This window comes from Helicobacter sp. MIT 03-1614, from assembly GCF_000762925.2.
GTDB classification, from domain to species: Bacteria; Campylobacterota; Campylobacteria; order Campylobacterales; family Helicobacteraceae; genus Helicobacter_C; species Helicobacter_C hepaticus.
Genome location: NZ_JRMS02000003.1, coordinates 1 through 57,671, shown reverse-complemented (window position 1 = coordinate 57,671; position 57,671 = coordinate 1). Strand labels below are relative to the sequence as shown.

Here is a 57,671-nt window from a genome sequence, read left to right as displayed (position 1 = left end):
TTTAGAATCTCAAGCCTTTGAACATTTAGGGCTTCATACTCTCCACCTTGAAGTTCTAAGCACCAATATCAAAGCTCGCAAATTCTATGAACGAACAGGTTATATATATGAAGGCGTGTTGCATAATTTTATCGCTCAAAAAGAAAAAGATACAAGACGATATTATGATGTCATATTGATGTATAAGGAACATTTATGAGCATATCAAAACATATCGCTAAATCCCATACTCCCCTTATTATCGCCGAACTTAGTGCAAATCACAACCAAAGCCTAGAAATTGCTAAAGATTCTATTCGTGCGATTGCCGCTTGTGGCGCTGATGGCGTGAAACTACAAACTTATACGCCAGAATGCCTTACACTTCAATCAAATGAGCCACATTTTTGCATTAGTGGTGGCACACTTTGGGATAAACGCAATCTCTATGAACTTTATAAAGAAGCCCAAACTCCTTGGGAATGGCATAAAGAACTTTTTTCTCTTGCAAAAGAGTTAGGTTTGCTTATTTTTAGCTCGCCTTTTTCGCCTAAAGGTGTTGCATTTTTAGAATCTTTGCAATGCCCGATTTATAAAGTAGCAAGTTTTGAAGTAATGCACTATGAGCTTATAGAAGCCATTGCCAAAACAAAAAAGCCAATCATTATTTCCACAGGCGTAGCTACGCACAAAGAACTTAAAACTGCACTTGAGATTTGTCATAAATATGGCTGTAAGGATATTACCTTACTTCATTGCATAAGTGAATATCCTGCCCCATTAGAATCTGCAAATCTCCTTGCTATGCCTCAACTTGCTAAAACCTATAAAAAATACAATATCAAATATGGATTATCTGACCATACACTTGGTGCACTTTGTCCAAGTATCGCTACAAGCTTAGGAGCAAGTATGATTGAGAAGCATTTTATTCTTGACTCCTCGCTTGGTGGTGTAGATAGCGCCTTTAGTATGAATAAAGATGAATTTAAAGCTATGGTAGAGCAAGTGCGTGATACCGCTTTGGCATTAGGGTGCAAAAAACCTAAAATTTCCGCAGATATACGCAAAAAAAGGCGGCAATTTGCACGAAGCATTTGGGTAAGTGCAGATATTAAAAAAGGTGAAAAATTCACGCACAAAAATCTCTCTGTCGTGCGTCCTAGCGGCGGAGAACACCCACGATATTTGCATAAGATTCTAGGCAAGAGTGCCAAAGTCGCACTCAAAGCTGCACAGCCTCTCCGATTAAGTGATGTCAAATAGTTAAAGTAAAGAGATTTTAAAGTATAATGTGCTTTTATTTCTTTTTATTCATTTAAGGAGTGAGTATGCTACTTTTTACGCCCGGACCTACACCTGTGCCAGAATCCATACGCAATGCAATGAGTGAGCCTACTTTGCATCATCGCACACCAGAGTTTGAAGCAATTTTTGCTCAAGCGAGAAAGGGGCTTTTAGAGATTTTGAAAATGCCTGAAGTGCTTATGCTTGCAAGTAGTGGCACTGGTGCAATGGAAGCGTGTGTATGCACTTTTACTCAAAATAAAGTGCTAAGTATCAATAGCGGTAAATTTGGTGAGCGATTTGGCAAAATAGCAAAGGCACACAAAATCCCCTATACAGAAATCATTAATGATTGGGATACGCCTGTAAGCGCGAAAAGTGTGCTTGAAGTGCTACAAAAAGAGAGTGAAATTGATTGCTTTTGTATCCAAATGTGCGAATCTGCAGGAGGATTGCGCCACCCTGTAGAAGAAATTGCTCAAGCAATTAAAGCGCATAATCCGCGTATTGTAGTTGTTGTTGATGCCATTACTGCTATGGGTGTTGAAGAAATTGATACGACATATATTGATGCACTCATTGGCGGCTCACAAAAAGCTTTTATGCTCCCGCCAGGCTTAAGCATTATAGGACTTTCTCATTATGCGATAGAACTTGCAAACGAGCGGGATATAGGTTTTTATTTTAATCTCAAAACAGAGCTTAAAAATCAAGCACAAAATACGACTGCTTGGACTGCGCCTACGACAATTATCACAGGCTTGACACGATATTTTGAGCTCATCAATGGCAATATGCAACAAGTTTATGCGCAAACTAAAGCACGTTCTCTTGCTACACAAAAAGCCCTAGAATCACTCGGGCTTAAAATCTACCCAAAATCTCCTGCAATAGCGATGAATACAATTTATGATGAGGTAAATGCCGCACCTCTTAGGAAGATTCTTAAAAATGAATTTACACTTAATGTAGCAGGTGGGCAAGATAAGCTTAAAACAAGTATTATACGCATTAATCAAATGGGACTTATCGCACTTAATGAGAGTGTGTGGGTTGTAAACGCAATAGAGCTTGCCCTAGAACGATTAAATCTTAGGAAATTTGATGGCACAGGAAATAAAGTATTTCTCACTGCCTATTATGAGATATTAGATAAATAGGTCTCTAACTTCATATATGAAAATCATTGCAGTGCTTGGCTCAAGTGGAAGCGGCAAGAGTGCTCTTGCTCATCGCATAGCAATGGAGCAAAATTGTAAGATTTTTAGCCTTGATTCTCTAAGTATTTATAAATATCTTGATATTGCTTCTGCTAAACCCACACTCTTGGAGCAATCACAGGTATGTTATTATGCGCTTAATATCCTAGAGCCACATCAAAAAAGCAATGTAATGATTTTTAAAGATCTTCTGCTCCAAAGCATTGAAGATATCAAAAATAACTCTCCACACACGCCTTTGCTTATCGTAGGTGGAAGTAGCTTTTTTCTTAAAAGCATTATGGAGGGCTTAAGCCCTATGCCTCTCCTTGAAGAACACGAAGAGTGGGTAAAAAGTCTAGGAAATATAAGTATGCAATATGCACAATTAACACAAATTGATAAAACTTATGCTCAAAGTCTCTCACCCACAGATACTTACAGAATCTGCAAAGCCCTTGCGCTCTTTAAAGCCACAAATACACCTCCAAGTATATATTTTGCTACACATAAAAAAGAGTCTTTAGGCTATGACATTGAGATTTTTTGCCTTGAATGCGAACGCGATGAGTTAAGAGAGCGCATTGCTAAACGCACAAAAGCAATGATTCAAAAAGGGATTGTGGAGGAAGTGCAAAATGTATTAGAAGCTTATGGCGCACAAGCTCCTGCGTTAAACGCTATTGGCGCAAAAGAATGTGTAAATTTTTTGCAAGGCAAAGTTGCGACTTTACAACAGCTTGAAGAACAAATCTTTTTTCATACTTGCCAACTTGCCAAACGTCAGCGCACCTTTAATCGCACTCAATTTGCACAAATTACACATTTAAAGGAAAAAGCATTAGAGGCACAATTAATACAGCAAATTCATAATAATACTCTTTGATTATTCCTTTTTGCCATATCGTTCAAAGTAGGTTTTCTCAAGCTCATACAACTCATATCTTACCTTTTTAAAATCAGCACTATTGCCAAAAGTAGGAACAAGTTTAGTATATTCTTCAAGAACTCGTGCACTTTCTTGAGCACGTTTAAAATTTGCCATTACCAAATGGGCGAGATTCTCACGTTGCAATTCATCAGGCACACTTCCTTTTAACACATCGCCATTTACATTACGACAAGAAAGTAAAGATATATTTGAAGAGATTTTAATTTGATGTCGGAGATTCTTTAATGACGAAGAAAGCAAAACATCATTATGAAAGTAGCGGAGAGTATCCTCAATCACTCGGACACCCTCTTTTAAACGATTGAGGTTAGCATCAATGACTCTACCAACCTCCATTGTGTGAGCCTTAGTCGCGATTTGCTAAGCCAATGAGCGAAAGTAAGCTTACAAAAATATTATAAAAATCCAAATAAAGGTTAATAGCTGCATCTACTGGGCTAGTATATAAACCACGCACAATATTTTGCGTATCATACGCTACATATAAACTAAAAAGTATAGCTGCTGCACTTGAAATCAATACTTGAAACATAGAGCTTCCAAGAAAGAGATTTATAATTGAGCATACAACTACAACAATAAGAGCAATAAAAAGCATTTTGCCCATATTAGCTAAATCTTTTGTAGTTTTAATACCAAAAATGCTCATAACACCAAAAATAATTGTTGTCATAGCAAATGCCATTGCAACCGCACCAGCACCAGCTTTAAATGCTACCATAGCCACAAGAGGTGTGATTGTTACACCTGTGAGTGTCGTAAAAATAAAAAGCATTGCAATATTTAAGCCCGGTTTAGAACGAGAAAACATAACCCCAAAAAGTGCTGCAATTTCAGCAATAAAAATAAAAAAGCGATATTCTACTACAAATTCTAAATACATAAAACCAATCATCGCACCGATGAAAGCAAAGAATAAACTTGCACCAAAAAATTTGTAAGTCGTCTTCACAAAATTCACTAATGCACTATCACGCTCTGCTACTGCTTCATTTGCAAACTGCGCGTTGTTAGTGTAATTCCTATCATAAAGTCCCATTATTTTCTCCTTGTAATTGAAAATTGAGGTAGTATTTTACCACAATTTACTAACGAAGCAAAATTTTCTCCATTAAGGATTAACTTCGCCCTTGTCCCTTAAGCCACATCATAAAATCTAATCTTTTAGCATTTGTTCATCTGGATAAACAAAATTCGTTTTGCGCTCAACAAAAATATGCTCCTTATCATCTATGGCAAAAGCGCGTATGATAATATCATAACTGCCTTTTTGCAAAACCTCTTCTGTGCGGAGTGTTACTACCTTTTTTTCCTTTTTGCCCGCTTTAACTTTAAATGGCGCTTTTGGCGTAATAATCTTTAATGAGTGGGCAATATCATTACCTTTGACATCAAGCACTTCAAAATACATCTCGTGGTCATTTGCATCTGTATTGTGAAAGAGCATTGTATAGTGATTATCTACGATATGGTGATTTCTCACTTCATAAAGCTCCGATGTGCGGCTGATATTAAGCAACATACCCTCTTTTGTCGTTCCCATAAAAAGGAGTAGGACAAATACAAGAGCCAAAATAATTGTATAGCCAATAGTTTTAAAACGCATCACACGCACTTTACCATTATTATCAAGTGAAGCAAAAGACTTCCACATAACAAGTGAAGGTCTGCCAAGCTTATCCATTACTTTTGCACAAGCATCGGCACATTCAAGACAATTAATACATTCAAGCTGCATACCTTTTCTAATATCAATATGCGTAGGACAAACCCTCACACAAGCCAAACAATTTGTGCATTCATTATTTGGATCTTGCTTCTTAGGTGCAATATCAAACTTCATACCTTTTGTATCATACACTGCTCCACCGCGTTTGTAGTCATATACCGCAGTAATCGTATCATCATCAAAAAGCACACTTTGCACGCGACAATACGGACACATATAAATACAAAAATTTTCTTGTATATAAGCAATATCTAAAATAAAAAATAGTCCAAATCCAAGCCAAAATCCAAGCAATATGCGATGATTAAGCGGATCACTCATATAAGCGAAAAAATCACTCGGAGGCGTGAAGAAAAACATTAAATTTGCTGCTGCTACAAGACAAAGTGTAGCCATAATTAAAAATGCCAACACCGCCTTAATTTTATCGCCAAAAGTGCTTAAATCCATTTTTTCTTGTTTATTAGAAATCTTTTTACGCAAGCCAAAAATCTTTGTCTGCAATAAATCCCTATAAAGCACACGAAAAATTGTTTGCGGACAAGCCCAACCGCACCATATACGACCAGCAAGGGTAGTCATAAAAAAGATTCCCACAAACATAAGAATGAGCAAAAATGGCATTAAATAAAGCTCTTGCATATCAAATACCACCCCCATAAGATGTAATTGTTTATGGTCAAATGAAAGCAAAAAAAGCTGATTACCATTGATTTGAATAAAAGGAAATATCAACAAGAACAAAGTTGCTACACCATAAACAATATAGCGCTTGATTCTGTAATTTTGAGTGTTATTTTGCATCTAAAATCCTCCTTAAGTGTTTCCAGCAATTAAAAACTAAATTATAAAGTGTTTTAACTTAAAATCACTCTAACTTTTATCTTATAAAATCTAGTGTAAAATCATTTTTCAAAATTAATCCAAAGTTTTAAAGGGAATTTTATGCTTCAAACTATCAATCTTTCAATGCGCTATGCAACAAAAAAGCTTTTTGAAAATGTCAATATCAAACTTGACGCACATAAAAGATATGGGCTTATTGGCGCAAATGGTGCAGGTAAATCCACATTACTTAAGATTCTTTCGGGCATATACGAAGCGAGCAGTGGAGAGGTTGTGATTGAAAAGGGTTTAAAAATGGGCGTATTAGGGCAAGACCAATATGCTTTTGAAGAGCTAAGCTTAAAAGATGCTGTGCTTATCGGCAATCAACGCCTTTATGAAGCAATCAAGCGCAAAGAATATCTTTATGAAAATGGTGATTTAAGCGATGAGAAAGTCAATGAAGAGCTCGGCGAGTTAGAGATGATATGTGCCGAAGAAGACCCTATGTATGAATGCGATGTAATAATAGAAAAAATTTTAGAGGATTTGGGCTTTGAAAGTGCTATGCATAATGAGCTGATGAAAACACTTACAGGGGGCGATAAATTTAAGATCCTCCTCGCACAAGTGCTTTTCCCAAAACCAGATATTTTACTCCTTGATGAGCCGACAAACAACCTTGATTTACATTCCATTGCGTGGCTTGAGGAGAATCTAAAACGACACGAGGGCACACTTGTTGTTATTAGCCACGATAGACATTTTTTAAACAGCGTTTGCACGCATATTTTAGATATGGATTTTGGCTCTGTGCGTGAATTTAGCGGTAATTATGATGATTGGTATATTGCAAGCACCCTTATTGCCAAACAACAAGAAGCCGAACGCAATAAAAAACTCAAAGAAAAAGAGGAATTAGAATCTTTCATTGCACGATTCTCTGCGAATGCAAGTAAGGCAAAACAAGCTACAAGCCGACAAAAACAGCTTGAAAAGCTTGATATTCAAACTCTAGCAGTAAGCTCAAGGCGAGACCCGAGCATTGTTTTTAAACCAAATCGCCCTATTGGCAACGAAGCCCTAGAATGTGAAAATATCTCTAAAAACTATGGGGAGCTTTGCGTATTAAAAAATGTCAGCCTTAAGATTTTGCCCGGTGATAAAATTGCTATTATTGGCGCAAATGGCGTGGGTAAAAGCACATTATGTAAGATTCTCATAGAGGAACTCAAAGCAGATAGTGGCATAATCAAATGGGGTGCAACCACGCAAAGAGGCTATTTCCCACAAAATGTAAGTGAGGAGATAAAAGGAGAGGAAAGCCTTTATGAATGGCTTAGAGGTTTTGATAAGAAAAAAGAAAGCGGCGAGATACGCAATGCACTTGGAAGAATGCTCTTTAGTGGAGAAGAGCAAGAAAAGCCCATAAATGCACTAAGTGGTGGAGAGAAGCATAGAATGGTGCTAAGCAAATTAATGCTTGAAGGAGGAAATTTCTTAGTGCTTGATGAGCCGACAAATCACTTAGATTTAGAATCCATTATTGCGCTTGGCGAGGCACTCTATAAATTTAGCGGGAATGTCATTTGCGTAAGCCACGATAGAGAACTCATTGACGCATATGCAAATAGAATCATAGAACTTGTAACAGATTCTGAAAATAAAGGAGCTAAGATTATTGATTTTCGTGGCAGTTATGAGGAATACATAGAGGGAGAAAAAAAATAATGTTTCCATTGTCTTTTGCTGTTATGAAAACTACATAAAATACTTAAGTGTGCTCTAATAAGGGTGGTGAGCCTATACATAATCAGATTTGTTAGTGTTTATGGTAACCTAATCGGTATTCACATTTTTAGCTCACTCCTAGTATTCGTAGTCAAAATTCTACAATTTTACATAGATTGTTGTCTAGTAAGAGTTTAAGAAACTCATCTCGCTCTTTTACTCTAGCTTTAGCAGCTTCAATCCTTTGTGCTATAATTTTTTTACCTAGATCAGTAGGTTTTTCAGGATTATTAAGATAGTAAGTGCCTGTTGTATCTTTCTCAAGGATTTGTTCGCCGCCCATATAAACACTATAGTATCGCCCTTCTGAACCTGTTCTCAACTCAATACCTTCGTTTCCTGTATCTATTGTTACTGAAACTATATCATTAAAGTATTTAAATTCTCGTTTTATACTCTCATTCTTGCAATGAAGATGAATGGTGTCATACTTAGCCTCAGACTCAAAATAAACACAGGTATTCCCCTCATAACTCAAACACTTATACTCTTCTCCATAGCTCACACTTAGAAACAATAAGAATACCCCTAATGCTACTAAACTTTTCATTGATGCTCCTTGCGTGATTTTATAACAATACCTTTTTGGTATCTTAAGTAAAGATTCGGTCATATCTGTGCTCTCAATAATTATTCCTTACACCACTACCACGCCACAAAGCAACACAAAAGGCATATATTCATCTTTAGTATAGATGTGATAGGTATCCTCTTCATTTGTGCCAATGCTTGGACTCAAATCAAGCACAGCGCAAAGCACCCCAAATTGCTTTTTGGCACCTAAAAATTCTGTAACTGTTTCTTTAAGTGAATCTAGCACATATTGAGGGGCATCTTTTAACTCTTCACCGCTAGGAAGCGAACTTTTTTTGCAATACACATTTACACTAAAAAGTGCAAGTTTAAAATCGTTCCACTCAGAAAGTCTTTTTTTCTTTTTTAGTTTCTCTATATCTTGAATCTGCTCTAACGCCTCTTTAATACACTCTTTATTACGAGCATCAAATTCCCACCTTGCTCTCTTAGCCACATTGAAATACAAATGCTTAAACTCTATCCATATATCATATTTTTGATTTTTTTCAGAACACCAAAAGTCAATTCTTCGTCTGTTTTTTAGCCTCTCTCCCAAATCCACATCTTTACAATCGGCACCATATTCACTTATTACATAGGGTGTAAGACGAGATAGCGCAATAGCAATAGTAGCCTTATTGCTTTCTTCATTATGCACAAGAGGAAAATGCTTAACATCATCTATATATGTAAGATTTATGTCAAAAACATATTGACAAAATTCATCATAAAATTTTTTCAAGCTCCTTCCACCTCCGCCACCTTTAGTAGATATGCTATCAGACTTATAATGCGTATCTATCAAGTAATATTTGTAAGGTGCCGCATCATTAAAAAGTTTGCTTATTTCCATATTTTTATCCTTTTAAGTTTTAGAATTTGCCTTTATTTCATTAATACTTAATTAAGGCATCTTCAGGATTCATTGTCATCTCCAAAATTAAACTAATTATAGTTTATAAATACTTAAATTATACTTTTTCTATAATTTATTAATTAAAATATAAAATTTATCACAATAATAGAGAAATACAATGAAAGTTATAGAAAGAATTAACGAAATACTGAAAGAAAAAAATTTAAGCAAAAAGGAAATTGCGAACCGCTTGATTGATTTGGGTTTGCGTGCAAGCAAAACAGGTGAAACACCCACTATTTCAAGCATTTATGCTTATCTCAATGGTAATATAGAATTAAAAGCCGATATGATACCTTTTATCGCTGAAGCATTAGGCATATCCGAGCAGGAGCTATTTAGCGGCACAGATTCTCATAGAATCTTACGCAAAATCTATGCACGCAATCCACTTTATAGCAAATATAATCATATTATAGAACTTCTTGAATATATCTCCCCAAAATCCCTTGAAACACTTGAAAAAACACTTCTTAGCTATAAACAAAAAACATTAGAACTCAATCATATTATTGAAAAAATATAAGTAAAACAATATTTAGAAGGGGTGTTAAGTTTGAAGAATCTTCATTAGATACACAAAAGATACCAAACAATGTATGAGCCAATTCTTAAAGATTTTATATTGAACTTAAAAAAATTAGGTGGCGGAGCGGACGGGGCTCGAACCCGCGACCCCCTGCGTGACAGGCAGGTATTCTAACCAGCTGAACTACCGCTCCATACTTGAATCCATAATTCTCAAACAATAATGGTGGTCGCTATAAGACTCGAACTTATGACATCCACCTTGTAAGGGTGGCGCTCTACCAACTGAGCTAAGCGACCAAAACCTGAAGCTTAAAAAGAAAGAACAAAAATAAAAGTGGTGACCCCGAGGGGACTCGAACCCCTGTAGCCACCGTGAAAGGGTGGTATCCTAACCGCTAGATGACGGGGCCACTTTTATCTTTGGTGGTGACCCGTGTTGGATTCGAACCAACGGCCCATTCCTTAAAAGGGAATTGCTCTACCAACTGAGCTAACGGGTCATCTGCTTTTCTTTTTCTTAATGCCCTCATATGCTTTGACACGAAGGAGCGACATTATAATGAGTTTGGCATAATTTGTCAAGAGTTCAGCTTACTTATTAACATCTCAAGCGCCTTAGCACAGCTTTGAGATTGCACCAAATGTCTATCGCCTCCAAAATGGCAATACTTTATCTCCGCTTGCTCACCCTTGCATTGCACGCCAATAAATACGCTTCCTACGGGCTTTTCTACGCTACCACCGCTTGGACCAGCAATACCACTTGTCGCAAGTGCTACATCTGCTTTACTTTGAGAGAGAATCCCCTCGCACATCTGCCTTACTACAGGCTCACTCACTGCACCATATAGCCTAAGATTCTCTTCACTCACGCCAATCCAAGAAGATTTAATAGCATTTGCATAAGTTATCATCGCACCATCAAGCACTGCTGAAGCTCCATCAAGTGCGGTAAAGTGATAAACCAAAAGCCCGCCAGTGCAACTCTCTGCTATACCTACTTTCAATCCTTTGTTTTGGAGTAAAACAAGCGCACTTTGAGCTAAATCTGCGCATATAACTATGCTACTTTTTGTGCAATTTGACTTCATTTAGTAACTCCTCAAATACAAAATGCCTTAATATTGCCCTATATTCTTAAAAAATATGCTAATATAATAAGAATTTAACACTAACAGGAGGGCACAATGGGAAAGCAAGAAAGACAAATTGTCATTAGACCAGAGAGTGAGGGCAATATTCGGGATATTTATAAATCTAAAAATGGGCGTATGAAAGAGGACTTTTATCTTGAAGAGCTCACAAAGCTTCAAATAGAACTTCTTAAACTACAAAATTGGGTAAAAGACACAAACCAAAAAATTGTTATTATTATGGAGGGACGCGATGCAGCAGGTAAAGGCGGTACGATTAAGGCTCTTACAAGTCATATGAACCCACGAGGTTGCCGCGTAGTTGCTCTGAATAAACCAACAGAGACAGAAAAAACAGAATGGTATTTCAAACGCTATATTAGCACATTGCCAAGTGGTGGGGAAATTGTATTCTACGACAGAAGTTGGTACAATCGTGCAGGAGTAGAGAGAGTAATGGACTTTTGCACACAAGAGCAATATAAGGAATTTATCACACAAGTGTCTAATTTAGAGCAAATGCTTATAGCAAGCGGCACAATGATTTTTAAATATTTCCTTGATGTTGGACGAGATGAGCAAAAACGCCGCATTTTACGCCGCAAAACTGACCCTCTTAGAATGTGGAAACTAAGTCCCATTGATGGTAAATCTCTTGATTTATGGGAACAATACACTGAAGCATTCGAAAAAATGTTTGCTCGCACGCATACACATATCTGCCCTTGGACGATTGTTAATACTAATGATAAAAAACGCGCACGATTGAACATTGCACGTGATATTCTAAGCAAAATTGATTATGAAGGCAAAGACCAGACGGCTGTATGTCTTTTGCCAGATCCAAGCATTGTTTGGGCTTATTCACAACGTCAATCAAACGATATGGACCCCACAAAAGAAGTTCAAAAGCAACTCAAAGAAGCTAAACAAGCGGAAAAAAAGGCTAAAAAAGCTGCAAAGGAGTTAAAAGAAAAAAAGGCTAAACTTGAAAAGGTTGCACAAGAAGAAAATAAGTCTGAAAAAGTTAAGAGCGAATCCAAACCAAGCAAAGCCGCTCCTGCCAAGGCGGTAACTAAGCCTGTTAAAGCTGAAAGCAAAGCTACTTCAACGAACACTACTAAAGGTGCTTGATCTTAAATTGAGCAAATCCCTAGCGTAAAAACCTATTCTAGGCTTTTATCGCTTAAGGATAGGCAAATCTTTTCAAGCTTATATAAGGAATTTCTATGAAAAAAAGATTTTTATTGTTCTTTATAACAAGTTTTTTACAAGCAGCTCACTGGGGCTATGGCATAGATGATGGAGCAGAGAAATGGGCTTCTCTTAGTCCGGACTATGCTCTTTGCAAAACGGGTAAACGCCAATCTCCTATTAATATCACTCACTCTCATCTTAAGCCTACTGAAAATCAACTCCGCTTTTCATATGGACATCAAGAAAAGGTAAAAAATATTATAAATAACGGACACTCTGTGCAAATTAATTTTCAAAATGGTAGTGCAGTAAGATTGAAAAACACTTATTATTCCCTTGTGCAACTCCATTTTCATAGTCCTTCTGAGACACAGATTGAGGGCAAAAATTTCCCGATGGAAATGCACATCGTGCATCAAGATAAACAGGGCAACACTCTTGTGATTGCAGCACTTTTTGAAGAGGGAAAAGAAAATCCCTCACTTCATAAAATTATTGAATCTATGCCTCAAAAAGTAAATCAAAGCAAGCCCTTTGGCACACTCAACATTAATAATATTTTGCCCAAGCAAAGCGGATATTATGCCTTTGATGGGAGCTTAACCACGCCACCTTGTAACGAAAATGTCCAGTGGGTAGTATTTGTTAATCCTATTCAAATCTCCAAAAAACAAATTGAAACTTTTCAAGCAGTCCTTCACCATAATGCAAGAAATGTGCAGCCCCTTGGTGATAGGATAATTGAAGTTGCTCCACCTCTTCCGATTACGTATTAAGATTCTCTAATGTATTTTAAAATACAATGCATTCTTAAAAAGGAGATATATGCAACTCAAAGGTAAAAATAATTTAAGTCTTGCCACACCTATATATGCAACTGATTTAGATGAAAGTTTTTGTATTATTGATATGCGTTATCCTGAAGATTATGAGATTTGTCATATCCATAATTCACATCAACTCAATAATCCTTATGACATCTATGCACTTGCCAAAAAACACCCCGATAAAAAATGTGTGCTTGTGTGCTACTCTGGGCATATGGCAAGTATTCTAGGCACAGAGCTTGTGCAAGAGGGACTAGAGAATATATACTTTTATGACGATGAGTTTGCTACACTTGAGAATGCAAATATTCAACTCATCACTAAATAATGCTATAATCATACAATCATACCAAGAGGAAGGAATATTATGAGTTTTCTATCAAGTGTGCTTTATACGTTATCAAATATCAATATGATTTTTTATATCGTAGCATTTTTATTTGGAGGAATCCCTTTTGGATGGCTTTTGGTCAAAGTGCTCTATAAGGTGGACATTCGCGATATTGGCTCAAAAAGCATTGGTGCAACAAATGTCTATCGTGCAGTTAAGGAGATTGATGAATCTAAAGCAAAATATCTCTCTATTTTGACAATTATCCTTGATGCAACAAAGGGTCTAATTGTCGTGCTTGGGGCAAAACTTTTAGGAATGAGTTATGAGACACAATGGAGCATTGCACTTTTGGCAATTTTGGGGCATTGTTACAGCCCTTATTTAGGATTCAAAGGAGGTAAGGGTGTAGCCACAGCAATTGGCTCTGTATTGTTACTTATCCCTGTAGAGGGCATATGTGGCTTAATTATATGGGGCATTGTGGGCAAAGTCTTTAAAATTTCTTCCATTTCTTCACTTATAGGTGTGCTAGGCACGATTGGATTAACTTTTGTATTGCCCTATATCTTGCCATTGCCAGATTGCATATCTATTATTAAACAAATTAATACTCACACGCCCTTAGTGCTTATAGGATTATTTATTTTTTATACGCATATACCCAATATCAAACGTCTTTTTAGCGGAGAGGAAAATAAAGTGTTATAATGGAGCAAATTACACTACACATTGAGAATCTCACCTTTGAAGCAATTATTGGAATCTTAGAGTGTGAGCGGCTTAGCCCACAAAAAATCCTTGTTGAAGCACATATCACCTATACTTATCAATCGGAGCACTATCTTGATTATGTGCTTATAAGTGAGATTATCCGTCATCATCTCCAAACAAAGACTTATAAGCTTTTAGAATCTGCACTTATTGACATTATTGATGAGCTCAAAGCACAATTTAATACAATAACTTGTATCACTTTATGCATCAAAAAGCCCGATATTCTTGCTCCACTTGTTGTTGGCGCAAGTGTTACTAAGACATTTTAATGCCCTATTCTTGCTTTTTTTGTAAAAGTTTATTCAAGCGATGTTGATTTGCCTCGCTCACTTTTGCTCCTAGCTCAATAAGTTTTTGAGCGGCTTGGATTTGAGGCTTACGCTGAAAGTTTTTACCACTTAATGCAGCATCAAGCGGTGTTTCCCCAGCTTTTAAAGCATCAATGGGCATATCTTTTTGTGTAATGAGGTATTCTAAAAGCTCCAAATTTCCATCACGTGTAACAAAATGCAAGATATTACCACCACCAAAGTCATTAAGAAACTCCTCATCAAAATACAACATAAGCTCTAAAATATTGGCATCTCCAAAAGTAACTATACCATTAGTTTGTGGATATTTAGGATTATTATAAGTTGCACCTTGAGCAAGTAGCTCCCAAAACATATCATAGCGATGATACATTGCGCTTAAATCAAGTGCGCTTACACCATTAACATCATAGATTCTATTTCCCAGCTTAAAGGCTCCTGAAAAAGCATAATCATCAGACATCATTCTATCAATATTAAAGCGCGGAGATATTTTTTGTGAGAGAATATCTATATGTCCAGAATCTGCAAGAATAGCTCTAAACACTTTAGGAGAATTAAATACAATGGATACCATAAGAGGCGTAATTTCAAGTCGAGGAGAATAAGTTGTATAAAATAAAAAATACCTGCTCCACTCATTGGCATCAAGCATTTTTTTATAAGTGCTCACATCATCATTAATAATTGCTTTAAGAAATTTTTGTTCTTTTATACATTGTGAAATTGCATCTTTATTTTTATAATGGGAATTTGGCGTAATACCTTTAAGAATATCTACTTTTTGACAATTTACTTGAAGTAAAGATTTGAGGCTTTCTTCAAGGCTTGGTGGATTATCTATGTTCCACTGCTTAGAAAACCACCCTCCAAAAACAAAATTACAAATACAGACGCTCATAAGAATATATCTTTTAAGCATAATATTTAACTCCATAACTTATCTTTTTATCATATAATCTATAAGGCTTTAAAACTACAAAAGAGTATTATCTAACTTTTATATGAATGTGTCAAATATTATTTTGATACCTTATAAATGTGTAAATTCTCCGCATACTTTCTTCTACACCAAGCACAGCAAGAGCTTCGCATACACCAATACCACCGCTTTTACCTAGCAAAGCGCAACGCAATGTCGGCATAAGTTTGCCTATTTTTATCTGATGCTCCAAGGCAAACTGATGCAAATAAGATTCAATAATATTTGGATTATCCTCCCACGAAGCCATATTGAGATTTTTGCATAACTTATTAAGCCATTGTGTCGCATTTGCATCAAGTTTTATGCGCATTTTTTCATCATAGCTACAAGGTGCATTCATTACTTCATTAAAGCCTTGTGCAAAACTCACTAATGTATTACTTCTATCCTTAAGTGCAGGATAGAGAATCTCACGCTTAGATTCTGATAACTTTGTTACCCCAAAATGTCCTAAAAGCTGCTCAAGGAGAGTATTGTCCATATATTTAATATAATGTTGATTAAGCCAAAGTAATTTATCTTCATTATACGCGCTAGGCGAGCTATTAAGTTCATTTGGATTGAAAAGCTCAAGCATCTCTTCAAGTGAAAAAATTTCTTTATCACCATAACTCCAACCAAGCCGAACAAGAAAGTTTAAAATTGCCTTTGGCAAATAACCCATTTTAGCGTAATCCATTACACCCATTGCTCCATCTCGTTTGCTTAGCTTTTTTCCTTGAGAATTAAGAATCATTGGCACGTGAAAAAATCTAGGTAGAGCAAACCCAAACGCATTATAAATAATAATTTGCTTTGGTGTATTGCTCAAATGATCATCACCACGTATCACATCTGTAATGCCCATAAGAGCGTCATCTACTGCCACAACAAAATTATAAGTAGGTGTGCCATCACTGCGCGCAATGATAAAATCATCAATTTCTTTGGCATTGATACTTATTTGTCCCTTGATACCATCTACAAATTCTATATTACCTTCAAGTGGAGCTTTTATGCGCACCACAGGTTGGACTCCTTGCGGAGGTATGCCTGTAAAATCACGATAGCGATTATCATAACGCGGTGTTTGTTTATTTTTTTCTTGTTCCTTTCTTAATGCGTCTAACTCTTCTTTACTCATATAACAATAATACGCTTTTTTACTCTCTAAAAGCTGTTGAATATATGTTTTATACAAATCAAAACGTTGACTTTGATACACTACTTCACCATCATAATCTAACCCCGCCCACTCAAATGATTCTATAATCGCTTTTGTTGCTTCCATAGAGTTGCGTGCTAAATCTGTATCTTCAATGCGAAGCAAAAACTTTCCTCCATTTGCTCGTGCATAGAGGTAATTAAACAATGCTGTGCGTAAGCCACCAATATGCAAATATCCTGTGGGTGAAGGTGCAAAACGTGTAACAATCTTATCCATCACAAACCTTTGAAAATAAAAAATGTTTGGGATTGTATACCAACTTAACTTAATGCCATATTTGATATTTTTTATTACAATGCAAAAGATAATGACAATGGCATATTTGCCTTAAAATCAGAATCTCGCACAAAGGAAAAATAATGTTTGCAATTACAGGAGGAGGAACAGGTGGACACTTAGCTATTGCTAAAGCACTTGCACAAGAAGCCCAAAAAAACAATCAACAATCAATTTATATTGGCTCACAGATAGGACAAGATAAAACGTGGTTTGAAGGAAGCTCACTTTTTACGCATTGTTATTTCTTAGATTCAACAGGAGTGGTGAATAAAAAGGGTTTGGGTAAAATCAAAGCTATTTTTAAACAACTTAAAGCAGCGTGGGAAGCGCGAAATATCCTTAAAAAACACAAGATTGAATATGTTATTAGTGTCGGGGGCTTTAGTGCAGGAGGAGCGAGCATAGGTGCAATTTTAAGTAATACACCCCTTTTTATCCACGAACAAAATGCCATTAAAGGCAAACTCAATGAGATTCTCACTCCCTTCGCAAAAGCTATATTTGGTAGCTTTGAGGGCAAAAGCAAAAACTTTATTCACACTTCATATCCTGTGCGTGATGAATTTTTTACCCATTCACGAGTGCGTGAAAAGCTGCACCACCTCCTCTTTTTGGGTGGATCTCAAGGTGCAAAAGGAATCAATGACTTTGCTTTACAAATTGTGCCAGAATTATTAAAAAGAGGGATTACTATCGCTCATCAATGTGGAGAAAGAGACTTTGAACGTATCAAAAAAGCTTATGAGCATATTGGCATATTGGATAAAGTTGATGTTTTTGCCTTTGATAAAGAAATTGTATTGCGTTTGCAAAAGGCAGATTTGTGCATTGCGCGTTCAGGTGCTTCAAGTCTATGGGAAATGAGTGCAAATGGACTTATTGGGATATTTGTCCCCTACCCATATGCAGCAAAAGATCATCAATACTATAATGCTTTGCATTTTACCAAACAAGGATTAGGATTACTTCTTAGAGAATCGCAACTTGATATGCTACGAGTTTTTACATTTATAGAATCTTTGCAAAAACAAGAAGACTCATTAAGTGAAAAATCTCATTTGCTAATGAGCAAAATACAACCTAATGGAGCAAAAGAGATTTTAGAGCATATTGCATCTTTGATGTCTCATTAAAAGCAAGCTTATATTTTCCCTTTAAATAACTTGCTTTAATAAAGTTTGCTATACTTTTACCGACCCTTTCATCTAGCTGGCCAAGGATATCACCCTTTCTCGGTGAAAACGGAAGTTCAAATCTTTCAAGGGTCGCCATTAGTTTTGTTTAAGGATAGATTTTGAAACTTATCTCGTGGAATGTTAATGGGTTGCGCGCCTGTATGAATAAAGGCTTTATGGATTTTTTTAATGAAGTCAATGCTGATATTTTTTGTATTCAAGAATCTAAAATGTGCAAAGAACAAGCTCAATTTCACTTTGAAAATTATAAAGAATATTGGAATAGTGCAGAAAAAAAGGGGTATTCTGGCGTGGTAATCTTAAGTAAAACTCAACCTATCAATGTCGCCTACGATATGGGAATAACATATCACGATAAAGAAGGACGCATTATTACAGCAGAATATCCACATTTTTATCTTGTCAATGTCTATACACCCAATTCTAAACGTGAGCTAGAACGACTAGATTATCGTATGAAATGGGAAGATGACTTCAGGGCATTTGTTAAAAACCTTGAAAATCATAAATCCGTTATTATTTGTGGTGACCTCAATGTAGCTCACCAAGAAATTGACTTAAAAAACCCAAAAACAAACCGCCGCAACGCAGGATTCACAGATGAAGAGCGAAATAAAATGAGTGCGCTTTTAGACACTGGATTTATTGATACTTTCCGTTACTTTTATCCCACACTCACAGGGGCTTATAGTTGGTGGAGTTATATGGGCAAAGCACGCGAAAACAATACAGGGTGGCGAATTGATTATTTTCTTTGCTCACAATCTCTCGCTCCTTCTCTTAAAGACGCAAATATTTATCCGCATATTTTTGGTAGCGACCATTGCCCTGTAGGCTTAGAACTTAAACAATTATAAAAATGAGGGGAGGGATACATAATGAAAACGCACATTCTCAAGCTTCTTCAGCTTAAGCAGCTCTACAAACGCGTATCTTGTGGTGAGCAATACACAAATACATTTCATCATCCTTCACAACCACAAGCTGCTTTAGAAAATAATTTAGAATCTATTATTAAAAACTGCTCATTATGCAATCGCATTAAGCACTGCAAAGAACCCTCTTTTGGCATTTTAAATCCCCAAAGTCAGCTTTGTTTTGTAACCGAAATCCCTTTAGTTGATGAAAAAGGAGTATTTATCCAAAATAAAAGTGCGCTTATGATTCAGAATATCATTCATAATGTATTCAGGCTCCAAATGGATCATATATCGCTTTTATCGCTTGTAAAATGTGATGCGCATAATCCTTACCTTGATAAAAGCAATATACTCTCCTGTATGGGATTTTGCCTCACACAACTACAAAAAATTACACCAAAAGTATGTATTTTACTGGGCAATCAAGTTGCTGAGCATATTTTGGGGCAACGTTTAGAACATAGTAGAATTTTATGGCACAATAACAAAAAGTTTTTAATTACTCATTCGCTCAATGAGCTTGTGCGTAATCCATCTCTAAAAAAAGAAGCACATAATGACTTTTTAATTGCAAAAGGACAGCTATGATACAAACTTTTCGTTTTAAATTAATCTCACTTATGTGTTTTTTTACATTATTTACCTTAAATGCTTTCGCCAAAAGCTACATCATCTCCCCTCTTCCATTACCACAGCAAGAAATCATTAATGTTGATACAGGCAAATGCAGCAATTCGTGTTTGTTTGATTTTTTTGCTAAAGGGCAATTTTTTTCATTTATCGCTTTTTTTGACCCACAAACAAATAATACCGAATTGCGTTCAAAACTCTCTGAAGCATTAAGTGATTTGGGCATATTTAATCAAATGCTCCCTCCTACATTACAAGGCAATGCCAAAATAAAACTTGCTCTTTTAATGCCTAAAAAAATCATTGGACGCTATTCGGCAAGTAGCATTGATACAATTTTAGCCTATCTTATGGCACGAGGCAATGATTTTGTATTTGAGATTTTTGATACAGGCGATGAGAGCGCAACAAACCTACGCAACACTTACGCTAAAATTGCTCAAGAAGATTATGATTTTGTCATCGCTATCCTTACAGCAAATGGCACACAAGAATTTGTCAAGCTCAATATAACACTACCAACCTACCTCCCCACTATCAATAAAAAACAAGTTAAAGCTAACTCTATTGATAAGAATCTTATTTTTGGAGGAATTGATTATGAAGCGCAAATTGAACTTCTCCTCTCTCTTGCAGGAGGAAAATCTATTGTTGCTTACAATGATAGTAGCTTCATTGGGCGCAATTTAGGAGCAATGTTGAAAGATAAAAGCGGACGTGTTATCTTTGAGGAGGTCATAGATGCTAAATCAGCCACTACTATTACTCAAAAACTTGGCACCTATAGGCAATTTATTGGAGGAAATGCTGTATTTTTTAACACTCCCGTAGTCAAAACAGGACTTATAGCTTCACAGCTTGCACTCTCTAAACAAAAACCAGATAAGCTTCTCTCTACACAAATTAACTTCAATCCTTCACTACTCTTGCTTATACAAAAAAGTGAGCGTAAGAATCTATTTATTGCAAATGTTATTAACAATCAAAATCAACGACTTGTAGAGTATGCTTCACTATTGGGTGGAGATTTGCGCTATGATTGGGTAAATTATTCCACTGCCATAGGAGTAGAGCAACTCATAGCTCCACAAATTATCCAAAGCAATCGTTTCTTTAAAGAAAATGTGAAAGATGCGCAAGTGGAATATGTGAATAAAATCTTTAAGAGTGATACAAAAAATTTCTATGAATATTAATAAAGACTATCCCTTTACATTTGAATCACACGCTTGCAAGAGTTGCGGAGGGAAGTGCTGCACGGGCAAGAGTGGTTATGTATTTGTAAGTATTGATGAAATGCTAGATATTGCCTCATCATTAAATCTTGATTTTGAATCTTTTACGCGTTCATATGTGCGCAAAGTAGGATATCGATTCTCATTTATTGAAAAAGCCGATAATGGCGCATTATCGTGTATATTTTTTAACACATATACCAAAGAATGCAATATTTATAAACATCGTCCTAAACAATGCCGTGATTTTCCTTTTTGGGAAGCACATAAATCTCTTGATGAAAATGCTCTTGCTATGCTTATGCACGAATGTCAAGGCATACGCACAAAAAAGGAATAAAATGAAATATCTTTTTGCTGTTTTATTTACATTATGCTTTGGTCTTGCAACACTAAGCTATGGAGCATTTGATGAAGATAGTTATCTTTTTGAAGCTATTGAACTTGAAACCCAAAACGAATTTGCCAAAGCGCGTGATATGTATCTTGTGCTTTATGAAGAAACACGCAAACTTGAATACTTTAAAGAAGCCATTTTGCTTTCCTCAATGCTTGATAATCCCTCTGCTACGCTTGATTTTGCCAATGAATACGTTGCACAAGGTGGTGCAAAAGATTTAGTAATTCATAAAGTATTTTTAGATTGCTATCTCAAATTAGGATTAAGCGAGCACGCCCTTGAAGAAGTCAAAATCATCGCCAAAAGCGAAGATTCTCCTATTTTAGATGATATTTTAGGCTCACTCTACGCTTCAAAAGGTGATTTTAAAAAATCTCTTATAGCTCTTAATCGCGCGTATGAGCGCACTAAATCACAAGATGTTTTGCAAAAAATAGTTGCTGTGCATCTTACACAAGGACACAATAATGAAGCACTTAAAGCATTAGATTCTCATATTGAACAATATGGCTGTGCAGGTAATTTTTGTAAATTTAGTATTGAAATTTATGGGCGTTTTTCTCAAAGCGCAAAAATTGAGCAAATTTTCAAAACCGCTTTTGAAAAAAATCCTACTATTGAAAACGCACAAAACCTTATCCTTATTTATGCGCACTCAAAAAAATTTAAGCAAGCCTCACAAATTGCTAAGCAATTCCCCTTTAAACCACAGATTCTCTTAGAGCTCTATATCGCACAAAAAGATTATCTTAATGCCTCTAAACAAGCAAAAATTCTCTATCAAGAGAATCATAATCCCTATTTTCTTGCATTAGAACAAATTTATATGTTTGAATCTTTAACAAACAAGCAAGATGTAAAACAAATAAAAAATATAGCAGAGAATCTCCAAAAAGCTCTCACATTAATGCAAACTCCCAATAAAGATACGCCCAAAAATAATCGTGTTGATGCTTCATTGCAAAATTCACAAAATAGCGATATAGGCTTTTTTTTAAATTTTTTGGGATATTTAATGATTGATTATGAAATTGATGTAAAAAAAGGTGTGGGGCATATCAAAAAAGCACTTGAGATTTCCCCTCGTAACCCTGCATATTTGGATTCTCTAGCGTGGGGATATTATAAACTTAAAGATTGCAACAATGCAATTGAAACTTTTAAACTTATCCCCCAAGATGAAATAAAAAAAGAACAAGAGCTTCAAGAGCATAAAAAACTTATTGAAAGCTGCAACATACGCTAAATCACACTATTTTTATGGAGCAATTCGCCCTCATAAAGAAATATAGAGGGAGTATAATCTATATTTTTTATCGCATCTTTTTTCGCAAAAGAAAGCACGAGATTCTCTTTTGCGCGTGTGATTGCCACATAAAAAAGCCGTCGTTCCTCTTCCAAACTGCCACCTTTGCTCATAAGTTTTCGGTTAGGAAATCGTCCATCCATTAAATCCACTACATATACATTTTGAAATTCTAACCCTTTTGCAGCGTGCACACTCAATAAATGCACCCCGCTTCCTTCAGTTGCCTCGCTTGAACCTAGAATCATTGCATTTAAAAATTTACTTAAATCGTCATAGTTTTTTGATAAATCATACAAAAGAGAGAGTTTGCGCTTAATAGATTCTAAAGCATTTTCTAAACGCGTATCATCAATACTGCCATCTTTGTTTTTTGCGCGTGTGTGCGCAAGAATGTGCATAATTCCTTGAAAAAACTTTGCATTCATAATGCGTAAAATAAGCACCTTTGGACTATGTAATGTATATATAGAATGAAGCATATCATAAAAATCACTTAAAAATATCGCGCTTTCTTTATTAAGCTTGGGGTGTTGCAAAATCAGATGAGAAGCAAATTGTGGCGAGATAAGCTCATTGAATCTCGCTTGGGATTCTAAGACAAAAAAATCATCAAAAAGCCCTAATTGTGTATTTTTATTACGTTGTTTATACGCTTTTATTGCGCTATTTGGCTCAAACATACCTTTATGGCAATTACCTTCACCTAGCGTGAAAAGTGCCTCATAAATATCTTTTGCTATAACTTCGCCTATCCCTTTGCCATAGCTCAATGTATGAATATACGCCATCATATCGCGCGGATTATGCACTAAAGAACAAATATCAAGCAAAAGGCGAACTTCTTTGGTATCAAAAAAACTGATGCTTCCTTTGCGTTTAGAAGGTATATTTAGCTCTCTTAAACTCGCCTCAATCCCATCAGCACTTGAATTGTTGCGAAAAATAATTGCCGTATCTTCATAAGAACAATTGCTTGAAGCAATATGCTTTGCAATCCCTTGATATTGCAAGAAAAGTTCATCATACCATACAAGCTTAGGTGGAGCAAAATCTCCTTGTTTTACTACTTCTAAATGTTTGGGATAAATGCGCTCGTTATTTTGGATAACTTTATTTGCAAGATGTAAGATATGTTTGCTTGAACGATAATTTTTGCTTAGCGTAAAAACCCGCGCATCTTTATATTTCTCTCTAAAACCACTAATAATGCTTATATCCGCGCCATTAAAAGCATAAATACTTTGATCATAATCCCCTACGCAAAAGAGACTTGGAGTGTTAAGCGCATCAAGAATAGAATCTTGCAAAGGGTTGGTATCTTGATATTCATCACATAGCACCTCCTTAAAAAGCACGCTCTGCCTTGCTTTTAATGCCTCTTTATAAAGCAAAAGTAAATCATTATAATCCGCATAATAATGTTGGCGCTTAAGCGCTGCAAATTCTGCTAAAACATCTTCATAAATTGGGATATAAATCTCTTGTTGCGGATTTCTCTGTATAATCCACGCTCCGAATCCACCGCTAAAAGCAGAATTAACAAAAAGTGAATAACTCTCATAAAGATATTGTGCAGAATATGGATTGACATCATTATCTGTAAAGATTCTCTTATCATAAAGACTTTTAAAAAGCATTTGAAGCTCTTTGGGCTGTTTGAGATGAATATGCTGATGTTCACGCAAAAAACGATAAGCCACAGCGTGAAAAGTGCCAGATTCAATATTTTTTGCTAAATTTTCACCAAAAATTTTCCCTATACGTGCAAGCATTTCGCTACTTGCTTTATTAGTAAAAGTAAGTAATAAAATATCTTGTGGTGCATAACCTTGATTCAAAAGATAAGCTATGCGCCCTACAATCGTAGCAGTTTTGCCCGTGCCAGCTGAAGCAATTATAAGATTATGTCCGCTTGATGCAGTAGCTGCCTCTGCTTGTTGGGCATTGAGTTGGGAAAGTGGCATAAGAGAGCAATTATCTATTGAGCGTCTCTAGAATCTCTTTTGACAAAAACTCTTTTAAAGGCAGAACTTTACTAAATTGAGGATATTCAGCTACAGGCAAGGTTGTAACTTGAAGTGCGCAAGCATTTGCAGGATTAAATACAAAAGGTGCCATAAGATTCACAACCGAATTTTCAATAGGCTTTTGAAGCACGACTACACAATATACCTCAACTTTATCACCTCTTGATTCGTCTAAATCAAGCAATCGCTCATCAGCTGTTGGGATAGTAAAGGCATAATCACACAATGAAAAAGGATTGATAAGTGTAATCTCAAAGGGTTGTTTCCCATCAAGACCGCGTATTTTGCTGAAAGTCTCATCAATTTTTTCTAACTCTATCTTTGTCGCATCAAAACCCAAAATTGGCATCTTTAGCTCATAAGTCATAATCGCCTCCATTTTATTTTTAGCATTTTGGTATTATAATACATTTAAAGCAAATTAAATACCAAAAGGCATTTTATGGAATCCAAAGCACAAGAAAAGCAAGAGCAAAAAAAAGGCTATAATCCACAAGATATAGAATCTAGATTCTATGCTATATGTGAGGAACGAGGCTATTTTGAAATTGAGGGGAATAAATCTCTCTGGCAAGATTGTGCGCCAAAATGCTTTAGCATTATGATGCCCCCACCTAATGTTACAGGAGTGCTTCACATAGGACACGCACTTACTTTTACTCTCCAAGATATTATCACAAGATTTAAACGAATGGAGGGCTTTAAAACACTCTATCAACCCGGCTTAGACCACGCAGGGATTGCTACTCAAAATGTCGTATTAAAACAGCTTTCAGCACAAGGTATAACTAAAGAATCTTTAGGGAGAGAAGCATTTATAGCTAAAGTATGGGAATGGAAAGAGCAAAGTGGGGGGGAGATTCTCAATCAAATGCGTCATCTTGGCATCACGCCTGCGTGGTCGCGTTTGCGTTTTACGATGGATAAAGGATTACAAAAAGCTGTAAAAAAAGCCTTTGTGCAATGGTATAATCAAGGGCTTATCGTGCAAGATAATTATATGGTAAATTGGTGCGTGAATGATGGTGCGCTTTCAGATATTGAGGTAGAATATGAGCAAAATCACGGCAAGCTTTATTATTTGCGCTATCCTATTAAAGATTCTGCTCAATCCCTCATCGTAGCTACCACGCGTCCGGAAACATTTTTTGGCGATACTGGCGTAATGGTCAATCCAAATGATGAACGATATAAGCATCTCATTGGTAAAAGCGTGATTCTCCCATTATTGGGGAGAGAAATACCTATTATAGCAGATTCTCACGTTGATATGAGTTTTGGAAGTGGCTGTGTAAAAGTAACACCTGCCCACGATATGAATGACTACGAAGTAGGTAAAAGGCACAATCTCCCATTTATTACGATTTTTGACGAAAAGGGTATATTCAATAAAAATGCAGGAATCTTTCAGGGACAAGAACGTTTAGAATCTCGCCCTCTTATTGTCCAAAAATTACAAGAAAATGGCTTTGTAGAAAAAATAGAAGATTATACAAATCAAGTTGGTAAATGTTATCGCTGCGGCAACATTGTAGAACCCTATATCTCCAAACAATGGTTTGTCAAAAAAGAAACAGCACATAATGCCATTCAACGTGTTAATAATGGCGAATTACATTTTTACCCTGCACAATGGCTTAATAATTATAATGCGTGGATGAGAGAACTCAAAGATTGGTGTATTTCACGGCAGCTTTGGTGGGGACATAGAATCCCTGTATGGTATTGTGAATGCGGCAATAAAGTCGCTTCAGAATCTGATAATCCTATCTGCCCTCAATGTCAATCCACTATCACAAAGCAAGATGAAGATGTGCTTGATACTTGGTTTAGTTCTGGATTATGGGCTTTTAGCACTTTGGGCTGGGGTAATGAGGATACAAATACTCAACCTCCCCTTTATCACGCAAATGATTTGGCAGAATTTTATCCTAATTCATTGCTTATTACGGGTTTTGATATTTTATTCTTTTGGGTGGCACGTATGATTTTAAGTGGAGAATCCTTACTTGATTCACTGCCTTTTAAAGATGTTTATCTTCACGCACTTGTGCGCGATGAAAATGGGCAAAAAATGAGCAAAAGCAAAGGCAATATCATTGACCCTATGGAAATTATATCCTCTTATGGGGCAGACACACTCCGCTTCACTCTAGCAATTTTATGCGCACAAGGGCGCGATGTGAAACTCTCTACTCAATCTCTTGAAATTTCTAAAAATTTCACAAATAAGCTTTATAATGCTACAAATTTCCTTAATATGTATTTGGAACAACTCGGCGGTAAAGAGGCTTTAAGAAAAGGTTTTGGCGATATTAACCATATACACATAAATACACCACTTGGACAATATATGTTAGTAAGATTCTATACTGCTACAAACGAAGTAAGAGCAGCACTTGAGAACTATCGTTTTAATGATGGGGCAAGTATTCTTTATCGCTTCTTATGGGGAGAATTTTGCGATTGGGGTATTGAACTTGCAAAAGCAAGTAAAGATTCTATTTATGAGCTAGGAGCAATCTTTAAAGCTGCGCTTATACTGCTTCACCCTTATATGCCCTTTATCACAGATGCGCTTTGGCATACGCTCAATGCAAGCGATATACAAACTTCCGATTCTATTATGATTCACTCTTATCCCAAAGCTATGGAAAAAAATGAGCAGCACTCGCAACTAGAGCGGACTTTTGAGGTTATTCAAGATGTCATTACTTCTATCCGCCGATTAAAAGCAATGCTTGAGCTTGGCTCTGCAAATATTGAGTGTATTTTTGTCAAACTCAATGCACCATTTGAACACTCACTCCTTGAGCAGTTTGTTTGCAAGCTTGCTAAAGTCAAAACTCTTTGTATCACACAGCAAAAGCCTAAAGATTGCGTAGGGGATGTAAGCAAATATTGTGAATGCTACATACAACTTGGAGAGATTGATTTACAAGCTATTGGCACTCGTTTGCACAATCAACGTCAAAAACTTGAAAAAGAAATTACCAAACTTCAAGCTATGCTTGGAAATGAAAATTTTATAAAAAATGCCCCAAAGGCTGTAATGGAACAAAATCAAAGTGCATTACACAATGCGCAAGAAAAATTGGATAAAATTAACGCTGAACTTATCGCGCTTGGATTGCAATCTTAAAAATACAAAGGAGAACAAATGAAAAAAATACTCTTGCTCGTGCTGTGCTTTTATCTTAGTGGCTGTGGAGATTCTTCACAAAAACAAACATATTATACGCAACTCATAGATGAAGTTATGGCTATCAAAGAACATAAAACACAAGATGCGCAAACTCATATATCCGAAGATGCGCAAGCACTTATTTCTCGTGCCCACACTTCGGGATATGAGCTTATTACGCCAAAGGAACTTTCTTTACATCTTGATGAATATATCATCATCGCTACATTGCCGCGAGGTATTTATAATCTTGGGCTTATCCCTGAAGCACGACACTTTGAATTTGCCCTAAGCCCATCGCTCAATGAAGATGGAAGTGATTGGAACTGGACAGCTGATGCACTTGGGAGGACGCAAGAAGATTTTATCAAGCTTTTAGGCGAAGATAAAGAAGCAAAAATTCTTTTTTATGATAGTGGCGAAAATATCTTCTCTCCTGTGGGAAGCGCTCACGTAGGATTATTATGGGCAAAGCATTTAGGTTATACACATCTTTACCGCCTCATAGGCGGACAAAATGCGTGGAAAGATATGCACTTGCCTCTTAGCACACAGGTTCCACATTGTTGTCAAATGTAAATAAAATTTTGACTCTATTAAAGAACTGCACACTTTGCGCATATTGTAAAGATTCTATAAAGAATCTTGCAAAAGGTTGCAATCCCACATTTACAGAAATGCAAAATTTTACAAAAGCTCCCAATTTTGAATGGGAGAAAACTCGCAAAAATACAAATGCAAAAAAAGGCTATTTTACAAATCTTAATCCCCAAATGCCACATATCAAACGCGCGTCTTGGTGGGAAGTTGCAAGATTCTATCTTTTTAAACCCAAAAATGCTAAGCCCAAACGCCCTTTGCCTTTTATTAAAACCAATTTCAAAACACTCTATACAAAAAATCCTGCCGTTGTATGGTTTGGACATTCCTCACTCCTTATAAATTATGAGCATTTTAAAGTTCTTATTGACCCTGTTTTTAGTGATTATGCTTCGCCAAAAGCTTGGATTAATCGTGCTTTTAAATCTGATGTCTCTTGGAGTGATGATGATTTTGATAACATTGATGTGCTTGTGATTACCCACGACCATTATGACCATTTAGATTATCCTACAATAATAGCTCTCAAGGATAAAGTCAAACTTTTTGTTGTTCCGTTGGGTATCGGCTCTCATTTGCGCTTTTGGGGTGTAGAATCTGATAAAATTACAGAACTCTATTGGTGGCAAAGTTTAAGCCTTGCTCCTGCTATTAAAATCACTTCTACTCCTTCACAACATAGCTCTGGCAGAGGAATGCAATGGGATAGGACACTTTGGACTTCTTATGTTATGGAAATTAAAGACAAAAGAATTTTTCTAAGTGGCGATGGAGGGTATTATACACACTTTAAAGAGATTGGAGATAAGTTTGGTTGTATTGATTTAGCGATTTTAGAAAATGGGCAATACAATATTGCGTGGCAATATTCACATTCTTTTACACCTCAAGTTCTTCAAACTGCCCTTGATTTAAAAGCTAAAATGATTATGCCTATCCATTATGGACGATTTGTTGCAGGAAGTCACGCGTGGAATGAACCGCTCAAAAATCTTATTGCGCTCTGTGATGCACATTCCTTACCTATAAGTGCACCAAAAATAGGTGAGGTTTATGAGCTAAATACTCCGCCTAAAATGGAAATATGGTGGAACTTTTAGAGTTGCTTTTACTTACGAAGCTCTTTAATACGAGCAGCTTTGCCTCTTCTTGAACGTAGATAATAAAGTTTCGCTCGGCGAACCCTTCCTATGCGTAATACCTCTATGCTATCTAAACTTTCACTATACAGCGGAAAAGTCTTTTCTACACCTATATTATTTGCGCCCATTTTTCTTGTGGTAAATGTCCTATCAACACCATTGCCACGAATAGAAATGCACACGCCTTCAAAGTGCTGGATTCTCGTTTTATCACCCTCTTGGATTTTAATCCCTAATCGGAGCGTATCCCCTGCCTTAAATTGCGGCACTTGTTTCTTACCAATTTGTGCTTCTTGGAAACTCTGAATATATCTATTCCTCATTTTACAACCTTATTATTTAATTGCTGCTGCTCAATAAATACGCGATATGCTTGATACAAATCTGGTCTAAAATATTTTGTCTTACATATCGCCAAGCGTTTTTTTAAGCCCGAGATTTTACTATGATTTCCCTTTGAATACTCTGAAGGTGTAGCAGAAAATTTTATTTTTTGATTAAAAATTTTAGTAAAATTTGGTGCTTCAAGAAGATAATCCTCAAAACTCTCTCCTTGCAGAGAATCTGCATTCCCAAGCACTCCTTGAATATGCCGTGCAATACTATCACACAACATCAATGCAGGCAACTCGCCTCCTGTAACAATAAAATTACCCACACTCATTACCTCATTGGCATATTGTTCCACCAAACGTTCATCAAAACCCTCATATCGCCCACACACAAAGGTAATATGCTTTTTATGGCTTAAACGCAAAGCGTCATATTGCTGAAAGGGTTTGCCACAAGGACTTAAAAAAATAATATGAGAATGTGTTAATGTCTGCAATGCTACCCCTAATACATCAGCTCTTATAACCTGCCCTGCACCACCACTAATTGGTGGCTCATCAACCTTTTGATATTTATCAAGAGCATAATCACGAATATTGAGTGTTTCTACACTAATAAGCCCATTTTGAAGCGCTCTTTTAAGTATAGAATCTGTAAAATAAGATTCTATAAGTGTAGGGAAAAGTGTCAAAAAAGAAAATTGCATATTCAACTCTGCTCCAAAATTCCCAAAGCATTGCGCGTGAAAACGCCATTTGGAGAAAGAGAAAGCACAAAATGCTCAATATTGGGAATAAAAAATTGCTTATTCAAACCTTTGCTCACAAGTGCTGAATCTGTCGCCACAAGAAGATAATCAAGTGTGCCAATGCGCTCTATATCTTTGATTTTGCCTAGCTTTAACTCCCCATTTTCAAACCTATCGCATACATCTGCACCTATGATTTCTTCCCACAAAAACTCTCCCTCTTTTAACTCACACATAGCCTTGCTTTCTTCAAATGTAGAATAAAGCTCACAATGAACAAGCTTAGCGGCACTTTCACGCGAAACATATCCTTCAAATTGCACAAGATTTTTTGCAAGATTAAAAGAATGAATACAAAGTGTGCCAAAAGATTTCGTATGAAAAGAAGCTTTTGGCACAAAAATTGAAGGGAAATCACTCATAATATGCAACTTTAATCCCCCATTCACTCCTACAAGACGACCTATTTTAGCAACCAAAAGAAAAGAGGATTGCTTCATTGTTAAGTTTAATGAGCCTGCACAGCGATTCTATAATTTTTGCCATCTTTGGCTTTGGTGCCAGATATAAAAGTCTTAAGAGAGCCCACCATTTTACCATCACGTCCAATCAATCGCCCTACATCTTCAGCATCAGCAAGGATAATAATTTCACAAGTGTTATCTTCCATATCTTGCATCTGTATTTGTATTGCCTCAGGTTTATTTGCAATCTTTTTTGCATATTCCTTAATAAAATTTTCAACCATATTTTGATCTTTAATTTACTTTTTTGAGGTGAGCTTCGCTACTCTCTCACTCATTTTTGCACCGACATTTTTCCAATATTCCAATCGCTGTGCATCATATTTGACAAGCGCAGGTTCAACCAAAGGGTTATAATATCCAAGCGATTCTATCCAACCGCCGTCCCGTTTTTTACGAGAATCTGTTACTACGATACGATAAAAAGGTTTTTTCTTGCGCCCCATTTTGGTAAGTCTAATCACTGTTGCCATTTGCTCTCCTTGAAAATTTAACTCTATATAAAAGCCGCATTATAGTTTATTTTGCTTAAATCATCATTATTTTATTATTTTGGTATCCTAAGATTTCCCATCATACTCATAAGCTCCTGCATACCACCTTTTTGGGAGAGTTTCTTGGCAAATTTCGCAGCTTGGTCAAACTGCTTGATAATACGATTTATATCACTGACTTCCAACCCGCTCCCTTGCGCTATTCGTTTGCGTCTTGAGCCATTAAGCAAATCTGGATTCTCCCGTTCTTTTTTTGTCATAGAATTTACCATCGCGCGAATATTTTTAATCTCGCTTGATTTGTCCAAATCCACATCTTTAAGTGCATTTGCCATACCTCCAAGACCTGGAATCATTGAAGCGATTGAACTCATTGAACCAAGCTTTTTTACATTTTCAATTTGTGCGATAAAATCTTCAAACCCAAATTGCCCTTTTTTAATTTTTTTTGCAATAGTTTTAGCCTCTTCTTGATTGATGACATTTGCTGTCTTCTCTGCAAGTGAGGCAATGTCTCCCGCTCCCATAAGGCGCGAGATAATTCTATCGGGAATAAAAATATCAAAATCCGCTATTTTTTCTCCACTTCCAATAAATTTAAGTGGAATGCCTATCTGATATGCAATTGAAAGGGCTATTCCTCCTTTAGTATCACTATCAAACTTAGAAAGAATAACGCCATCAATCCCAATTTTCTCATCAAAATGCTGTGCTGAACGGATTCCATCTTGTCCGCTTAGAGAATCTGCTACATATAAACATTCACTCGCAGACACTGCACGCTTTATTTCCTCAAGTTCGCTCATCAACACCTCATCAATAGCTAATCGCCCAGCACTATCAACGATAACTATGTCATAATGCGCTTCAATCGCCTTTTGCTTTGCCTCTTTTGCTACATATACAGCATTATTTGGCTGACTTGAATGTGAAGGAGTAAAAATATCTACTTCTATACTTTGTGCGAGTTGAGTGAGCTGCTCAATAGCTGCTAAGCGGTGTAAATCACACGCTACAAGCAACACTTTTTTGCCCTTTTGCTTGAAATAAAGAGCAAGTTTAGCACTTGAAGTGGTCTTACCGCTTCCTTGTAAGCCCATCATTATGATAACACTTGGAGGTGTGGGTGAAAAACTTATGCCATAACTTTTTGAAGATTGGAGAATCTTGCTTAGAGCATCTTGGAGCGCATTTATGAAATTTTGCTTGCCAATACCCGCTTCTTTGGTGCGCTGTTGCACTTCCTGTATAATTTGCTTTACTGCTTTATGATACACATCATTTTTTAATAATGTCTTTTTTAATTCATCGCACGCCCTCTGCAATGATTTTTCATCATCGGAGAAACGAATTTTATTAATAATACCTTTAAATGAGCTTGTCAGCGTATTAAACACAAAACTCTCCTTAAATTTTAGAATCTAGATAAATTTTGTTTAAGAGAAAATTTTATACCAAAATCACTTTTATTATGCTTTTATTTGCCTCAAATATTTATGATTACAAGATACTTTATATCTTTTTTAAGGATTATACCAATGATGAACTTTGAACAACATCTACGAGATAAACACTTAAAAATCACTCCTCAACGCATTGCCACGCTTAACCAAATCTATAATAACGGACATATGAGCATAGAAGAGATTTATGAGCAGATTAAACAAATCTACCCTTCTATTTCTCTTGCTACAATTTATAAAAATGTCAATGCGCTGTGCAAAGCAAATATTTTGCGTGAAATCAAAGCGCCCAAGGATAAGCAAAAATATGAGTTAAGTAGCGATAAGCATTTACACGTATATTGTGAAAAATGTGGCAGGCTAGATGATATTAAGCTTGATACTCGTGCTTTAGAGCAAAACTGCAGTGCAAGCAGTGGCTATACTATTTCTGATATTTCAGCCGTGCTTATGGGAGTATGTCCAGATTGTAAAAATGCTTCATAGCATCTTATAATGAATTGTTACTATGGCTCATAGCTAACATTTTGTAGCTCATAGTCATTTTATTTAATCCAGATTCTATAATCTCTACACATCGTGCATAAAAGAGGGCAATATCATCTCTAGGGATATGAAGGGCACATAACATCATCGTATGCAGAATATGTGAAATGCTCCCTTCAAAAAGCACGCCTACAAATGGTTCTTTGGCAGATTTTTTGAGAATCAAAGCATAAAGCATATCAATGCGTTTAAAAAGCTCAACTTTATGAGCAACATTTCTTTGCACTTTCTCTTGTATTTCGCTTCCTACACTTTCGCGCAATAAGCTTAAAATCTCTTCTTTATAAGTTATTATACTATCTTGATAGAATCTACAATCATCTCGCGTGAGCACAGCTTGCCTATGAGCAGACATATAACTTTTGAGTGCTAATATTTGAGCGCTTTTATCAATATTGCGTAATGTAAAATCATCAGTGCAAGCAGGACGCGCACCACGAATGTATGCTCCCTGACCTAGATTAATTACCATTTTGGGCTTAAATATCCCTATGGCTTTGCTCATCATCGCACTTGAGAGTGAAAAAAGTGCATCAGCATACACTTCGCTCTCTCCATTACCTTGCACAGCATAAGCATTTTGAGGAATAGTGCTCTCCTCCTCTCCATAAAATGAACCCTGTGCGTGCTTACTCAACCCTTTAATATAACCACAATCAAGTCCGCAAATAAGCACTTCCTCACTTAATAAACAAGCAAGGGCGAATCCTGCATTACCTACATAGGGTGCGGCGAATTCAACTACACTTTTTACCCCACCAAAATACGCACTCGCACTTCCACCGCGCATAAATATATATGCCTCTTCAGCAAGAGCGAGTGCGTCAGGTTGCACCATATTGCCGCATAAAAGCGTAGTTTTACCCAAAGGGGCGGATTGTAAAACATCTTTAAGATAAGATATACGCTCAATCTCAATCTGAAAATCAGGCTCAATACCTGCATTCTTAAGCGGCTTGAGCGCGGTGCCACAACTAAAAATAATCATATTAGGCGCATTAGCTTTGATAAAAGGCAGTAACATATCAAGACTTGGTCCATTTCCTACAACACATATAGGCGCATTAACACGCTGTGGTAGGTGCAAAATAGGATAAGCTAGATGCGCTTTATTTGTGCCCAAATTGATAAATGTATTTTTTACGCCTATCATCTCATCATCAAAGCTCCCCCAACCCCTAGAATTTATTGCATAAGCTTCTGCGACACTCTCTTGCACAGCTTGTAATTTAGGACTATCATACAGGCATAATTCAAGGCGCAAAAAGTTATTTGTAATTCTTCTTTGTGCAAAATAATTTTGGACAAATTCTTTATGCAATAAATCCTTGACAAATACATAACACGAGCGCTCACTCACACGCTCAAATAACAAAGGGTAATCTACAAAATAAAGTGAGATTCTAAAAAAATCTATATGCTCTTCAAAAAGCAATAAGGAATGAAAATAGTAGCCCTGCTCAATCAAAAACTGCAAAAACATACCACCAAGTAACCCAAAAAGCGTCATATTCGGCAAAAAATGTGAGGGGAGATGAAAGCGATTTGCTCCCCTAAACTCATTTAACATCATATCAATCATAGGATTGCAAATCCCTGCGGTGAGAGGTAATTTCTCTTCGTCAAGTTTATGGAGGGCTAGACGATTTGTATGCAGAGTATAGGCTGAATTATTCAATGGATTTGAGGATAGAGCGAAATTTTGCTCTATCATTGTATGTTTAAGCTTCTTGCCCTTTTTGCGCGTAGGATAGACAAAATTTTTAGTATGCACATCAATGATGTTTAAATCCTCCCCATTGCAATACACATTATACTGCGCAGGAGGAGATTTAAGCTCTTCAAAAAGCTTAGGGTTAATTGAAGCAAAAAAATTCATATTGAGTGCATATCGTTTTGCAGTGTAAGATTCTAAAAGATGTAATGCACCACTTTGACAAATAGCACGAAGACTTGTAGGCTGCATTTGTGTTTGATGTGCGTTATCCATATATATTATAGCACCTCTGCACGTCCATTTTTCATCACTACCAAGTCCTCAATTCGCACACCAAATTCCTGTGGGAGATAAATACCGGGCTCAACAGAAAATACCATACCATCCTCTACGCATTCCTCACTTAAGCGCGAAATGCGTGGTAACTCGTGTATATCAAGCCCTACACCGTGTCCTGTGCTATGCACGAAATATTTGCCATAGCCACTTTTTTCAATCACATCACGTGCTAGAGAATCTATTTGTTTAGCTTTCATACCGCTCCTTGCCTTTGAAATGGCTTCTTCTTGGGCTTTTAAAACAATATCATAGATTTTTTGATACTTTGGATTTTTAAATTTTTGCTTCTTGCCAAAATGTATTTCACCTTTAATAGCAGCTGTGCGCGTCATATCTGAACAATATCTTTTATATTTTATTCCAGCATCAAAAAGCAAAATATCATTTTTTGCCAAATAACACTTTGCATTGGGCAAAGCGTGGGGTTTTGCTCCATTAGCATTAATGCCAACAATTGGTTCAAAGCTTAACTCATACTCTCCAAAATGGCTCAAAAACTGCATAGCCTGATAATGCAATTCTTTTTCACTTGGAGATTTTTTAACAATCTTATTTAAATATATACCAAATCGTTTAAATGCCTTTTTGTTAAGCTTTTGTGATGTTTTAATAAGGGCAATCTCTTGCTCGCTTTTGCAGATTCTAAGCTTTTGATGAAAATTCTCTTGTGGAATAAGCTCACATTTGTGCTTCTCAAGCGCATTTTTAAGCTTTTCATACATTTGCACACTTAATTCTTGGGGGTTAAACACTATTTTATGTATATGGAGCTTTTGTAGCACTTCTTGCACGCTTTGTATAAAATTTGCAGATTCTATCACTTCGGTGCGTGGTTTGCATAATTCTTTGGCTTCAAGGGTATAACGAGAATCTGTAATAAAAAATCTGCTTTCCTCTATGCACACAAGTAGAGCATTATCACAGCTAAAACCACACTCATAATATTGCGCACTCTCATCAAGGCTAAGATAAGGCAGGGAGCTAGAATTTCTCATCATCTAGGCATTTTGGTTATTTTGCTGTGCTTTGAGGGCGGCAATTTCATTTGCAATTTGTAAGATTCCCATAAGAGCCAAATGATAGCCAAATGCACCAAAACCTGTAATTACACCCGCACTTACTGCTCCTGTGTAGCTTTTGGAGCGGTATTCCTCTCTTGCGTGGATATTGCTAATATGCACTTCAATCACAGGCACACCACAACTTGCAATCGCATCAGCAATGGCGATAGAAGTATGCGAAAAAGCAGCAGGATTAATCAAAACACCTGCATATTCTCCACCGATACACTCTTGGAGTTTATCAATAATCTCGCCTTCAAAATTGCTTTGAAAAAACTCTAATTCTGCATTATTTTGCTTGGCTTGAGCTTGGAGATTGTTATGAATCTGATCTAGTGTAAAATTTCCATAAATATGCGGCTCACGATGCCCTAAAATATTGAGATTTGGTCCTTGAATGACTAAGATTTTCATTTGCTCTCCTTAAATTTATAGAATGCGAATCTATTTAGCATTCCTTAAGAGCGCATATTATAGCTAAATTTACAAAATAATGTGAGTATTTGTCAATTCGACGACAATTAACTTTTAAACTACCACTGCAATTTGCCTGTTCTATTTGGTTTTTTTAAAATATTTTCTACATCACCCATATCTTTAATACTAAGACTACTATCATAAAGATTACAAATGCGATTTAATCCCTCATATATACCATTATCATCAGCATTTTGATAAGCTTTTTGATAATCTGCAAAAGACGAGTCTAAACTCATAAGTCGCTCTTTATGCGTAGAGGCTATAAGCTCTTCTAGCTTTTCTCTATCCTCAATAAGTGCAGGAAGTTTTTGAGCAATAATATCCGCTATTTCCTCTGCTCTTAGCTTCGCCCTATCCCTTGCGGCAAAAACTCCAAAAAGTGTATCAAGGACCAAATCTATACTTCTATGCGTTACCACAACAGCAAAAGCCCCGGCAATAATAGCAAAAACAGGAGTAAATGGCACAAGCGGGGGTGCCATACTTGCTAAGATTGGCTTTAAGCCTTCCTCTAATGCCAAGGTGCTAACAACCCAAGCAGCAGAAAAAAGAGACTTTAAAATTATCCCTAGCAATTCCCTTAGGTTTGATACTTCTCCTTTAATATAAGAAACAATACCATTATAAATAGACTTTAGCGCTGTGCGAATCTTATCCCATACGAGTTTTAACTTCCCTGCTATACTTCTAAAAATCTGCCCTACAACGCCCACAGCCGCATCTATTGCGCCAAACCCAGCACCTCTTCCAAATGTTGCTTGAAAAGCCTCAATTGTTCTTTTCAAAAGTCTTTTAATGCGTTTTAATATAGAGGTTTGAGTATCTATGCTTCCCCCAAACATATCTTTAATCTCCCATATTACACCATTTGCAAGGGTAGCTAGAGCTGCTATGATTGCATCACTAAAACCTGCTTGAGCAATATGCCCACTTGCTACGATACTTTGTGTTGCCACTGCGGTTATTCTTGGATTCTCACACATAAGGCGATTGCACATATTATTTGCATTGAGTTTTTCTAGAGCTTTCTCTGCTTTTTGTGCTTTTTCTACTGCATTTTGATTCTCTGGGTTATTTTTGCCTTTCTCAATCATTTTTTCTAAATCCTCTTTACACTTTTTATAATCATCAAAAGGCATTTTTAGCTCATCTACAGCCGAATCTCCCTCCAAATACCTATCTTTAAGCAAGCCTTTTGTATCTCTAATCACTTTAAGTTGAGTGGTTTTTACAATATTGCCGTTTTTATCAAGTGTAACAGTATCTGTGGTATTATGATTTTTTCTTACTAGATTGCCTAGTTTTTCAAAATCCATATTTTCCACTTCATTGGGATAATTTGCCATAATATGCTCATACTTTTCTCTATCTTCTGTATTAAGCTTTGTAATATCTTTACCACTTGCTCGTATGTCTCGCACTTTTTTAATATCTGCAAGTGTATCTGTTGTGTAAGTTTTATTACCTGTATTTAATAGAGAATCTTTGATATTTTGCTGCCCTATATCAAGCTCTTCAAAAGTTTGTCCAAAGAATTGATTATTCTTTTTGTGTTGATCATATGCCCTAAATGTATCTTGCGTAGCTCTTACTGCGGCACCATAAGCTTCATAAGAGCTAAAGCTAAAATTCACAGGCAAATTAAAAATATTCAGCCCAAACCTTGCCAAAGTTTGTGTGCCAATCTCATCAATGACTTCCTCATAAAGTGCCTTTTTTGTCATTTTTACTCCTTAAAAAAACAAATACGATGTTGATAAATGGGGTTTATCCCCATTTTCTTTGAATCTCTCCCATAAGTTCGTTGCACTTTTTTTGATGTGCTATTAATGCTTTGGTAAGCCTATCCTCATCATTCATAATTGGAGCATTGATGACGACAACAATGGTTTCTGCAAGTTGCATTAAAGTCGTAAGTTCTCTATGCTCATCATCATTCCAAGAGTTTTTAATATCAGTTACGCCTTTGTTTTCCATAATGTCCTCAATCTTTTCAAGTGAGGTGTCAAATATGACTCTACTTTCTCTAAGGGTATTTCTTTTTTCTTTAGCTTTTTTTGAGAGTTGTTTCCACACAAGACCCTGCGCTTCCATAGTTTCACAAACAGCTAATACGCTATCATAATATGAATAAGCATCATATTTTTTCTCTTCTGCCTTTGCTGCAAAAACAGAGGCGACTACTGCTATCACTGGTGCAGCTACAATACCACCTAACACCGCAGTGCCACCAGCCATACCAAGCCCACCAGCTGCTAAACTTCCTCCTCCAAGCCAAGCTAATGTCGCATTTGTAGCAGCCACACCGCTTAAAGAAGCTATTGCTGTCCCAGTAGAAGCACTTGCTAATAATCCAACTCCACCATACATACCAAATCCAGTAAGAGCTCCAGCTAATGCTCCACCAGTAAGCCCACCAAGTGCTGTTTCTAGTGAAACGATAGATTGTTGTGTATTCACCAGCCCATCAAATGTCTCTTGCCCCACTATATCTTGTAAATCTGCATTATCTTTAAGATTTAGCCTATCAACAATATCTGCATATCTTTGCAATTCATCCGTTACAATCTGCTCCTGAAGTTGTCCAAGAGACTCGAAACGCTTTTGTGCCTTCGCATTTTGAGAATCTAATCTATCTTGTGCCTCATTAAACTTCTTTTTTGCCCTTTCGTGGTATGTTTCAGCTGTTTGGCTATCATCATAAGCATCAATTGCTTTTTTTACTCCGTATCCAGCTGTCGCAAGTGCAGCCCCTCCTAATAGTATAGGTATTAATGGTAATGGCATTTTGTCTCCTTTAAATTTTTATCTTTGTATTTAGAATCTGAATAAGATTCTAATCTCCTTAATCTATGCGCTCTTTTTCTTGCAATATTTTGCAAGATTGGATATTAAGTTTATAGAATGCCTCTTTGGCGTAATGCTTAAAATATACTCTCTCAAACATCACATCAACCCTACAAATATCTGGACGATTTTGATAAATCCTACATAAATTGCTTTGAGTGTCTAAATATTTACAGATTCCATTACCTAAATCAAAAGATTCTAGCTCTTTAATGCCACTGATATTTTTGCAACACATACCACAATTTGCGCAAGGAAAACTATTTGTCATCAAAATTTATTTGTCCTCCTAAATATTTTCACCTTGTAATATCAAGTTGAAAAACGTATCTTATCAAATTAGAATAAAATTTACCTTATTATAACAAGTTAAAAAATGAACAAAATACAAGATGAATTTATAGACAATGCGTATAGAATCATAGGTTTAAATGTCAAAAAAGCAAGGGAATTAAAAGGTTTAACCCAGCTTGAACTTTCCTTAGCTATAGGGCACAAATCAGTAAGCGTTGTGTCCTGTGCTGAAATCTACCATAAAAGACAACATTTTAATATAGAGCATTTGCTTAAAATCGCTCAAGTTTTAGAAGTCAATATACAAAATTTTTTTGAGGGTTTATAGGAGATTGTAAATCTTTTTATGCTAGACACACTTAATCATCACAAGAAAATATAAAAATAAATAAAAAATTTAAGCAGATTCTATAAATATATTCCTATTCTTTATAAAGAATAGGAATGCAAAAATAAAGAATTTATAAGCGATATTTACGCACCTTGTGGAGATTCAAAAACACTTAGAGGTTTTACCTCTCCCTCATATTTTTTAATATTTACAAGTGCTGTGTGAGCAATGTTGCCATTAGCAAGAGGAGATGTGGGCATATCAAGTGTAAGGACATTAGATGAGCCATTTTTGCACACACTGCCAATTTTGCCCGGCTCTTGTGGGTCATACCACGCTCCCTCACATAATCGCACAACGCCTTGCTTAATCGCATCTGTTACAAAAGCACCAGCTAAAACTTCGCCCCTTTGATTACTCACACTCACAATATCGCCTGTTTTAATACCTTTATCCGCCGCATCTTTAGTATTAATCCAAATTGGCTCTTTATCGGCAATTGCATAATCTTTTCGCAAAGAAGTATTTGCGCATTGAGAATGCAATCGTAACTCGGGGTGAGAGGTGATGAGTGCAAATTCTGCAGGTTTGTTATCCATTCCTAGCCACTCAATAGGCTCAAGCCAAGTGGGGTGTGGAGGGCATTGTGTATAACCAAATTTTTCTATGCTTTTAGAATAAATTTCAATCAAACCAGATTCTGTTCCAAGCGGGTTAAGAATAGGATCTTCGCGAAATTCTGCATAGCGCACGAAACTTTCAGATTCGGCTGGAATCTCAAACCTCAATGGCTCATTTGCCTCCCAAAATTCTTTAAAGCTAGGCATAGTGAGCATAAGCCCCTCGGCTTGTTTTAGGGCTTGATTGTAGAATTCCTCAATCCATTGCATTTCATTTTTACCCTCGTTAAATGTGTCATACACGCCAAAAGCTTTAGCCAAATCACAAAACACTTGATAATCATCGCGTGCTTCAAATTGCTTCTCTACAAGCTGCTTCATTGGCACAATATGCAAATTTGAGTAATCTCCACTCATTGAAATATCATTACGCTCATAACTCGTAGTAATAGGCATTACGATATCAGCAAATCGTGCGGTTGGCGTCCAATAAATCTCATTGACAACAATCGTGCGCGGCTTTTGCCAAGCCTTGATAAGGGTATTTGTGTCTTGATGATGCACAAGCGGATTGCCTCCAGCCCAATAAATAAAATCAATATCGGTATAAGTGATTTTCTTACCATTATGCTCAATGCTCTTGCCCGGATTAAGTAGTGCATCAGAAATGCGCGCAAGAGGGAAGTTATTATCACTCCCCTGCATAAGCCATTCTGCACCGCCACTTCCTACATTACCAAGATTAATTCCGCCAACCACAGGTGCAGTCGCTGTAGGAGAACCGCCATTGCTGTAATGATAAGACAAGCCAAATCCGCCGCCTGGTAATCCAATTTGTCCTATCATACACGCTAGAGTTACTAAGCTCCAATGTGGCTGCTCTCCGTGGTGAGCGCGTTGCATACCCCAGCCAGACATAAGCATAGTGCGGTTATTAAAGAAAAGTTGCGCAAGAGATTCAATTTTTTGAGCAGAAATGCCACAGATTTTAGATGCCCATAAAGCATCTTTGGCAATACCATCAGCTTCACCTAAAAGATAAGATTTAAACTGCTCAAATCCTGTTGTATAGTTTTCTAAAAACTCTTTATCGTATTGATTACTCTTAAACATTGTGTGCATTATGCCAAGCATTAAGGCTACATCTGTATTTGGTAAAGGAGCTAACCACTCCGCGCCCAAATAATCACAAGTCATATTTCGCACTGGATCAATGCTAATAATATGCTTGCCAGACTTTTTAAGCTGCTCAAAAAAATCAAGCCCTGTGCCTTCATTGAGTGTCCAAGCATTGCGTAAAGTAGCCATAGGGTCAGCACCCCAAATCACTACCACTTGGCTATTATCTAACACGCTAGAAAAAGAGGTTTGTTGTTCATATACTTCAATACTTCCCACCACATAAGGCATAATCACCTGTGAAGCACCTGTGGAATAATCTCCACTCACGCCTACATAGCCACCTGCCATACCCATAAATCGCTGTAACAAGATTCTCGCATTATGTAAATTCCCACTGCTTTTCCAGCCATAGCTTCCAGCGAAAACGCCCTCTTTACCCTTTTGCTTATAAGTAGCTTTAAGCTCTTTGGCAATAAGTGCAATAGCCTCATCATAGCTCACTCTCACCCATTCATCAGCCCCGCGTAATTCAGGTTTTGGATTTGCAGGGTTTTCTAAATAAGATTTCCTTACCATAGGATATTGAATACGCGTAGGTGAATAAATTAAATCAGGTATTGTGCTATGGAGCGGGTTAGATACATTATTTTTAAGCGCATTAGTGCTTGAAATAACCTTACCATCTTTTATTTTTGCCTTAAGAACCCCCCAATGAGCCCCCGTAATAACCTCACCATCAAGCACAAGATTCTCACTAAAGCTTTTCACTCCAGATTCTATAACTGCCTTTTTACTCTCCGTATCACAGCCCACAAAAGGCACAAGAGCAAATACGGCTAAACCTTTCCCCATTGCTTGAAGCACTTGTCGTCTACTTAATACATTCATTATTTCTCCTTTGGCATATCTTTAGCATTTTTTTGCAGGTATTGAGACACCAAGTATTCTTGGTCATTATCAAAGCCTACACGCGTTTTCATTGACTTAATCACACTTGGCCACGCATTAGCATTAAATTCTTTAGGTGGATGCAAAGCGTGGCAAATAGAACAATTCGCAAAAAGCTCGTTTGCCTCTTTATAAAGTTGTTCAACGCTTTCAACCAAATGTGCATCATCACTCCATAAATCTACACTTGCAAGCTCCCATTCTTGCTTACTTTCGCTTTCTTTAAAAGTTTCTATACTTTTAAAAGCCACATCTACATTTTTAGAAAATCCCACATTCAAAATCCGCCGATTAGGTGCAAAATACAAAGCCGCTTGATTGCCTACTTGCTTATAGCCTTGAATACGCAAAAGCACTTTATTCCCTTTATGCTCTAGCACATCAACCTTAGCTGTTGGTAAAAGCCTCCCTACAACCTTATTATCACCCTCCTTGTAAAGTGATTTGACTTTGGAAGCATATTTTATCTCGCCTCCGTGTACATATGCAAGCATTGCTGCCATAAATACCATTGCTTTTATAGGCACATTCATTTATCCTCCTTTAAAATAACTTTATTTAAAAATGTAAAATATATTAATTTTGATTAAAATCAACTAAAAAATTGCTAGTTTTCATTATATAAATTTTAATATAAACATTACAGTTCAGGGCTATTTTCTGCCTCTTGGGTATTATTATCTGTAGCATCTGATTGCGTATCTGATTTGCTTTCTTGGGATTGATTCTGCGCGCTCTCATCTTGCATATCAGCACTTTGAGAATCTTGTGCCTCATTTGTCTCTTGTAAATCCTGTGGATTCTGTGGGGCATTATCTTGTGGGCTTGCAATACGATTTGGCTCTACTGCACGAATTTGAGAGGTAATCTTTGCTGCTTTTTGGTCGTCCATTTTGCCCAAAATTTTTGCTATATCTTTAACTTCCATTTGAGAGAGAATCTCAACTGCTTCGGATTCTGGCATATCTGCAAGTATGGCTGCTACTTTAGCCTCTTTCATACCCTTATAAGCTTTGATGATTTTGTCGTCTTTTACCTCTTTAATTTGAGAGAGAATCTCCTCATTTTTGGCAATGAGTTGCTCTATTTCTTGTTGTTTTTGTTCTAAAGCCTGTGTATTTTTTTTATTTTGTTCTTCAATTTCAGCCTTTGATTTTTCTTGCTCCTGCGAAAAAAGCACGATTTTTTGGTCAATCTCTGCCTCTTTGTCTTTAAGTTGACGCTCTTTCTCGTCAAGAAGCACTTGTGTAGCATTTTGAAGCACTTGTAAAGCTTGTTGTCGCTCATCAATCTCATCAAGCTGCGCTTTTACTTCATTTTTACGTGCTTCAAAGATAATACTACAATCAAGAAGTTGAGAATCTGCTCCTAGAGCTATGTTGCAAAAGAATATACTTGCTATTATACTTCCTAGTGCCCTATAATAGATTCTGTATTGCGTGTGATTTATCATATTGCTCTGCCTCCTGCATTATTATAAAGCATTACTGCAATCTCATCAACTTCTAGCTTTTCTTTGTATTTGGCATTTTTTATCATCTCATTATGCTCTTTTTTATCCAAAAAATGAACTTTTTCATACTCAATATTACACTTTTTGTATTGTTCTTGAAGCACTTTTCTATGTGCAAAAAGAGCTTCAAGCTCATTACGGGCAAGACTTATATGAGTTAAAAGCATATTTTTGGTTTCCTCAAACGCCTTGAAAGCATAAAATGTTCCAGCTTGAGGTATTTTAAGCTGCAAAAAATCCTTTTGAAGATTCTCTATTTGTATTTGCTTGTTCACAATTTTACTTTCATTTTGCATCATTGCGAGCTCACATACCTGCATATCTTTTTTACGCAAAGATACAATGGAAGAAAATTTTGTCTTCATAGCTCTCTATCCAAGCATAATCATATCATCGCGCTCTGGGCTTGTAGATACCATAGAAATCTTTACGCCAATAATCTTTTCAAGCTCTTTAATATAATGCTGTGCTTGTGAGGGCAGAGCGTTAAATGTGCGGACACCACAGGTTTTATCCCAACCCACAAACTCCCGATAAATAGGCTTCACATTATCATAATCAGTAGGAATATAATCAATCTGTTTTCCCTCATATTCATAGCCTACACATACTTTCACACGCTCAAATCCATCAAGAACATCAAGTTTCATAATGCTTAAACTCTCGCAACCATTGAGACGACAGGCATAGCGCACTGCAACCGCGTCAAACCACCCGCACCGCCGAGCACGCCCTGTAGTTGTGCCAAATTCTCCACCTGCTTGACGCAACCTTTCACCTATTTCACCATCTTCTTGGGTTGGAAACATACCATTACCAACCCTTGTGCAATACGCCTTTGCAACCCCAATTACACGAGCAATATCACGAGGTGCTAATCCGCTCCCACTACAAGCACCTGAAGCGATTGTTGTTGAACTTGTTACAAAAGGATAAGTGCCGTGGTCAATATCAAGCATACTCCCTTGTGCGCCCTCACATAGAATCTTCTCGCCACGATTTTGCGCTGCCCACAGAAGTTGAGTTGTATCTGTTACAAAAGGCAAAATCTGCGGTGCAATAGATTCTATATGTTCCATTACGCTTTGAACACTTGGTAATTCCACGTTATAGAGAGTTTGAACATATTGTATATGTTGATAGATAGAATCAACCTTCTCTCTCAATTTGTCTAAATTTTTTAAATCCATTAATCGCACACCATTGCGTGAAACCTTATCGCCATAGCAAGGTCCAATCCCTTTACCAGTAGTGCCAATGGCAGCACTTTGTCGGCTTTTTTCTTTTGCAATATCTAATATCTCGTGATAGGGTAAAATAATATGCGCTCTATCACTAATAAAAAGCCGTCCTTGTAAATTCCCAAAGGCTTTGCTTTCGTTTAATAATTGCTCAAGATTAATCACAACGCCATTGCCAATCACATTTTTACATCGCTCATATAAAATGCCAGAGGGCAGTAAATGCAGGGCAATTTTTTTAGAATCCACTACAATGGTATGTCCTGCATTGTGCCCACCTTGATAGCGCACTACATAATCATATTCTCCAGCCAATGCATCAACTACCTTGCCCTTACCTTCATCACCCCATTGAATCCCCACAATCAAATCAGCCATAAATTATCTCCCATTCATAAAATAAAGCTTTAAGATAAGAGGCATTCTACTACCTCATCAGTATAAATTGCAAATCCACACGAAAATTGCTCCTCTACACTATATTTGCCACCTTGTAGTAAGGTTGAATTACCCACAAACATTCTAAAAAATAAATCTTCATAATATGGGCTAGGCGCAAACAAAAGCGGAGAAAAAATGGTTTTTTCATATTCACAATAACTTGCGCATTCAAGCAAACGCTCCAACTCTTCTTTTAAAAATGCAGGTGCGCTCAAAATGGCTTTTTGTAAGTCTTGCTTTGTTTTAATATGCACTAAATCCGCCATATATCCTTCCATTTGGAGTAATTTGCCAACATTTTGCAAGGCAAATACTTCTATATCCACATCACTATGCTTAGCGCATAAAAACGGGATTTTCATATTAGAGATTTGCAAATAAGGAGCAAGATTTAATGTTTGCAAAATGCTCACACCTAAGCACATAACAGGTGAGAGACTTTCTCCACCCAAATATTCTGCACCAATTTGGTGAATTTCAGTAGTAGGGTAGCTAAACACAGGCTGAATATAAAACCATTTCTTATGTGTGCTACTGCGCATAATACGCTTAGTAACAATACGCATTGCATCAAGGGTCGTATCATAGCGCAATCCAATTTGATGGTTGTTTTCACTGCTTAAGCGCACAATCTCACGATTAAACATATCCCCTTGATGCTCTAAGAATGCAAATGAAGGTGTTACAATCTCTCTATAATCATTCTCATAAAATGCTTTAATGGCACAAGATTCTATATCGCGTTTAAGTCTGGCAGACATATCAAAATAAAGCTTGCTTCCTTGCGGCAGTTCGTGCTCTAAAATCACAATGCACCCCTATAAAATTAAAACTTTCTAAAAAAGCTTAGATTATACCATAAAATAATCTTTGATGCGTATTTGCTTGAAAATGCTACACTCACGCATAAATTTCACAATTAAGGACATTAAGTGAAAGTTGCATTACTTATGAGTGGAGGCGTAGATAGCTCCTATTGTGCTCATTTGCTCTCATCGCAGGGCTATGAAGTCATAGGAATCTATCTCAAACTCCACGACAAAAACAAAAAACACGACATTTATATCGCAAACTGCGAGCAAGTTGCCGCACATTTACATATTGACTTTCAAGTGCTTGATTTGCGCGAAGAATTTAAAAAAAGTGTATATGATACATTTGTAAACTCCTACAAAGAAGGTAAAACGCCAAATCCTTGCGCGATTTGTAATCCCTTGATGAAGTTTGGATTAGGGTTACAAAAGGCTTTAGAACTAGGTTGCGATTATATCGCTACAGGACATTATGCACAGATTAAGGAAGTAAATGGCATAAAGCGCATTGCAAAAGCTGTTGATGAAAGCAAAGACCAAAGTTACTTCCTCTATGCCCTGCCTCAAGAAGCTATTGATAGAATCATCTTTCCTCTAGGCGCTCTTCTCAAAGAAGATATTAAAAAAACTGCCCTTGAACTTTTACCTTTTTTGGGCACGCTTCAAACTTATAAGGAATCTCAAGAAATTTGCTTTGTAGAGCAAAGCTATATTGATATTTTAAAACTCCACGACAAAGTAGATAATGAGGGTGTTGTGCGCAATAGTAATGGCAAAGCCATCGGCACACATAAGGGCTATATGCACTATACTATTGGCAAACGCAAAGGTTTTAGTGTTTTTGGTTCGCACGAACCTCACTATGTCAAAGCGATTAATCCACAAAATAATGAAATAGTCGTTGGCACAAAAGAAGAACTTGCTATAGATTCTATAAAAGCTCTTAATAAAAGTCTGCCACAAGCCTTTAATGGAGGAATATATGATGTCAAGGTGCGCTACCGCTCTACACCACTTAAAGCACAAATTGATATACAAGGTGAGTTTATTTATGCAAAACTTTTAGAATCTGCCTATGGCGTAGCACAAGGACAAGCTCTTGTGCTTTATCAAGAAGATTGTGTTTTAGGAGGAGGCGTCATTACACAAGCGCAGTAATAAATATAAAATGAGCACAAATTAACTATTTCTGCGCAATCTTTATTAGGTATAAGACTGCCCTTAGGAGAGCGGTGCGTTAGGTATTACTTAATAGAAGCAAAAATATGCTTATTAAAGTTTAACCCATCAATGCAATGAAATCTTTGATATTCCTAGTATGCCTATTCCCACACATATTATCATTGCTATGCACAAACCTCCAAAAAACCACTTAAGCACAAAAAGTTGATATTCAAATAGCCCAATAAGCACAAGGGCAAAAAGCACATAGCTCAACACTCGCAAAAACGACAAACTCATCTGCGTGCCAATCACAAAACGCGTTGAAAAATTTGGTGTATTTTGCGTGCTATTTGTTTCCTGTTGTTGCACCAAATTTTTATCATCACTTGATGTGAAGGCATCTTGACTCTTTACTCGTTTAAGCAATGTCGCAAAAGAACTAGCTACCACAAATGAAAAGCCTAAAAATCCTGCTTCAAAGCTTGCTAAAGAAGCTATATTTTGCGTAAATGCAATCGCACCGCCTATAAATGCTGTGGTACCAATTATCGCTATACCTTTATACAACACTTTAATAATATTTTCCATTTTGAGAATCTTCATCATCATCGTCTGAACTAGGCTTGTAAGTATAGCGGGGATTATTTGCTAATTCTTGTGCTTCTTTTTGCTGACGTTGATAAGCTTTGTAAAGGTTTAAAATAGCTGCAGCCACACCCCAAAACACCCCAAGCCAAAAAAGCCATTTTATTCCGCTTAGCCTCACTAAACCAATGCCAATGCCAATGCCAAGCAAAATTGCCACTACGATTGAAATACCTACACTTAATTCATTTGCCCCGCGCACAATGGCACTTAAGCGAGGAGGTTTGTCCTCAAGCTGTTTGTAATTATCATTTGTAAGTGCGCTTTCATCTTTGGTTTTAGAATCTTGTGCGCTATCCAATATATCTTTTTGATGGGGCGATTCTTGTTGTGCCTGTTTGTTTTGTATATTCTCACTCATTATTATATCCTAGATTCTATTTCGTGAGTAATCTCCCCAAATACCGCCTTTGCTTTCATAATCACCTCATCAATTATCATTTCATTCATCGCACTACAAATAAAACCAGTCTCAAATTGTGAACAAGCAAAATACACACCTTTATCAAGCATTTTTTGATGGAATCTCGCAAACATTGCAGTATCACTACACTTAGCATCATCAAAGTTTTTTACTTCTTTTTGATTGAAAAAGAAACCAAACATACTTCCCCTACAATCCACTTGTAAGGGAATCTCATATGATTGTGCTGCCTCTTTTAAGCCTTTGATAAGTCGTTTAGCAAGCACCTCAAGATGCTCATACAATGTGGGATTTGCCTTGATTTGCAATAAAGTTGCAAGCCCTGCACTCACTGCAATAGGATTTCCGCTAAGTGTCCCTGCCTGATAAACCCCACCAACAGGAGAAAGCATATCCATAATATCTGCTCTGCCGCCAAAAGCTGCTAAAGGCATACCTCCTCCGATGACTTTGCCATAAGTAACCAAATCTGCTTGCACATCATATAAGCCTATTGCACCCTTAAGCCCAGCTCTAAAGCCACTCATCACCTCATCAATAATTAAAAGTGCATTGTATTCATCACATAATGCCCTCAAATCCTGCATAAACTTTTTATCAGCAGGAACAAATCCCATATTCCCAGCTAAGGCTTCAATAATCACGCACGCTACATTCTTACTTTGCTCAAAACACGCTCTCACAGATTCTATATCATTATATCGTGCCACAAATGTGTGTTTGGTTATATCATTTGGCACACCCGGTGAGCTTGGAGTGCCAAATGTAGCACACCCGCTTCCTGCGGAGACAAGCAAGCTATCAGAATGTCCGTGATAGCAACCCTCAAATTTAATGATGTCATCTTTGTTGCTGTATGCTCTAGCCAAACGCAAAGCACTCATCGTAGCCTCCGTGCCGGAATTTACAAGACGCATTTTCTCTGCACTACCAGATAATGCAATAATTTGTTTAACAAGTGTCGTTTCTTTCTCTGTGGGCGCACCAAAGCTTAACCCATCTTTGATTGCTAGAGACAAAGCAGACTCTATTACTTCATTCGCGTGCCCAAAAATAAGTGGTCCCCAACTTTGCACAAAATCAATATACTCATTGTCATCTTCATCGTAAATGTAAGCACCTTTACCTTTAGCAATAAACCGAGGTGTTCCTCCCACAGAGCCAAATGCCCTCACAGGAGAGTTTACACCCCCGGGAATGACTTGTTTTGCCTCATTGAAATCATTAATGCTTTGCAAAATATCCATTGCATATCCTTTAAAGTGTATTGGTGCATTATAACAAATCCAAAATTCTATATATTCTCTCTCTTATGCTTTTAGGTAGAATCCTTTTAAAAGGGTTACTACTTTGCCCACTTTGACCTAAAAAACACTAAACACAAAAAAATAATTTAAAAATAATTTGTATTTGGTTACAATGGAATCCATTTTACATAAATTTAGGAGAATGCTAATGAAAAAAATTATCGCAGGTATGGTAATTGTAGGCAGTATTGTATGTGCAGCAAGCATTGATGCGACAAAGGCTCAAGTCAAATGGACGGCTTTTAAGACTCCAGCCAAAATAGCAGTAAACGGGACTTTTGATGATGTAAAGTTTAAATTTGGCACACCCAATAAAACACAAAGTCTTGAATCTCAACTCAACAACGCAAGTGCAACTATTGATATTATGAAAGTCAATACTGCTGATGCAGGTAGAGATGAGACTATACGCAAAAGCTTTTTTGACAATTTTAACAAAAAAGAACCCATTAAAGTAACTTTCAAAGACGTCATTGAGGGCAAAAATAAAGGCACGATTTTAGCAAATGTCCGTATGAATGGGAAAACACAAAAAGTGCCTATGCAATATGATGTTAGCGGTGGCAAAATTATAGCAAAAGGTGTATTAGATTTGGGTCTATTTGGACTTGAAAATGCACGCGCAAGTTTGCAAAATGCTGTAAAAGAACTTCACGAAAATCTTACTTGGTCTCAAGTGGAAATTACATTTGAAGCTCCAATTAAATAATTTCTTTATCTAACCTAGCTTATCTGCACTATGATTCTCTTATAAAGTGCGGATAGCTACCCTATTTCAAAAAGCCGCTAACGCTTTTAATCTCTAAATTTACGCTATAATCACACTATTTATTATACAGAATTTGTATCTTTACAAGGAGTCTCTTATGCGTAATCTTTTGCATCTAAACGGGGGGGGGGGCACATAATCGTTCCAAAACAATAAGGATTCTTAAAAGAAAAGGTTTAAAGTTTGCTCTTGCATATAATGCAAGAAAGAAAAAAAGAGTATTTAAGCAAACATCTTTTTATCAACATTTCTTTCAAAAACTAGAGATGTTCTATATTATCTTTGTATCTCATATGCCTCATAAGTTTCATATTTATAAGATTCTAAAAAGATTTCATATTTTAACAACTCATACTCCAACTTTAGTCTTTATCTCTCAACATTATGAGGAGATTATTTCTTGGATAGAATCTAAAGAGTTTAAAGAACAATATGTAGATAAAAATCACCCTTATCCTCCTTTACTTAATCCAGAGAGATTAGCTAAAGATTCTAAGAATCCTTATTCCAATCTAAATTATGAGAGTATCCCCGCAGGAACTGCTTGGGATTTGAATGTGCCGTTGCCTCCATATTATCAGTTTGTGTATTGGGGGAGTCACGGGAGTGGAAGTTCAGGCTTGACAACCTTTTTAGAATATTGTGGAGTAAATCAATGTCCGTGGAAAGGTGTATATGGTGGTAATGGTAAAGAATCTTATCTTTGGTATTTTCATCAATTTACAAAAAACTTTAAGGATTCTACTTTTATTTACCTGCCCATTAGAGAATTTGTAAAAAGTGCAAGTAAATTCTATGCTTTAATCCCCTATAGCAAAGCATTGCTCACAGCTAGAGACCCAATAAGCAATCTCAAATCTTTTGTGCAACTTATTATCCCAAAAGAGGGTTGGGATACAAGAGCGAGCAATCCTATAACAATCACCCTACAATCAAATCCTAATGAAGTATGTCAAAATCTTGTAGGATATTGGAGTATGGATTCAAAAAGCAATTTGCATATAGGAGACGCTCCTTCTTTTGAAACAATATCTTATTTTATTGATACTGAACAATATGCAGGCGCTTTCCACGATACACAGCTTAAAAATGCTTTAATCAATCTCAAAGATTCTGTCATTATAGATATGTCTGAAATTGTAGGAGAAAAAACATTTGATACGATAAAAAGATTATCTAAAGAGTTAGGATTCCCTGCACCAATAGAGGAAGAAAAGGAGAAATTTGCAACTCAAAGAGCCATAGAATATCTAAACTTTTTGCCAATCACATTTCAAGTTGAAATCTCAAAAAGAAAAATTCATATCATCATTCAAGACAATGCTTACAAAACAAATTACCTTAATATTACACCCTTGCTTTTTAATAAACAAGATTGCTTTTATGAAAGAATTATTATCTGCACAACAAAAGAAGATTGGGATATTTTAAAAAAACAAGATATAAAAATGCTAGAGGAAGTCAAAGCTTATTTATTACGCCTCATTTCAAGACTACAGCAACAAAAAGAAATAGAAAATAAAAAGAAGCTTAGCGAATCTCAAGTGTTAGAATATTTGAGAGAACATACATACTTAAGAATAAAGTTTAAACAAATCTTAGATGAACATTTGGCTTATATTAAACAAGAGCGTCCTGACATCGTTGCTTCGTGGAAATATTATCAAGAGTTTGAAAGAATGTGTGCGGAAATGGTGTCAAAGGGGGGACTTGAACCCCCGACCTCCGGCTTATGAGACCAGCGCTCTAAACCAGCTGAGCTACTTTGACCTCTAAACATAGAAAACAAAAGTGCCCATTCTAAGCAAAAAGGAATAAAAAGTCAAGTAACTACATATTCAGTTCAGCTGATTTTGGACATTTTGTTGAATACTTAAAACTTTCTCATAAGCATTTTTATAACGCTGAATAAAATCTTGCACCATAGAATGCTCTACTCCAAAAGCTTTTTGAGCATTAATTTTATGTATATCAGGTGTAGATTCGCTGTGCTTATCTTCTTTGCCTTGATAAAATGCCGTAAAACGATATAAGCTCTGGGCAAGGAGCATTTTTTCAGTCTCGCTCATACCTTCTGTCGCCCATAAAAAAGCTCTATATTCCTCATCACTCATTAATTCAATCACCTTAAGCCCATAAGTGATACGATTTTTATTGCCCTCAATATCCTTGAGTTTAGGTGCTTGTATATCCTGCGCCTCTTTTGTTTCATTTATATTTGAAGCATTTTGTATCTGTGGAGAATCTTCTGTATCTGTGGAATTAATTTGTGGTGGCTCTTCTTGAGTGTTTGTCATATCTGCTTGATTAAAATTTGCTTGGAATTTCACAGAATCATTTTTTATATTATTTCGCGTGGAGTTTGCTTGCATTGCTCCATAATGATTTTGTATCTGATTATTTACTTGCAATCCCTGCTCCTAAGGCTATTTTTGAGTTAAATATATACGTATTTATCAAACCAAGAGAGCAAAAATCGCTCCACAATTTTACTTCTATGAATTTATATTTTTAGGATAGAATCTACTCCACTTGATTCTAAAATATTTTGGGAGACGCTATGGATTTCACACACACACAAGCCCTTGATGAAGAATTTGTGCTTCATACTTACGCACGCGCAAATGTAGCTTTTGTGCGTGGAGAGAATGCACGAATCTTTGACACACAGGGCAATGACTACATTGATTTTGGTGCTGGTATCGGTGTGTGCAGTGTGGGACACGCTAATGCAAAACTCGCCCAAACAATTTATAAACAAGCACAAACCTTGCTCCATACTTCTAATCTCTACTACATACAGCCTCAAGCTAGACTTGCTCAAGAAATTATTACCCTTTATCGCTACAATACACCATATACTGCACCTATGCGTGCTTTTTTTTGTAATTCTGGAGCAGAGGCAAATGAATGTGCTATTAAAATAGCGCGTAAATATGGCAAACCTCGTAATGCGTATAAAATCATCACGCTTGATTCAAGCTTTCACGGACGCACTATCGCTTCACTCAAAGCCACTGCACAAGAAAAAATGCACCAACATTTTGGACCATTTCCTGATGGATTTGTATATGCTAAAAATCTTGATGATGTTATTGCTAAAATTGATGATAGCACTTGTGCAGTCCTTTTAGAGCTTGTGCAAGGTGAAGGTGGTGTCTTGCCTATGGATAAAGAAAAAATCAATACATTAAGCACAATTTTAAAACAAAAGCAGATTCTACTTATGGTAGATGAAGTCCAAAGTGGCGTATTTAGAAGTGGGGAAATCTTTGCCTCAAAAGTGTATGAAATAGACCCTGATGTCATTACAACTGCTAAAGGTTTAGCCGGAGGAGTGCCTATTGGTGCGGTGCTTACAAAACTCACTGATATTTTTGAATATGGCGACCACGGCTCTACTTTTGGAGGAAATTTTCTTAGTTGTGCAGCAGGGCTTGAAACACTTGCTATACTTAATGAACTTTACAATAATGGCACATTACAACGCACTATTACACTCTTTCACGCAGAACTTGATGCACTTGTAGTAGATTTTGCTGATATTTTTAGTCATAAAGTTGGATTGGGACTTATGTGTGGGCTTTATACACGCAATCCTGATATGCAACAAGAGATTATTGCACAAGCACTCAAACATTATGTGATTGTCCTCAAATCAGGTAAGGGCGTAGTGCGATTTCTACCGCCACTCACCATTACGCAAGAAGAGATAAAAGAAGGATTTGCTAGAGTGCGTAATGCCCTTAAAACCTTATAAAATGCCGCCCATTCCCTTTAGCACCTTTATGAAAAAAAGTCTTTATGGACAAAATGGATATTATACAAATCCTCATAGAGTAGGCAAAAGCGGGGATTTTTATACATCAGTGAGCGCAAGTAAATTCTTTGGTGGCGCGATTGCTTCTTATATACTCAATTTGGTTGAAAAAGGACATTTAAATCTTCCTTTACGTATCGTAGAAATTGGTGCAAATAACGGCTATTTACTCGGTGATGTAGCGCTTTTTCTTGATGCTTTAAGCACTCATTTTTTGCGTGATTGCGAATTTGCTACCATAGAACCATTACCAAGCCTAAGAGAAGCGCAAAAATCACATTTTTCTACGCTTAGATTCTCTACAAATATTTCTTTTAATGCCTTTGAAACCCTGCCTTTGCCCGAAAAATCTTCAGATATTTTCATTTTAAGCAATGAACTCTTTGATAGCATTGCCTGCGATGTTATGCAAGATAAAAAAATACTCTATATCACGCAAGAAGAGAAAAACTGGCAAGGTTTATGGCAAGAGATAGATACAAACCCTTTACCATCGCAAAGTGCTGTGCTTTTAAATCTTTTAAAAAATAATCCTATGCCTTATAAACAAGAAATTTTACCCCACTGGATACCGCTCATTGAGCAGCTCTCATACATTGCAAAAGCCCACAAAAAAAGCTATTTTCTTACCTTTGATTATGGAACAAAGAATCTTACCAATCCACTCTCTTATAATCCAAGATTCTATCATTCTCACGCAGTTATGAGCCTCAAAGATATTTTAGGACAAAACATCAATTTCTACTCACTCTATCAAAATGCAGATATTACTTATGATGTAGATATTTCACTCTTAAATATACTTTTCTCTCATTATGGCTTTGAGCTTGTATTTGAAGACTACCAAGCCAAAGTGCTTATTGAACAAATGGGTATTCTTTCACTTTTAGAATCATTTGAACGCGCTCAAGGCTTTGCTACATATCTCAAAGAGATTCACAAAGTGAAAACATTGCTCCACACAATGGGAGGAAGATTTATGGGAATATGTTACAAATTGTGCAATACAACCCTTTAATTTAAATATAAAAATAGAAACAAAGCTTTTGTATAGTAAAGTATTAAGCTTAAAAATCTAAATAGGGGGGGGGGCATAAAATGAAAAAATCCCTAAGTACCAAACTCGTTAGCATCATCTTGCTCATTTTTATTATTCTTATTTCTACGGTAAGTTTCTTCAATTATAAAAATGCATCACAAGATGCTAGTGATGTTTATAAGGGCTTACAACAACTCGCCTTAAGCTCTTCTTTTACCACTATAAACATCACGATGAATATTGAAGCCCAACAACATTTACAAGCAATAGCAAAATATCTCCAACAAATTGATGAAAGCAACGTTTTAGCTCAAAGAAGAGTATTATTTAATGTCGCTGAGATTGTGCAATATCCCTCCGTATATATTACCTATGAAAGCACAGGAAAAACGCTTACTGAAGACTTTGATGAAAATCCAACTCTTAGAATCTCAAATGATTGGGATAATAAACCTGATTTAAGAGAACGTGATTGGTATGTGCAAACAAAAAAACTCAATGCACCCATAGTAACTCCCACCTATGAATCTCAAGAAGGCAAATATAAAGGCAAAACTCTAGCCACAGCGACAATGCCCTACTATAAAAATGGGCAATTTGCAGGTGTAATTGGAATAGATATATTTGTAGATAGCTTCCAAGAGAGATTTAAAAACTTTAAACGCCCGGAACTTCCAAGTATGGAGGTTTTTATCGCAGATAGTTCGGGGCATATATTCTCTCGAGAAAAACCACTTAAAACCAATACTTCTGGTCTCATGCCTTTAGAATCTGCTCTTAGTCAAGCCTTAAAAAAGAAAAAAGAAGATATCCTTGAGTTTAATAATTATGGAATCTCACAAATTGCTTATTATAAACAATTTCCTTTTGGTTGGACAATTGTTGTGAGTGCGGATAAACAAGACTATGAAGAAGCAACCAATAAGAATCTTATTTTTACTTCTTTACTTACTTTAGCTTTGCTTGCTATTGGCACAGTTCTGCTCTTTATTATTGTTAAATCCTATCTTAATCCTATTAATAACATCAAACAAGGACTTCTTGCTTTCTTCTCTTATCTCAACCACGAACGCAAAGATGCACCACAACCTCTTAAGATTGTTGCTCAAGATGAATTAGGTGAAATGGGTAATGCTATTAATGATAATATTCAA

General features: G+C 36.5%; 60 protein-coding genes and 6 tRNA genes (1 of these 66 running past the window's edge). 29 read left to right on the top strand and 37 right to left on the bottom strand.

Annotated features, from left to right (window positions below; all coding sequences use genetic code 11):
• From pseH to miaA, 4 genes are all read left to right on the top strand, one after another.
• Window positions 1-199 carry the end of a UDP-4-amino-4,6-dideoxy-N-acetyl-beta-L-altrosamine N-acetyltransferase gene (gene pseH / locus LS66_RS10245; RefSeq protein WP_236096968.1) on the top strand. 353 nt of this gene lie to the left of the window's left edge, so only the last 199 of its 552 coding nucleotides appear in the window; the start codon falls outside the window, past its left edge; its stop codon occupies window positions 197-199.
• Window positions 196-1,245 carry a pseudaminic acid synthase gene (gene pseI / locus LS66_RS02680; RefSeq protein WP_011115748.1) on the top strand — a complete coding sequence of 350 codons (1,050 nt, stop codon included), beginning with the start codon at window positions 196-198 and terminating at the stop codon, window positions 1,243-1,245. Before pseH ends, pseI begins: the two co-directional genes overlap by 4 nt.
• 65 nt (window positions 1,246-1,310) lie before the next feature.
• A complete protein-coding gene (locus LS66_RS02675) occupies window positions 1,311-2,426 on the top strand; it encodes an alanine--glyoxylate aminotransferase family protein (protein WP_034365167.1) in 1,116 nt (371 codons plus the stop codon).
• Window positions 2,427-2,442: 16 nt separating this feature from the next.
• The gene (gene miaA, locus LS66_RS02670; protein WP_034365170.1) at window positions 2,443-3,351 is read left to right on the top strand and encodes a tRNA (adenosine(37)-N6)-dimethylallyltransferase MiaA; all 909 of its coding nucleotides are present in this window, start codon (window positions 2,443-2,445) and stop codon (window positions 3,349-3,351) included.
• On the opposite strand, the gene LS66_RS02665 is transcribed toward miaA, so the two are convergent.
• The 3 genes from LS66_RS02665 to ccoG form a co-directional block, all read right to left on the bottom strand.
• Window positions 3,352-3,753, bottom strand: coding sequence for a hypothetical protein (locus LS66_RS02665; RefSeq protein WP_011115751.1), 402 nt, complete (start codon window positions 3,751-3,753; stop codon window positions 3,352-3,354).
• A gap of 10 nt (window positions 3,754-3,763) precedes the next feature.
• Window positions 3,764-4,456, bottom strand: coding sequence for a Bax inhibitor-1/YccA family protein (locus LS66_RS02660; protein WP_011115752.1), 693 nt, complete (start codon window positions 4,454-4,456; stop codon window positions 3,764-3,766).
• Between the two features lie 117 nt (window positions 4,457-4,573).
• Window positions 4,574-5,950, bottom strand: coding sequence for a cytochrome c oxidase accessory protein CcoG (ccoG, locus tag LS66_RS02655; protein ID WP_034365173.1), 1,377 nt, complete (start codon window positions 5,948-5,950; stop codon window positions 4,574-4,576).
• Between the two features lie 141 nt (window positions 5,951-6,091).
• Here ccoG and LS66_RS02650 point away from each other — a divergent pair, with 141 nt between their 5' ends.
• A complete protein-coding gene (locus tag LS66_RS02650; RefSeq protein ID WP_034365175.1) occupies window positions 6,092-7,702 on the top strand; it encodes an ABC-F family ATP-binding cassette domain-containing protein in 1,611 nt (536 codons plus the stop codon).
• Window positions 7,703-7,853: 151 nt separating this feature from the next.
• On the opposite strand, the gene LS66_RS02645 is transcribed toward LS66_RS02650, so the two are convergent.
• Both LS66_RS02645 and LS66_RS02640 read right to left on the bottom strand, forming a co-directional pair.
• Window positions 7,854-8,312 carry a hypothetical protein gene (locus tag LS66_RS02645; protein WP_034365177.1) on the bottom strand — a complete coding sequence of 153 codons (459 nt, stop codon included), beginning with the start codon at window positions 8,310-8,312 and terminating at the stop codon, window positions 7,854-7,856.
• 87 nt (window positions 8,313-8,399) lie between these two features.
• The gene (locus LS66_RS02640) at window positions 8,400-9,191 is read right to left on the bottom strand and encodes a hypothetical protein (RefSeq protein WP_034365180.1); all 792 of its coding nucleotides are present in this window, start codon (window positions 9,189-9,191) and stop codon (window positions 8,400-8,402) included.
• 181 nt (window positions 9,192-9,372) lie between these two features.
• On the opposite strand from LS66_RS02640, the gene LS66_RS02635 reads away from it, so the two are divergent.
• Window positions 9,373-9,780: a helix-turn-helix transcriptional regulator gene (locus LS66_RS02635; protein WP_034365182.1), complete on the top strand. Its 408-nt coding sequence runs from the start codon at window positions 9,373-9,375 to the stop codon at window positions 9,778-9,780.
• Between the two features lie 119 nt (window positions 9,781-9,899).
• On the opposite strand, the gene LS66_RS02630 is transcribed toward LS66_RS02635, so the two are convergent.
• The 5 genes from LS66_RS02630 to LS66_RS02610 all read right to left on the bottom strand — a co-directional run bounded on the left by LS66_RS02630 (window position 9,900) and on the right by LS66_RS02610 (window position 10,876).
• Window positions 9,900-9,976 (bottom strand) — tRNA-Asp (locus LS66_RS02630).
• 30 nt (window positions 9,977-10,006) lie between these two features.
• Window positions 10,007-10,082 (bottom strand) — tRNA-Val (locus LS66_RS02625).
• A 38-nt stretch (window positions 10,083-10,120) separates the two neighbouring features.
• Window positions 10,121-10,195: transfer RNA gene (locus LS66_RS02620), tRNA-Glu, on the bottom strand.
• Between the two features lie 14 nt (window positions 10,196-10,209).
• A tRNA-Lys gene (locus LS66_RS02615) sits at window positions 10,210-10,285 on the bottom strand.
• A 78-nt stretch (window positions 10,286-10,363) separates the two neighbouring features.
• Window positions 10,364-10,876: a CinA family protein gene (locus tag LS66_RS02610; protein WP_034365185.1), complete on the bottom strand. Its 513-nt coding sequence runs from the start codon at window positions 10,874-10,876 to the stop codon at window positions 10,364-10,366.
• A gap of 96 nt (window positions 10,877-10,972) precedes the next feature.
• On the opposite strand from LS66_RS02610, the gene ppk2 reads away from it, so the two are divergent.
• The 5 genes from ppk2 (at window position 10,973) to LS66_RS02585 (ending at window position 14,319) form a co-directional block, all read left to right on the top strand.
• Complete coding sequence (ppk2, locus tag LS66_RS02605; RefSeq protein ID WP_011115760.1) at window positions 10,973-12,052, top strand: polyphosphate kinase 2; 1,080 nt, start codon at window positions 10,973-10,975, stop codon at window positions 12,050-12,052.
• A gap of 95 nt (window positions 12,053-12,147) precedes the next feature.
• Window positions 12,148-12,891, top strand: coding sequence for a carbonic anhydrase (locus LS66_RS02600; RefSeq protein WP_034365187.1), 744 nt, complete (start codon window positions 12,148-12,150; stop codon window positions 12,889-12,891).
• 49 nt (window positions 12,892-12,940) lie between these two features.
• On the top strand, window positions 12,941-13,270 hold the full coding sequence (locus tag LS66_RS02595; protein ID WP_011115762.1) for a rhodanese-like domain-containing protein: 330 nt from the start codon (window positions 12,941-12,943) through the stop codon (window positions 13,268-13,270).
• A 39-nt stretch (window positions 13,271-13,309) separates the two neighbouring features.
• Entirely contained in the window at window positions 13,310-13,984 is a 675-nt protein-coding gene (plsY, locus tag LS66_RS02590) for a glycerol-3-phosphate 1-O-acyltransferase PlsY (protein ID WP_011115763.1), read from the top strand.
• Window positions 13,984-14,319 carry a dihydroneopterin aldolase gene (locus LS66_RS02585; RefSeq protein WP_034365189.1) on the top strand — a complete coding sequence of 112 codons (336 nt, stop codon included), beginning with the start codon at window positions 13,984-13,986 and terminating at the stop codon, window positions 14,317-14,319. The genes plsY and LS66_RS02585 overlap by 1 nt, the downstream gene beginning before the upstream one ends.
• A 4-nt stretch (window positions 14,320-14,323) precedes the next feature.
• On the opposite strand, the gene LS66_RS02580 is transcribed toward LS66_RS02585, so the two are convergent.
• A complete protein-coding gene (locus LS66_RS02580; protein ID WP_236096966.1) occupies window positions 14,324-15,298 on the bottom strand; it encodes an ankyrin repeat domain-containing protein in 975 nt (324 codons plus the stop codon).
• Window positions 15,299-15,374: 76 nt separating this feature from the next.
• Window positions 15,375-16,769: a glutamate--tRNA ligase gene (gene gltX, locus LS66_RS02575; protein WP_034365191.1), complete on the bottom strand. Its 1,395-nt coding sequence runs from the start codon at window positions 16,767-16,769 to the stop codon at window positions 15,375-15,377.
• 140 nt (window positions 16,770-16,909) lie between these two features.
• Here gltX and murG point away from each other — a divergent pair, with 140 nt between their 5' ends.
• From murG to LS66_RS02545, 7 genes are all read left to right on the top strand, one after another.
• Window positions 16,910-17,965 (top strand): undecaprenyldiphospho-muramoylpentapeptide beta-N-acetylglucosaminyltransferase, encoded by a 1,056-nt coding sequence (gene murG / locus LS66_RS02570; protein ID WP_201273651.1) that lies wholly within the window; start codon window positions 16,910-16,912, stop codon window positions 17,963-17,965.
• A 61-nt stretch (window positions 17,966-18,026) separates the two neighbouring features.
• Window positions 18,027-18,103 (top strand) — tRNA-Glu (locus LS66_RS10030).
• Between the two features lie 23 nt (window positions 18,104-18,126).
• Entirely contained in the window at window positions 18,127-18,885 is a 759-nt protein-coding gene (locus LS66_RS02565; protein WP_034365200.1) for an exodeoxyribonuclease III, read from the top strand.
• 21 nt (window positions 18,886-18,906) lie between these two features.
• Window positions 18,907-19,536 (top strand): uracil-DNA glycosylase family protein, encoded by a 630-nt coding sequence (locus LS66_RS02560; protein ID WP_034365202.1) that lies wholly within the window; start codon window positions 18,907-18,909, stop codon window positions 19,534-19,536.
• On the top strand, window positions 19,533-20,774 hold the full coding sequence (locus LS66_RS02555) for a hypothetical protein (RefSeq protein WP_034365205.1): 1,242 nt from the start codon (window positions 19,533-19,535) through the stop codon (window positions 20,772-20,774). The genes LS66_RS02560 and LS66_RS02555 overlap by 4 nt, the downstream gene beginning before the upstream one ends.
• Window positions 20,764-21,153: a YkgJ family cysteine cluster protein gene (locus tag LS66_RS02550; RefSeq protein ID WP_034365207.1), complete on the top strand. Its 390-nt coding sequence runs from the start codon at window positions 20,764-20,766 to the stop codon at window positions 21,151-21,153. Before LS66_RS02555 ends, LS66_RS02550 begins: the two co-directional genes overlap by 11 nt.
• 1 nt (window position 21,154) lies before the next feature.
• Window positions 21,155-22,459 (top strand): hypothetical protein, encoded by a 1,305-nt coding sequence (locus LS66_RS02545; RefSeq protein WP_011115770.1) that lies wholly within the window; start codon window positions 21,155-21,157, stop codon window positions 22,457-22,459.
• Here LS66_RS02545 and LS66_RS02540 read toward each other — a convergent pair.
• Together LS66_RS02540 and fliW are read right to left on the bottom strand one after the other, a co-directional pair.
• Window positions 22,456-24,486, bottom strand: a complete 2,031-nt coding sequence (locus LS66_RS02540) for an ATP-dependent helicase (protein WP_034365209.1) — start codon at window positions 24,484-24,486, stop codon at window positions 22,456-22,458. The two genes, LS66_RS02545 and LS66_RS02540, sit on opposite strands and share 4 nt — an antisense overlap.
• A gap of 10 nt (window positions 24,487-24,496) precedes the next feature.
• Window positions 24,497-24,916 carry a flagellar assembly protein FliW gene (fliW, locus tag LS66_RS02535; protein ID WP_011115772.1) on the bottom strand — a complete coding sequence of 140 codons (420 nt, stop codon included), beginning with the start codon at window positions 24,914-24,916 and terminating at the stop codon, window positions 24,497-24,499.
• A gap of 75 nt (window positions 24,917-24,991) precedes the next feature.
• Between fliW and LS66_RS02530 the strand changes: the two genes are divergently transcribed.
• Genes LS66_RS02530 through LS66_RS02520 form a run of 3 tightly spaced genes read left to right on the top strand, consistent with a single transcriptional unit; the run spans window position 24,992 to window position 29,433 of the window.
• Window positions 24,992-27,691, top strand: a complete 2,700-nt coding sequence (locus LS66_RS02530; RefSeq protein WP_034365212.1) for a valine--tRNA ligase — start codon at window positions 24,992-24,994, stop codon at window positions 27,689-27,691.
• 18 nt (window positions 27,692-27,709) lie between these two features.
• Window positions 27,710-28,312 (top strand): rhodanese-like domain-containing protein, encoded by a 603-nt coding sequence (locus LS66_RS02525; RefSeq protein ID WP_034365214.1) that lies wholly within the window; start codon window positions 27,710-27,712, stop codon window positions 28,310-28,312.
• Window positions 28,297-29,433, top strand: a complete 1,137-nt coding sequence (locus LS66_RS02520; protein WP_236096965.1) for an MBL fold metallo-hydrolase — start codon at window positions 28,297-28,299, stop codon at window positions 29,431-29,433. Before LS66_RS02525 ends, LS66_RS02520 begins: the two co-directional genes overlap by 16 nt.
• Window positions 29,434-29,441: 8 nt before the next feature.
• On the opposite strand, the gene rplS is transcribed toward LS66_RS02520, so the two are convergent.
• The 6 genes from rplS to ffh all read right to left on the bottom strand — a co-directional run bounded on the left by rplS (window position 29,442) and on the right by ffh (window position 32,971).
• The gene (gene rplS, locus LS66_RS02515) at window positions 29,442-29,798 is read right to left on the bottom strand and encodes a 50S ribosomal protein L19 (protein ID WP_011115775.1); all 357 of its coding nucleotides are present in this window, start codon (window positions 29,796-29,798) and stop codon (window positions 29,442-29,444) included.
• Window positions 29,795-30,514, bottom strand: coding sequence for a tRNA (guanosine(37)-N1)-methyltransferase TrmD (trmD, locus tag LS66_RS02510; RefSeq protein WP_034365268.1), 720 nt, complete (start codon window positions 30,512-30,514; stop codon window positions 29,795-29,797). The genes rplS and trmD overlap by 4 nt, the downstream gene beginning before the upstream one ends.
• A 2-nt stretch (window positions 30,515-30,516) precedes the next feature.
• Window positions 30,517-31,056, bottom strand: coding sequence for a ribosome maturation factor RimM (rimM, locus tag LS66_RS02505; protein ID WP_034365218.1), 540 nt, complete (start codon window positions 31,054-31,056; stop codon window positions 30,517-30,519).
• An 8-nt stretch (window positions 31,057-31,064) separates the two neighbouring features.
• Window positions 31,065-31,304: a KH domain-containing protein gene (locus LS66_RS02500; protein ID WP_011115778.1), complete on the bottom strand. Its 240-nt coding sequence runs from the start codon at window positions 31,302-31,304 to the stop codon at window positions 31,065-31,067.
• Between the two features lie 15 nt (window positions 31,305-31,319).
• Complete coding sequence (rpsP, locus tag LS66_RS02495; RefSeq protein WP_011115779.1) at window positions 31,320-31,553, bottom strand: 30S ribosomal protein S16; 234 nt, start codon at window positions 31,551-31,553, stop codon at window positions 31,320-31,322.
• 74 nt (window positions 31,554-31,627) lie between these two features.
• On the bottom strand, window positions 31,628-32,971 hold the full coding sequence (gene ffh / locus LS66_RS02490; protein WP_034365221.1) for a signal recognition particle protein: 1,344 nt from the start codon (window positions 32,969-32,971) through the stop codon (window positions 31,628-31,630).
• A gap of 141 nt (window positions 32,972-33,112) precedes the next feature.
• Between ffh and LS66_RS02485 the strand changes: the two genes are divergently transcribed.
• Window positions 33,113-33,523 (top strand): Fur family transcriptional regulator, encoded by a 411-nt coding sequence (locus tag LS66_RS02485; protein ID WP_011115782.1) that lies wholly within the window; start codon window positions 33,113-33,115, stop codon window positions 33,521-33,523.
• Window positions 33,524-33,527: 4 nt separating this feature from the next.
• On the opposite strand, the gene LS66_RS02480 is transcribed toward LS66_RS02485, so the two are convergent.
• From LS66_RS02480 to LS66_RS02455, 6 genes are all read right to left on the bottom strand, one after another.
• Window positions 33,528-35,573: a 6-hydroxymethylpterin diphosphokinase MptE-like protein gene (locus tag LS66_RS02480; RefSeq protein ID WP_081947921.1), complete on the bottom strand. Its 2,046-nt coding sequence runs from the start codon at window positions 35,571-35,573 to the stop codon at window positions 33,528-33,530.
• Window positions 35,574-35,578: 5 nt separating this feature from the next.
• Window positions 35,579-36,637, bottom strand: coding sequence for a M24 family metallopeptidase (locus LS66_RS02475; protein WP_201273647.1), 1,059 nt, complete (start codon window positions 36,635-36,637; stop codon window positions 35,579-35,581).
• On the bottom strand, window positions 36,638-37,114 hold the full coding sequence (aroQ, locus tag LS66_RS02470) for a type II 3-dehydroquinate dehydratase (RefSeq protein WP_011115785.1): 477 nt from the start codon (window positions 37,112-37,114) through the stop codon (window positions 36,638-36,640).
• A gap of 119 nt (window positions 37,115-37,233) precedes the next feature.
• The gene (locus tag LS66_RS02465; RefSeq protein WP_034365224.1) at window positions 37,234-38,904 is read right to left on the bottom strand and encodes a hypothetical protein; all 1,671 of its coding nucleotides are present in this window, start codon (window positions 38,902-38,904) and stop codon (window positions 37,234-37,236) included.
• Between the two features lie 43 nt (window positions 38,905-38,947).
• The gene (locus LS66_RS02460) at window positions 38,948-39,967 is read right to left on the bottom strand and encodes a hypothetical protein (RefSeq protein WP_034365227.1); all 1,020 of its coding nucleotides are present in this window, start codon (window positions 39,965-39,967) and stop codon (window positions 38,948-38,950) included.
• 58 nt (window positions 39,968-40,025) lie between these two features.
• Window positions 40,026-40,298 (bottom strand): YkgJ family cysteine cluster protein, encoded by a 273-nt coding sequence (locus tag LS66_RS02455; RefSeq protein WP_034365230.1) that lies wholly within the window; start codon window positions 40,296-40,298, stop codon window positions 40,026-40,028.
• 105 nt (window positions 40,299-40,403) lie between these two features.
• On the opposite strand from LS66_RS02455, the gene LS66_RS02450 reads away from it, so the two are divergent.
• Complete coding sequence (locus LS66_RS02450) at window positions 40,404-40,649, top strand: helix-turn-helix domain-containing protein (protein ID WP_034365233.1); 246 nt, start codon at window positions 40,404-40,406, stop codon at window positions 40,647-40,649.
• A 146-nt stretch (window positions 40,650-40,795) separates the two neighbouring features.
• Here LS66_RS02450 and LS66_RS02445 read toward each other — a convergent pair whose 3' ends face one another.
• The 6 genes from LS66_RS02445 to LS66_RS02420 form a co-directional block, all read right to left on the bottom strand.
• Window positions 40,796-43,282: a molybdopterin guanine dinucleotide-containing S/N-oxide reductase gene (locus tag LS66_RS02445; protein WP_034365237.1), complete on the bottom strand. Its 2,487-nt coding sequence runs from the start codon at window positions 43,280-43,282 to the stop codon at window positions 40,796-40,798.
• Window positions 43,282-43,875 carry a heme-binding protein gene (locus LS66_RS02440; protein WP_011115791.1) on the bottom strand — a complete coding sequence of 198 codons (594 nt, stop codon included), beginning with the start codon at window positions 43,873-43,875 and terminating at the stop codon, window positions 43,282-43,284. Before LS66_RS02440 ends, LS66_RS02445 begins: the two co-directional genes overlap by 1 nt.
• 107 nt (window positions 43,876-43,982) lie before the next feature.
• The gene (locus tag LS66_RS02435; protein ID WP_052057282.1) at window positions 43,983-44,795 is read right to left on the bottom strand and encodes a MotE family protein; all 813 of its coding nucleotides are present in this window, start codon (window positions 44,793-44,795) and stop codon (window positions 43,983-43,985) included.
• On the bottom strand, window positions 44,792-45,220 hold the full coding sequence (locus tag LS66_RS02430) for a flagellar export protein FliJ (protein WP_034365240.1): 429 nt from the start codon (window positions 45,218-45,220) through the stop codon (window positions 44,792-44,794). The genes LS66_RS02435 and LS66_RS02430 overlap by 4 nt, the downstream gene beginning before the upstream one ends.
• Window positions 45,221-45,226: 6 nt before the next feature.
• Entirely contained in the window at window positions 45,227-46,474 is a 1,248-nt protein-coding gene (locus tag LS66_RS02425) for an adenylosuccinate synthase (protein WP_011115794.1), read from the bottom strand.
• Between the two features lie 29 nt (window positions 46,475-46,503).
• Window positions 46,504-47,346 (bottom strand): ATP phosphoribosyltransferase regulatory subunit, encoded by an 843-nt coding sequence (locus LS66_RS02420; protein ID WP_011115795.1) that lies wholly within the window; start codon window positions 47,344-47,346, stop codon window positions 46,504-46,506.
• 123 nt (window positions 47,347-47,469) lie between these two features.
• On the opposite strand from LS66_RS02420, the gene mnmA reads away from it, so the two are divergent.
• A complete protein-coding gene (gene mnmA, locus LS66_RS02415) occupies window positions 47,470-48,507 on the top strand; it encodes a tRNA 2-thiouridine(34) synthase MnmA (protein WP_201273646.1) in 1,038 nt (345 codons plus the stop codon).
• A 129-nt stretch (window positions 48,508-48,636) separates the two neighbouring features.
• Here the strand turns inward: mnmA and LS66_RS02410 are convergent, their stop codons facing one another.
• Genes LS66_RS02410 through hemL form a run of 3 tightly spaced genes read right to left on the bottom strand, consistent with a single transcriptional unit; the run spans window position 48,637 to window position 50,829 of the window.
• Complete coding sequence (locus LS66_RS02410) at window positions 48,637-49,101, bottom strand: hypothetical protein (RefSeq protein WP_034365244.1); 465 nt, start codon at window positions 49,099-49,101, stop codon at window positions 48,637-48,639.
• Complete coding sequence (locus tag LS66_RS02405; protein ID WP_034365247.1) at window positions 49,085-49,519, bottom strand: AtpZ/AtpI family protein; 435 nt, start codon at window positions 49,517-49,519, stop codon at window positions 49,085-49,087. The genes LS66_RS02410 and LS66_RS02405 overlap by 17 nt, the downstream gene beginning before the upstream one ends.
• A 2-nt stretch (window positions 49,520-49,521) precedes the next feature.
• Window positions 49,522-50,829: a glutamate-1-semialdehyde 2,1-aminomutase gene (gene hemL / locus LS66_RS02400; RefSeq protein WP_034365250.1), complete on the bottom strand. Its 1,308-nt coding sequence runs from the start codon at window positions 50,827-50,829 to the stop codon at window positions 49,522-49,524.
• A 208-nt stretch (window positions 50,830-51,037) separates the two neighbouring features.
• Here hemL and LS66_RS02395 point away from each other — a divergent pair, with 208 nt between their 5' ends.
• A complete protein-coding gene (locus tag LS66_RS02395; RefSeq protein WP_034365253.1) occupies window positions 51,038-51,598 on the top strand; it encodes a YceI family protein in 561 nt (186 codons plus the stop codon).
• A gap of 326 nt (window positions 51,599-51,924) precedes the next feature.
• A complete protein-coding gene (locus LS66_RS10445; protein WP_138091860.1) occupies window positions 51,925-53,394 on the top strand; it encodes a DUF2972 domain-containing protein in 1,470 nt (489 codons plus the stop codon).
• On the opposite strand, the gene LS66_RS02385 is transcribed toward LS66_RS10445, so the two are convergent.
• Together LS66_RS02385 and LS66_RS02380 are read right to left on the bottom strand one after the other, a co-directional pair.
• Window positions 53,351-53,428, bottom strand: a tRNA-Met gene (locus LS66_RS02385). The two genes, LS66_RS10445 and LS66_RS02385, sit on opposite strands and share 44 nt — an antisense overlap.
• Before the next feature lie 68 nt (window positions 53,429-53,496).
• Window positions 53,497-54,069, bottom strand: a complete 573-nt coding sequence (locus LS66_RS02380; RefSeq protein WP_138091845.1) for a hypothetical protein — start codon at window positions 54,067-54,069, stop codon at window positions 53,497-53,499.
• Between the two features lie 149 nt (window positions 54,070-54,218).
• On the opposite strand from LS66_RS02380, the gene LS66_RS02375 reads away from it, so the two are divergent.
• The 3 genes from LS66_RS02375 to LS66_RS02365 form a co-directional block, all read left to right on the top strand.
• Entirely contained in the window at window positions 54,219-55,418 is a 1,200-nt protein-coding gene (locus LS66_RS02375; RefSeq protein WP_011115809.1) for an aspartate aminotransferase family protein, read from the top strand.
• Window positions 55,399-56,496: an SAM-dependent methyltransferase gene (locus tag LS66_RS02370; RefSeq protein WP_081947991.1), complete on the top strand. Its 1,098-nt coding sequence runs from the start codon at window positions 55,399-55,401 to the stop codon at window positions 56,494-56,496. The genes LS66_RS02375 and LS66_RS02370 overlap by 20 nt, the downstream gene beginning before the upstream one ends.
• Window positions 56,497-56,576: 80 nt before the next feature.
• Window positions 56,577-57,671, top strand: a 1,095-nt coding sequence (locus LS66_RS02365) for a cache domain-containing protein (protein WP_201273645.1), incomplete at its 3' end; no start/stop codon positions are given.

Bases quoted from the DNA above. Each gene is read 5' to 3' on its own strand.
- LS66_RS02485 (WP_011115782.1), top strand. From the start codon at position 33,113: ATGATGAACTTTGAACAACATCTACGAGATAAACACTTAAAAATCACT.
- LS66_RS02645 (WP_034365177.1), bottom strand. From the start codon at position 8,312: ATGAAAAGTTTAGTAGCATTAGGGGTATTCTTATTGTTTCTAAGTGTG.
- LS66_RS02635 (WP_034365182.1), top strand. From the start codon at position 9,373: ATGAAAGTTATAGAAAGAATTAACGAAATACTGAAAGAAAAAAATTTA.
- aroQ (WP_011115785.1), bottom strand. From the start codon at position 37,114: ATGAAAATCTTAGTCATTCAAGGACCAAATCTCAATATTTTAGGGCAT.
- LS66_RS02540 (WP_034365209.1), bottom strand. From the start codon at position 24,486: ATGCCACTTTCCCAACTCAATGCCCAACAAGCAGAGGCAGCTACTGCA.
- LS66_RS02595 (WP_011115762.1), top strand. From the start codon at position 12,941: ATGCAACTCAAAGGTAAAAATAATTTAAGTCTTGCCACACCTATATAT.
- LS66_RS02650 (WP_034365175.1), top strand. From the start codon at position 6,092: ATGCTTCAAACTATCAATCTTTCAATGCGCTATGCAACAAAAAAGCTT.
- pseI (WP_011115748.1), top strand. From the start codon at position 196: ATGAGCATATCAAAACATATCGCTAAATCCCATACTCCCCTTATTATC.
- LS66_RS02430 (WP_034365240.1), bottom strand. From the start codon at position 45,220: ATGAAGACAAAATTTTCTTCCATTGTATCTTTGCGTAAAAAAGATATG.
- LS66_RS02580 (WP_236096966.1), bottom strand. From the start codon at position 15,298: ATGGAGTTAAATATTATGCTTAAAAGATATATTCTTATGAGCGTCTGT.
- fliW (WP_011115772.1), bottom strand. From the start codon at position 24,916: ATGACTTATGAGCTAAAGATGCCAATTTTGGGTTTTGATGCGACAAAG.
- LS66_RS02375 (WP_011115809.1), top strand. From the start codon at position 54,219: ATGGATTTCACACACACACAAGCCCTTGATGAAGAATTTGTGCTTCAT.
- LS66_RS02610 (WP_034365185.1), bottom strand. From the start codon at position 10,876: ATGAAGTCAAATTGCACAAAAAGTAGCATAGTTATATGCGCAGATTTA.
- LS66_RS02600 (WP_034365187.1), top strand. From the start codon at position 12,148: ATGAAAAAAAGATTTTTATTGTTCTTTATAACAAGTTTTTTACAAGCA.
- ppk2 (WP_011115760.1), top strand. From the start codon at position 10,973: ATGGGAAAGCAAGAAAGACAAATTGTCATTAGACCAGAGAGTGAGGGC.
- LS66_RS02410 (WP_034365244.1), bottom strand. From the start codon at position 49,101: ATGGAAAATATTATTAAAGTGTTGTATAAAGGTATAGCGATAATTGGT.
- LS66_RS02545 (WP_011115770.1), top strand. From the start codon at position 21,155: ATGAAATATCTTTTTGCTGTTTTATTTACATTATGCTTTGGTCTTGCA.
- LS66_RS02585 (WP_034365189.1), top strand. From the start codon at position 13,984: ATGGAGCAAATTACACTACACATTGAGAATCTCACCTTTGAAGCAATT.
- LS66_RS02370 (WP_081947991.1), top strand. From the start codon at position 55,399: ATGCCCTTAAAACCTTATAAAATGCCGCCCATTCCCTTTAGCACCTTT.
- plsY (WP_011115763.1), top strand. From the start codon at position 13,310: ATGAGTTTTCTATCAAGTGTGCTTTATACGTTATCAAATATCAATATG.
- LS66_RS02395 (WP_034365253.1), top strand. From the start codon at position 51,038: ATGAAAAAAATTATCGCAGGTATGGTAATTGTAGGCAGTATTGTATGT.
- LS66_RS02440 (WP_011115791.1), bottom strand. From the start codon at position 43,875: ATGAATGTGCCTATAAAAGCAATGGTATTTATGGCAGCAATGCTTGCA.
- trmD (WP_034365268.1), bottom strand. From the start codon at position 30,514: ATGCAATTTTCTTTTTTGACACTTTTCCCTACACTTATAGAATCTTAT.
- LS66_RS02445 (WP_034365237.1), bottom strand. From the start codon at position 43,282: ATGAATGTATTAAGTAGACGACAAGTGCTTCAAGCAATGGGGAAAGGT.
- LS66_RS02550 (WP_034365207.1), top strand. From the start codon at position 20,764: ATGAATATTAATAAAGACTATCCCTTTACATTTGAATCACACGCTTGC.
- LS66_RS02560 (WP_034365202.1), top strand. From the start codon at position 18,907: ATGAAAACGCACATTCTCAAGCTTCTTCAGCTTAAGCAGCTCTACAAA.
- LS66_RS02660 (WP_011115752.1), bottom strand. From the start codon at position 4,456: ATGGGACTTTATGATAGGAATTACACTAACAACGCGCAGTTTGCAAAT.
- LS66_RS02460 (WP_034365227.1), bottom strand. From the start codon at position 39,967: ATGCCATTACCATTAATACCTATACTATTAGGAGGGGCTGCACTTGCG.
- LS66_RS02665 (WP_011115751.1), bottom strand. From the start codon at position 3,753: ATGGAGGTTGGTAGAGTCATTGATGCTAACCTCAATCGTTTAAAAGAG.
- LS66_RS02555 (WP_034365205.1), top strand. From the start codon at position 19,533: ATGATACAAACTTTTCGTTTTAAATTAATCTCACTTATGTGTTTTTTT.
- hemL (WP_034365250.1), bottom strand. From the start codon at position 50,829: ATGGATATTTTGCAAAGCATTAATGATTTCAATGAGGCAAAACAAGTC.
- LS66_RS02500 (WP_011115778.1), bottom strand. From the start codon at position 31,304: ATGGTTGAAAATTTTATTAAGGAATATGCAAAAAAGATTGCAAATAAA.
- LS66_RS10445 (WP_138091860.1), top strand. From the start codon at position 51,925: ATGTTCTATATTATCTTTGTATCTCATATGCCTCATAAGTTTCATATT.
- LS66_RS02450 (WP_034365233.1), top strand. From the start codon at position 40,404: ATGAACAAAATACAAGATGAATTTATAGACAATGCGTATAGAATCATA.
- LS66_RS02675 (WP_034365167.1), top strand. From the start codon at position 1,311: ATGCTACTTTTTACGCCCGGACCTACACCTGTGCCAGAATCCATACGC.
- LS66_RS02405 (WP_034365247.1), bottom strand. From the start codon at position 49,519: ATGAGTGAGAATATACAAAACAAACAGGCACAACAAGAATCGCCCCAT.
- ccoG (WP_034365173.1), bottom strand. From the start codon at position 5,950: ATGCAAAATAACACTCAAAATTACAGAATCAAGCGCTATATTGTTTAT.
- LS66_RS02455 (WP_034365230.1), bottom strand. From the start codon at position 40,298: ATGACAAATAGTTTTCCTTGCGCAAATTGTGGTATGTGTTGCAAAAAT.
- LS66_RS02530 (WP_034365212.1), top strand. From the start codon at position 24,992: ATGGAATCCAAAGCACAAGAAAAGCAAGAGCAAAAAAAAGGCTATAAT.
- LS66_RS02525 (WP_034365214.1), top strand. From the start codon at position 27,710: ATGAAAAAAATACTCTTGCTCGTGCTGTGCTTTTATCTTAGTGGCTGT.
- LS66_RS02480 (WP_081947921.1), bottom strand. From the start codon at position 35,573: ATGGATAACGCACATCAAACACAAATGCAGCCTACAAGTCTTCGTGCT.
- miaA (WP_034365170.1), top strand. From the start codon at position 2,443: ATGAAAATCATTGCAGTGCTTGGCTCAAGTGGAAGCGGCAAGAGTGCT.
- LS66_RS02425 (WP_011115794.1), bottom strand. From the start codon at position 46,474: ATGGCTGATTTGATTGTGGGGATTCAATGGGGTGATGAAGGTAAGGGC.
- LS66_RS02640 (WP_034365180.1), bottom strand. From the start codon at position 9,191: ATGGAAATAAGCAAACTTTTTAATGATGCGGCACCTTACAAATATTAC.
- LS66_RS02435 (WP_052057282.1), bottom strand. From the start codon at position 44,795: ATGATAAATCACACGCAATACAGAATCTATTATAGGGCACTAGGAAGT.
- rplS (WP_011115775.1), bottom strand. From the start codon at position 29,798: ATGAGGAATAGATATATTCAGAGTTTCCAAGAAGCACAAATTGGTAAG.
- rpsP (WP_011115779.1), bottom strand. From the start codon at position 31,553: ATGGCAACAGTGATTAGACTTACCAAAATGGGGCGCAAGAAAAAACCT.
- LS66_RS02465 (WP_034365224.1), bottom strand. From the start codon at position 38,904: ATGACAAAAAAGGCACTTTATGAGGAAGTCATTGATGAGATTGGCACA.
- LS66_RS02475 (WP_201273647.1), bottom strand. From the start codon at position 36,637: ATGATGAGAAATTCTAGCTCCCTGCCTTATCTTAGCCTTGATGAGAGT.
- rimM (WP_034365218.1), bottom strand. From the start codon at position 31,056: ATGAAGCAATCCTCTTTTCTTTTGGTTGCTAAAATAGGTCGTCTTGTA.
- gltX (WP_034365191.1), bottom strand. From the start codon at position 16,769: ATGGATAAGATTGTTACACGTTTTGCACCTTCACCCACAGGATATTTG.